At 53.6% G+C, this 55963-nt stretch carries 59 protein-coding genes and 1 tRNA gene (1 of these 60 cut by a window edge); 29 read left to right on the top strand and 31 right to left on the bottom strand.

Annotated features, from left to right (window positions below):
• A protein-coding gene (locus ABCO64_RS07165; protein WP_253459941.1) for a phospholipase D-like domain-containing protein crosses the window boundary here: on the top strand, positions 1 to 1371 show its 3' portion. 318 nt of this gene lie to the left of the window's left edge; the window shows 1371 of its 1689 coding nt (coding positions 319–1689); its start codon lies beyond the left edge, outside the window; the stop codon is at positions 1369 to 1371.
• A gap of 5 nt (positions 1372 to 1376) precedes the next feature.
• On the opposite strand, the gene ABCO64_RS07160 is transcribed toward ABCO64_RS07165, so the two are convergent.
• Together ABCO64_RS07160 and ABCO64_RS07155 are read right to left on the bottom strand one after the other, a co-directional pair.
• The gene (locus ABCO64_RS07160) at positions 1377 to 1691 is read right to left on the bottom strand and encodes a transcriptional regulator (RefSeq protein WP_253459944.1); all 315 of its coding nucleotides are present in this window, start codon (positions 1689 to 1691) and stop codon (positions 1377 to 1379) included.
• Complete coding sequence (locus ABCO64_RS07155) at positions 1688 to 1924, bottom strand: winged helix-turn-helix transcriptional regulator (RefSeq protein WP_253459946.1); 237 nt, start codon at positions 1922 to 1924, stop codon at positions 1688 to 1690. Before ABCO64_RS07155 ends, ABCO64_RS07160 begins: the two co-directional genes overlap by 4 nt.
• A 67-nt stretch (positions 1925 to 1991) precedes the next feature.
• On the opposite strand from ABCO64_RS07155, the gene ABCO64_RS07150 reads away from it, so the two are divergent.
• The gene (locus ABCO64_RS07150; RefSeq protein ID WP_253459949.1) at positions 1992 to 2354 is read left to right on the top strand and encodes a hypothetical protein; all 363 of its coding nucleotides are present in this window, start codon (positions 1992 to 1994) and stop codon (positions 2352 to 2354) included.
• Here the strand turns inward: ABCO64_RS07150 and ABCO64_RS07145 are convergent.
• From ABCO64_RS07145 to ABCO64_RS07135, 3 genes are all read right to left on the bottom strand, one after another.
• On the bottom strand, positions 2351 to 2536 hold the full coding sequence (locus tag ABCO64_RS07145; RefSeq protein WP_343089309.1) for a hypothetical protein: 186 nt from the start codon (positions 2534 to 2536) through the stop codon (positions 2351 to 2353). The two genes, ABCO64_RS07150 and ABCO64_RS07145, sit on opposite strands and share 4 nt — an antisense overlap.
• 43 nt (positions 2537 to 2579) lie before the next feature.
• On the bottom strand, positions 2580 to 4094 hold the full coding sequence (locus ABCO64_RS07140) for an SLC13 family permease (RefSeq protein WP_253459955.1): 1515 nt from the start codon (positions 4092 to 4094) through the stop codon (positions 2580 to 2582).
• A gap of 148 nt (positions 4095 to 4242) precedes the next feature.
• Positions 4243 to 4731, bottom strand: coding sequence for a HEAT repeat domain-containing protein (locus ABCO64_RS07135; RefSeq protein ID WP_253459958.1), 489 nt, complete (start codon positions 4729 to 4731; stop codon positions 4243 to 4245).
• Positions 4732 to 4829: 98 nt separating this feature from the next.
• On the opposite strand from ABCO64_RS07135, the gene ABCO64_RS07130 reads away from it, so the two are divergent.
• The gene (locus tag ABCO64_RS07130) at positions 4830 to 5216 is read left to right on the top strand and encodes a hypothetical protein (RefSeq protein ID WP_253459961.1); all 387 of its coding nucleotides are present in this window, start codon (positions 4830 to 4832) and stop codon (positions 5214 to 5216) included.
• Between the two features lie 377 nt (positions 5217 to 5593).
• Here the strand turns inward: ABCO64_RS07130 and ABCO64_RS07125 are convergent, their stop codons facing one another.
• Genes ABCO64_RS07125 through ABCO64_RS07110 form a run of 4 tightly spaced genes read right to left on the bottom strand, consistent with a single transcriptional unit; the run spans position 5594 to position 8480 of the window.
• Entirely contained in the window at positions 5594 to 6400 is an 807-nt protein-coding gene (locus ABCO64_RS07125) for a metal ABC transporter permease (RefSeq protein ID WP_253459963.1), read from the bottom strand.
• Positions 6393 to 7160: a metal ABC transporter ATP-binding protein gene (locus ABCO64_RS07120; RefSeq protein ID WP_253459966.1), complete on the bottom strand. Its 768-nt coding sequence runs from the start codon at positions 7158 to 7160 to the stop codon at positions 6393 to 6395. Before ABCO64_RS07120 ends, ABCO64_RS07125 begins: the two co-directional genes overlap by 8 nt.
• On the bottom strand, positions 7157 to 8041 hold the full coding sequence (locus ABCO64_RS07115; protein ID WP_253459969.1) for a metal ABC transporter solute-binding protein, Zn/Mn family: 885 nt from the start codon (positions 8039 to 8041) through the stop codon (positions 7157 to 7159). The genes ABCO64_RS07120 and ABCO64_RS07115 overlap by 4 nt, the downstream gene beginning before the upstream one ends.
• Positions 8042 to 8045: 4 nt before the next feature.
• Complete coding sequence (locus tag ABCO64_RS07110) at positions 8046 to 8480, bottom strand: metal-dependent transcriptional regulator (RefSeq protein ID WP_253459972.1); 435 nt, start codon at positions 8478 to 8480, stop codon at positions 8046 to 8048.
• A gap of 111 nt (positions 8481 to 8591) precedes the next feature.
• Here ABCO64_RS07110 and ABCO64_RS07105 point away from each other — a divergent pair, with 111 nt between their 5' ends.
• Positions 8592 to 9593 carry a YbgA family protein gene (locus tag ABCO64_RS07105; protein WP_253459975.1) on the top strand — a complete coding sequence of 334 codons (1002 nt, stop codon included), beginning with the start codon at positions 8592 to 8594 and terminating at the stop codon, positions 9591 to 9593.
• On the opposite strand, the gene ABCO64_RS07100 is transcribed toward ABCO64_RS07105, so the two are convergent.
• Positions 9586 to 10821, bottom strand: coding sequence for a tRNA (N(6)-L-threonylcarbamoyladenosine(37)-C(2))-methylthiotransferase (locus tag ABCO64_RS07100; RefSeq protein ID WP_253459978.1), 1236 nt, complete (start codon positions 10819 to 10821; stop codon positions 9586 to 9588). The genes ABCO64_RS07105 and ABCO64_RS07100 overlap by 8 nt on opposite strands.
• A 171-nt stretch (positions 10822 to 10992) precedes the next feature.
• On the opposite strand from ABCO64_RS07100, the gene ABCO64_RS07095 reads away from it, so the two are divergent.
• The gene (locus ABCO64_RS07095; protein ID WP_253459981.1) at positions 10993 to 11616 is read left to right on the top strand and encodes an HD domain-containing protein; all 624 of its coding nucleotides are present in this window, start codon (positions 10993 to 10995) and stop codon (positions 11614 to 11616) included.
• Here ABCO64_RS07095 and ABCO64_RS07090 read toward each other — a convergent pair.
• Positions 11613 to 12194 (bottom strand): MerR family transcriptional regulator, encoded by a 582-nt coding sequence (locus tag ABCO64_RS07090; protein WP_253459984.1) that lies wholly within the window; start codon positions 12192 to 12194, stop codon positions 11613 to 11615. The two genes, ABCO64_RS07095 and ABCO64_RS07090, sit on opposite strands and share 4 nt — an antisense overlap.
• A gap of 128 nt (positions 12195 to 12322) precedes the next feature.
• Between ABCO64_RS07090 and ABCO64_RS07085 the strand changes: the two genes are divergently transcribed.
• Both ABCO64_RS07085 and ABCO64_RS07080 read left to right on the top strand, forming a co-directional pair.
• Positions 12323 to 14515: a Yip1 family protein gene (locus ABCO64_RS07085; protein ID WP_253459987.1), complete on the top strand. Its 2193-nt coding sequence runs from the start codon at positions 12323 to 12325 to the stop codon at positions 14513 to 14515.
• Positions 14515 to 16029 carry a PKD domain-containing protein gene (locus ABCO64_RS07080; RefSeq protein ID WP_253459990.1) on the top strand — a complete coding sequence of 505 codons (1515 nt, stop codon included), beginning with the start codon at positions 14515 to 14517 and terminating at the stop codon, positions 16027 to 16029. Before ABCO64_RS07085 ends, ABCO64_RS07080 begins: the two co-directional genes overlap by 1 nt.
• Here ABCO64_RS07080 and asnB read toward each other — a convergent pair.
• From asnB to ABCO64_RS07030, 10 genes are read right to left on the bottom strand one after another with little or no spacing between them, the layout of a single operon-like run.
• Positions 15998 to 17851: an asparagine synthase (glutamine-hydrolyzing) gene (asnB, locus tag ABCO64_RS07075; RefSeq protein WP_343089308.1), complete on the bottom strand. Its 1854-nt coding sequence runs from the start codon at positions 17849 to 17851 to the stop codon at positions 15998 to 16000. The two genes, ABCO64_RS07080 and asnB, sit on opposite strands and share 32 nt — an antisense overlap.
• A 36-nt stretch (positions 17852 to 17887) precedes the next feature.
• Positions 17888 to 18325: a carboxymuconolactone decarboxylase family protein gene (locus ABCO64_RS07070; protein ID WP_253459406.1), complete on the bottom strand. Its 438-nt coding sequence runs from the start codon at positions 18323 to 18325 to the stop codon at positions 17888 to 17890.
• 6 nt (positions 18326 to 18331) lie between these two features.
• A complete protein-coding gene (locus ABCO64_RS07065; protein ID WP_253459403.1) occupies positions 18332 to 19270 on the bottom strand; it encodes a methanogenesis marker 7 protein in 939 nt (312 codons plus the stop codon).
• Positions 19267 to 19851 (bottom strand): methanogenesis marker 17 protein, encoded by a 585-nt coding sequence (locus ABCO64_RS07060; RefSeq protein WP_253459400.1) that lies wholly within the window; start codon positions 19849 to 19851, stop codon positions 19267 to 19269. The genes ABCO64_RS07065 and ABCO64_RS07060 overlap by 4 nt, the downstream gene beginning before the upstream one ends.
• A 9-nt stretch (positions 19852 to 19860) precedes the next feature.
• Positions 19861 to 21105 (bottom strand): methanogenesis marker 15 protein, encoded by a 1245-nt coding sequence (locus ABCO64_RS07055; RefSeq protein WP_253459398.1) that lies wholly within the window; start codon positions 21103 to 21105, stop codon positions 19861 to 19863.
• Positions 21102 to 21551 carry a methanogenesis marker 5 protein gene (locus ABCO64_RS07050; RefSeq protein ID WP_253459395.1) on the bottom strand — a complete coding sequence of 150 codons (450 nt, stop codon included), beginning with the start codon at positions 21549 to 21551 and terminating at the stop codon, positions 21102 to 21104. The genes ABCO64_RS07055 and ABCO64_RS07050 overlap by 4 nt, the downstream gene beginning before the upstream one ends.
• 3 nt (positions 21552 to 21554) lie before the next feature.
• Positions 21555 to 22016 (bottom strand): methanogenesis marker 6 protein, encoded by a 462-nt coding sequence (locus ABCO64_RS07045; RefSeq protein WP_253459392.1) that lies wholly within the window; start codon positions 22014 to 22016, stop codon positions 21555 to 21557.
• Complete coding sequence (gene mmp3, locus ABCO64_RS07040) at positions 22013 to 23545, bottom strand: methyl-coenzyme M reductase-associated protein Mmp3 (protein WP_253459389.1); 1533 nt, start codon at positions 23543 to 23545, stop codon at positions 22013 to 22015. Before mmp3 ends, ABCO64_RS07045 begins: the two co-directional genes overlap by 4 nt.
• Position 23546: 1 nt before the next feature.
• Complete coding sequence (gene atwA / locus ABCO64_RS07035) at positions 23547 to 25163, bottom strand: methyl coenzyme M reductase system, component A2 (protein WP_253459386.1); 1617 nt, start codon at positions 25161 to 25163, stop codon at positions 23547 to 23549.
• Between the two features lie 46 nt (positions 25164 to 25209).
• On the bottom strand, positions 25210 to 26049 hold the full coding sequence (locus tag ABCO64_RS07030; RefSeq protein WP_253459383.1) for an HAD-IC family P-type ATPase: 840 nt from the start codon (positions 26047 to 26049) through the stop codon (positions 25210 to 25212).
• A 54-nt stretch (positions 26050 to 26103) separates the two neighbouring features.
• On the opposite strand from ABCO64_RS07030, the gene ABCO64_RS07025 reads away from it, so the two are divergent.
• Together ABCO64_RS07025 and dapF are read left to right on the top strand one after the other, a co-directional pair.
• On the top strand, positions 26104 to 27066 hold the full coding sequence (locus tag ABCO64_RS07025) for a ribose 1,5-bisphosphate isomerase (RefSeq protein ID WP_253459371.1): 963 nt from the start codon (positions 26104 to 26106) through the stop codon (positions 27064 to 27066).
• 58 nt (positions 27067 to 27124) lie between these two features.
• A complete protein-coding gene (gene dapF, locus ABCO64_RS07020) occupies positions 27125 to 27952 on the top strand; it encodes a diaminopimelate epimerase (RefSeq protein ID WP_253459369.1) in 828 nt (275 codons plus the stop codon).
• Between the two features lie 66 nt (positions 27953 to 28018).
• Here dapF and radB read toward each other — a convergent pair whose 3' ends face one another.
• Together radB and larC are read right to left on the bottom strand one after the other, a co-directional pair.
• Positions 28019 to 28693 carry a DNA repair and recombination protein RadB gene (radB, locus tag ABCO64_RS07015; protein ID WP_253459367.1) on the bottom strand — a complete coding sequence of 225 codons (675 nt, stop codon included), beginning with the start codon at positions 28691 to 28693 and terminating at the stop codon, positions 28019 to 28021.
• Positions 28693 to 29853, bottom strand: a complete 1161-nt coding sequence (gene larC, locus ABCO64_RS07010; RefSeq protein ID WP_253459365.1) for a nickel pincer cofactor biosynthesis protein LarC — start codon at positions 29851 to 29853, stop codon at positions 28693 to 28695. The genes radB and larC overlap by 1 nt, the downstream gene beginning before the upstream one ends.
• A 46-nt stretch (positions 29854 to 29899) precedes the next feature.
• On the opposite strand from larC, the gene ABCO64_RS07005 reads away from it, so the two are divergent.
• From ABCO64_RS07005 to ABCO64_RS06995, 3 genes are read left to right on the top strand one after another with little or no spacing between them, the layout of a single operon-like run.
• Positions 29900 to 32311: a CDC48 family AAA ATPase gene (locus ABCO64_RS07005; RefSeq protein WP_253459363.1), complete on the top strand. Its 2412-nt coding sequence runs from the start codon at positions 29900 to 29902 to the stop codon at positions 32309 to 32311.
• Between the two features lie 37 nt (positions 32312 to 32348).
• The gene (locus ABCO64_RS07000) at positions 32349 to 33671 is read left to right on the top strand and encodes a sodium-dependent transporter (RefSeq protein WP_253459361.1); all 1323 of its coding nucleotides are present in this window, start codon (positions 32349 to 32351) and stop codon (positions 33669 to 33671) included.
• A 49-nt stretch (positions 33672 to 33720) separates the two neighbouring features.
• On the top strand, positions 33721 to 34341 hold the full coding sequence (locus ABCO64_RS06995) for an SIS domain-containing protein (protein WP_253459359.1): 621 nt from the start codon (positions 33721 to 33723) through the stop codon (positions 34339 to 34341).
• Positions 34342 to 34654: 313 nt separating this feature from the next.
• Here ABCO64_RS06995 and thiE read toward each other — a convergent pair whose 3' ends face one another.
• A complete protein-coding gene (gene thiE, locus ABCO64_RS06990; protein WP_253459357.1) occupies positions 34655 to 35302 on the bottom strand; it encodes a thiamine phosphate synthase in 648 nt (215 codons plus the stop codon).
• On the bottom strand, positions 35292 to 36098 hold the full coding sequence (gene thiM, locus ABCO64_RS06985; RefSeq protein ID WP_253459354.1) for a hydroxyethylthiazole kinase: 807 nt from the start codon (positions 36096 to 36098) through the stop codon (positions 35292 to 35294). Before thiM ends, thiE begins: the two co-directional genes overlap by 11 nt.
• Positions 36099 to 36470: 372 nt before the next feature.
• Here thiM and ABCO64_RS06980 point away from each other — a divergent pair, with 372 nt between their 5' ends.
• The 5 genes from ABCO64_RS06980 to ABCO64_RS06960 all read left to right on the top strand — a co-directional run bounded on the left by ABCO64_RS06980 (position 36471) and on the right by ABCO64_RS06960 (position 40204).
• Entirely contained in the window at positions 36471 to 37667 is a 1197-nt protein-coding gene (locus tag ABCO64_RS06980) for a COG1361 S-layer family protein (protein WP_253459352.1), read from the top strand.
• Positions 37621 to 38883, top strand: a complete 1263-nt coding sequence (locus tag ABCO64_RS06975; protein WP_292616454.1) for an ABC transporter permease — start codon at positions 37621 to 37623, stop codon at positions 38881 to 38883. Before ABCO64_RS06980 ends, ABCO64_RS06975 begins: the two co-directional genes overlap by 47 nt.
• A 4-nt stretch (positions 38884 to 38887) precedes the next feature.
• Entirely contained in the window at positions 38888 to 39556 is a 669-nt protein-coding gene (locus ABCO64_RS06970; RefSeq protein ID WP_253459346.1) for an ABC transporter ATP-binding protein, read from the top strand.
• 215 nt (positions 39557 to 39771) lie between these two features.
• Positions 39772 to 39993: a type II toxin-antitoxin system HicB family antitoxin gene (locus ABCO64_RS06965; protein ID WP_253459343.1), complete on the top strand. Its 222-nt coding sequence runs from the start codon at positions 39772 to 39774 to the stop codon at positions 39991 to 39993.
• Positions 39986 to 40204, top strand: coding sequence for a type II toxin-antitoxin system HicA family toxin (locus ABCO64_RS06960; RefSeq protein WP_253459340.1), 219 nt, complete (start codon positions 39986 to 39988; stop codon positions 40202 to 40204). The genes ABCO64_RS06965 and ABCO64_RS06960 overlap by 8 nt, the downstream gene beginning before the upstream one ends.
• 236 nt (positions 40205 to 40440) lie before the next feature.
• On the opposite strand, the gene ABCO64_RS06955 is transcribed toward ABCO64_RS06960, so the two are convergent.
• The 3 genes from ABCO64_RS06955 to ABCO64_RS06945 all read right to left on the bottom strand — a co-directional run bounded on the left by ABCO64_RS06955 (position 40441) and on the right by ABCO64_RS06945 (position 41217).
• Positions 40441 to 40513, bottom strand: a tRNA-Asn gene (locus ABCO64_RS06955).
• A gap of 59 nt (positions 40514 to 40572) precedes the next feature.
• The gene (locus ABCO64_RS06950; RefSeq protein WP_253459337.1) at positions 40573 to 40887 is read right to left on the bottom strand and encodes a hypothetical protein; all 315 of its coding nucleotides are present in this window, start codon (positions 40885 to 40887) and stop codon (positions 40573 to 40575) included.
• 57 nt (positions 40888 to 40944) lie between these two features.
• Complete coding sequence (locus tag ABCO64_RS06945) at positions 40945 to 41217, bottom strand: hypothetical protein (protein WP_253459334.1); 273 nt, start codon at positions 41215 to 41217, stop codon at positions 40945 to 40947.
• Positions 41218 to 41358: 141 nt separating this feature from the next.
• Between ABCO64_RS06945 and ABCO64_RS06940 the strand changes: the two genes are divergently transcribed.
• From ABCO64_RS06940 to ABCO64_RS06915, 6 genes are read left to right on the top strand one after another with little or no spacing between them, the layout of a single operon-like run.
• Positions 41359 to 41988: a hypothetical protein gene (locus ABCO64_RS06940; protein ID WP_253459331.1), complete on the top strand. Its 630-nt coding sequence runs from the start codon at positions 41359 to 41361 to the stop codon at positions 41986 to 41988.
• A gap of 18 nt (positions 41989 to 42006) precedes the next feature.
• A complete protein-coding gene (locus ABCO64_RS06935) occupies positions 42007 to 43137 on the top strand; it encodes a M24 family metallopeptidase (RefSeq protein WP_253459328.1) in 1131 nt (376 codons plus the stop codon).
• The gene (map, locus tag ABCO64_RS06930; protein WP_253459325.1) at positions 43134 to 44009 is read left to right on the top strand and encodes a type II methionyl aminopeptidase; all 876 of its coding nucleotides are present in this window, start codon (positions 43134 to 43136) and stop codon (positions 44007 to 44009) included. Before ABCO64_RS06935 ends, map begins: the two co-directional genes overlap by 4 nt.
• Before the next feature lie 43 nt (positions 44010 to 44052).
• Positions 44053 to 45339, top strand: a complete 1287-nt coding sequence (locus ABCO64_RS06925) for an ATP-binding protein (protein ID WP_253459322.1) — start codon at positions 44053 to 44055, stop codon at positions 45337 to 45339.
• Positions 45336 to 46055, top strand: a complete 720-nt coding sequence (locus tag ABCO64_RS06920) for an MBL fold metallo-hydrolase (RefSeq protein ID WP_253459320.1) — start codon at positions 45336 to 45338, stop codon at positions 46053 to 46055. The genes ABCO64_RS06925 and ABCO64_RS06920 overlap by 4 nt, the downstream gene beginning before the upstream one ends.
• Before the next feature lie 47 nt (positions 46056 to 46102).
• Complete coding sequence (locus ABCO64_RS06915; RefSeq protein WP_253459317.1) at positions 46103 to 46378, top strand: DNA-directed RNA polymerase subunit L; 276 nt, start codon at positions 46103 to 46105, stop codon at positions 46376 to 46378.
• A 43-nt stretch (positions 46379 to 46421) separates the two neighbouring features.
• Here the strand turns inward: ABCO64_RS06915 and ABCO64_RS06910 are convergent, their stop codons facing one another.
• Entirely contained in the window at positions 46422 to 47033 is a 612-nt protein-coding gene (locus tag ABCO64_RS06910) for a translation initiation factor IF-2 subunit beta (protein ID WP_253459314.1), read from the bottom strand.
• Between the two features lie 88 nt (positions 47034 to 47121).
• On the opposite strand from ABCO64_RS06910, the gene purL reads away from it, so the two are divergent.
• Positions 47122 to 49197 (top strand): phosphoribosylformylglycinamidine synthase subunit PurL, encoded by a 2076-nt coding sequence (gene purL, locus ABCO64_RS06905; protein ID WP_253459311.1) that lies wholly within the window; start codon positions 47122 to 47124, stop codon positions 49195 to 49197.
• Here the strand turns inward: purL and ABCO64_RS06900 are convergent.
• Both ABCO64_RS06900 and ilvC read right to left on the bottom strand, forming a co-directional pair.
• Positions 49194 to 49682, bottom strand: coding sequence for a flavodoxin family protein (locus ABCO64_RS06900; protein ID WP_253459308.1), 489 nt, complete (start codon positions 49680 to 49682; stop codon positions 49194 to 49196). The two genes, purL and ABCO64_RS06900, sit on opposite strands and share 4 nt — an antisense overlap.
• A 49-nt stretch (positions 49683 to 49731) precedes the next feature.
• Positions 49732 to 50724 (bottom strand): ketol-acid reductoisomerase, encoded by a 993-nt coding sequence (ilvC, locus tag ABCO64_RS06895; RefSeq protein ID WP_256472508.1) that lies wholly within the window; start codon positions 50722 to 50724, stop codon positions 49732 to 49734.
• Between the two features lie 120 nt (positions 50725 to 50844).
• On the opposite strand from ilvC, the gene mptA reads away from it, so the two are divergent.
• The 5 genes from mptA to frhB all read left to right on the top strand — a co-directional run bounded on the left by mptA (position 50845) and on the right by frhB (position 55831).
• On the top strand, positions 50845 to 51780 hold the full coding sequence (gene mptA, locus ABCO64_RS06890) for a GTP cyclohydrolase MptA (protein ID WP_253459305.1): 936 nt from the start codon (positions 50845 to 50847) through the stop codon (positions 51778 to 51780).
• Between the two features lie 402 nt (positions 51781 to 52182).
• A complete protein-coding gene (gene frhA, locus ABCO64_RS06885) occupies positions 52183 to 53550 on the top strand; it encodes a coenzyme F420 hydrogenase subunit alpha (RefSeq protein ID WP_253459302.1) in 1368 nt (455 codons plus the stop codon).
• Positions 53551 to 53558: 8 nt separating this feature from the next.
• The gene (frhD, locus tag ABCO64_RS06880) at positions 53559 to 54038 is read left to right on the top strand and encodes a coenzyme F420-reducing hydrogenase, FrhD protein (protein ID WP_253459299.1); all 480 of its coding nucleotides are present in this window, start codon (positions 53559 to 53561) and stop codon (positions 54036 to 54038) included.
• Between the two features lie 148 nt (positions 54039 to 54186).
• Positions 54187 to 54951, top strand: coding sequence for a coenzyme F420 hydrogenase subunit gamma (gene frhG / locus ABCO64_RS06875; RefSeq protein WP_371922868.1), 765 nt, complete (start codon positions 54187 to 54189; stop codon positions 54949 to 54951).
• Between the two features lie 13 nt (positions 54952 to 54964).
• The gene (frhB, locus tag ABCO64_RS06870) at positions 54965 to 55831 is read left to right on the top strand and encodes a coenzyme F420 hydrogenase subunit beta (protein WP_253459293.1); all 867 of its coding nucleotides are present in this window, start codon (positions 54965 to 54967) and stop codon (positions 55829 to 55831) included.
• Positions 55832 to 55963 lie beyond the last annotated feature (132 nt).

The following is a 55963-nucleotide window of genomic DNA, read 5'->3' as shown; positions in this document are numbered from 1 at the left end:
GGCAGGTTCATCCTGGCAAATGCCGCTGATGAGATTGAACTGTATTACCATGGTGAGCTCATGTTTGAGGTTCACTGGCCGCGGGATCTCCGCCCCCGGAGAGGGCAGGTGCACAGGTATATCGATGGTGTCTGGAACCCGCGCCCATTCATGATCGGCCAATCCGATTTTGAGCCGATCCGGGTTGAAGATGTTGCAGCCACACTCTTTGTCTCCCCTGATTCGTCCTACGAGGTCTTCGAGGAGGCTATCCGGTCTGCCGACCGTTCCATCCAGGTTAGTGTCTACGAGTTTACCCATACCGGTATCGGCGACCTGCTTGCGGATGCACACAACCGGGGCGTGGAGGTGCATATCCTGCTTGAAGGAATCCCGGTCGGCGGGGTATGCCCTGATCAGACCCATCTCCTGACCCGGCTGAACCAGTCGGGCATCCCAGTTGATCTGATGGGCAGTCCGGGCAGCGGGGAACCGACCCGCTACCGGTTCATGCATGCAAAATACCTCGTCATCGATTCCGAATCTGTCATTCTGACCAGTGAGAATCTCAAGGAGAGCGGTATCCCCTATACCGGTGTCAGGGGAAACAGGGGATGGGGTGTCTGGATACACGACACCCGGGTAGCAGAGTACTTCGGCATGGTCTTTGCTGAAGATTCGACAGGATGGGACATCTTTCCGATCACGCTGGCCAGTACCCGGCACGAGCCTGCGGAATACCGGGTGACGCCGCAGCAATCCCGGTTTGCGCCTCTTCGGATCGAAGGGGCAACAGTTACCCCTGTCATCTCTCCAGATACATCATACCTTGTCCCTGCACTCGTCAATGAAGCAGAGCACTCACTTGCCATCCAGCAGGCATATATCAGGAACTGGACCAGGAACGCTCCAAACCCCTGGCTGGATGCGGCAACAGGGGCGGCCGGAAGGGGCGTTGATGTCCGTATCATCCTTGATTCAACATGGTACAATCTCCAGGGCGAGAGAGGAAACGACTACATTGTGGGTCTTGTCAATACTCATGCAGCAGAGACTGATCACGCCCTTGAGGCAAGGCTCTTTGATCCCGATCGTGGCGGGGCGTCCCGCATCCATACCAAGGGCGTGATCGTTGATGATCGGGCGGTTCTCATATCCAGTATCAACTGGAACGAGAACTCTCCGATGAACAACCGTGAAACAGGAGTCATCATCGAACACCCCGATGCAGCCGCATACTATATGCGGGTCTTTGAAGATGACTGGAGCAATGAATATACCCTCCCAGGGGACGTTATATCCACAGATGATCTCCTGAAACCCGCCATAGCGGTTGCTGTCATCCTTTTCTTTGCAGGAATTGTGATCGGAAGAAGGATGAAAGAAAAATAGGAAACTTATCTCTTTCCTTTCTTTGCGCACTGGCAGATATCACAGATTGTGATATTGCCCTGCTCTTCGTTCATAACTGCAAAAGCCCAGCGGTCAAGCATGGCAGCCATGTCATCTGAGACTTCAATCTCACCAGATCCCCGTTTCCTGCTCAGGTACTGGGATATGGCTGCGCGTGATATGCCGAGCCTCCGCGATACTTCGCTCTGCCGGACACCCTGGCCGTTGACGAGCCGGTACACAAGCTCCGCTCTCATACGGGGTAGATAATTCCGTGCCAGCTCGTCACAGAGCATGATATCGCAGCAGGTCTTCTTCATGCGGTTGCCATCTGGGCTTCGTCACTTTTGGACTCGTAGATGATCTGCCGTGCATCCCTGAAGTTGAACTTCTCAATGATGAGACCCTGTTCTTTGAGTCTCTTTAATGCGTAGCGCACTGTTCTGGGTGCCAGACTGCTCTCCTGTACGATGTCCTTATGTGTCATGGAGCCACCCTGCTCAAGAAGGTGAAGCACCTTCAGTGATGAGGGTGGGAGCACCTGGGTTTGCATACCAGTATGTTAACGCTGTTAACATAAGAACCTATCGCTTGATAAGCGATCCGGTCACTACTTCTCTATGATGCCGATATCATCCGGAAGAAGAGCAGCACTCCTTTTGTCCGGTTCAATCCTCGTTATCCTGGTCTTCCATGGTCTAATCTCACATACCGGCCCGGACTTCTTCTCAACACCCTATGATCCAGAGCTTTCAGATGGTGTATTTGTCTCCTTTGAGGGTGAGGTTCTGGATATCAGGCACACCCGCACCGGTGGCCACAGGATCGTGGATGTATCAGGCACAAAACTCTTCATACCACGGGGCATTGATCCCCCTGAGTTCAGGATAGGAGATCAGATCGCTGTCTATGGCATCACAACCACATTTCATGGAGAGAAAGAGATCATCATTCAGAAGAGCGCTGATATTATTCTTCTCTAACGGGGTTCGGACTCGAAGATATCTGCATTCTTCTTTTTGTCGAACTTCAGGTCTCCAAAATTCCGGAGTTTCCCCCCCTCCTCCCTCTCGCTCTGTTCACGTGTAAATTTCCCCTTCTTCGGCTTCCTCCCCTCAACACCGGCTCCGGGGTCATCGTCATCAATAAAAGAGATCCGGGACATGAGGGGATAGTTGTCCCCTCCCCAGATAATGGTATTGGGTGGATTATGGCTCAACAGCCCATGCCGGGAGTTCCGGTGTGAACCCAAGAGCCCACATGACCACGGTGAAGAGGAAGAATGTCCAGAAGATAACACCCATAAGATTCAGACCCCAGCCGGAGCGGATGAGCGTCTTCATATCAATATACCCTGTTCCAAACGCAACAGCATTCGGCGGTGTTGCGACAGGCAGCATAAAGGCAAGTGATGCGCAGACTGCTGCTGTAATCATCAGCAGGTAGGGATGGAGCCCCATCGTCAGTGCGGTAACTGCCATAATCGGCATCATCACAGATGCAATCGCTGTATTTGACGAGACCTCTGTCAGGAGCGAAACAGAGAGTGCAACGATCAAAACGATCAGCACAATCGGGAGGGCGTGGAGCATCGTGAACGAATTGACGATCAGTTTCGCAAGACCGCTCTGGATAAACGCTGCCGAGAGGCAGAGACCACCGCCGAAGAGGAGCAGGATCCCCCAGGGGATCTTCACAGCCCACTCCCAGTTCATGGTGAAGATGCCCTTCTTCAGATCAACCGGGAGGAAGAAGAGGAGTGTGGCACCAAATATTGCAATCACCGTATCAGAGATCCCCGGAAAGATCTGATCAAGACCGGGGATGGTGACGCCGCCAATCACTTTTGTTGAGGCATTAATCCAGCAGAGTGCGGTGAGAATAAAGACAAAGAGCGTCCATTTCTCTCCCCTGCTCATGGGCCCAAGCTCTTCCATCTCGCGTTGAATAACATCCTTTGCCTGGGTGAGTTTCATGGGGAGATGCCGGTAGGGCACCTTGATCAGCCAGAGCCAGACAATCGGGATGAAGATAGTGGCAAGGGGAACGCCAAATTTCATCCAGGTAAAGAAGTCTATATCAGGTGCTGCCGGGAAGAGGATCTTCATCTGGGCGATAAATATCCCGTTTGGAGGTGAACCGATGATAGTTGCGATTCCCCCGATATTGGCGGCATAGGCAACCGCAATGATCAGGCAGCCGGCAAGATCATGCTGCTCCTCGGTCATCTGGTCGAGTTTTGTATTCAGCGACGGCATCACGGTTGCAATGATCGCAATTGCAATTGGGATCATCATCATCGCAGTTGCCGTGTTTGAGATCCACATCGAGAGAAAACCGGTTGCAATCATGAACCCGAGGATGAGACGCCGTGGACTTGTACCGACAATATTGATGATTGAAAGGGCAATCCTCCGGTGAAGGCCCCATCGCTGCATCGACATCGCGATGATAAAACCACCAAGGAAGAGGAAGATAACCGGGTCGGCATACGGTGTGGTTGCTTCCCTGACTGAGAGAACTCCAAGAAGCGGGAAGAGGATAATTGGCAAAAGCGCAGTCACTTCAAGAGGTATTGCTTCTGTAACCCAGAAGATTGCCATGAGAAGGGTGACAGCAAGTGCATATCGCGCCTCGATCGGAATAACTGCCGGATCCACCGGTGCAAGGACTACTGTGAGAAAAACCAGCAGTCCAACTATTTTCCCGATCTCTTTCTTCATTCCATCTATTTATGGAGGTTATGGATTATTAGTATTCCTTTTCGAAACAGGCGCTTTCTCATGCACAAAAATTGCTTTTCGTGTCTTTATTTCAACTAAATGGGGAAAAAAACGGACTCTGCCGGGCATTCGGTTCCGCCAACCCTGCTCAGAACCCTGCCAGTGCATCTGCTATGGCTTTTCGAAGACCCTCATCTTCCACATCCCCCATCTCAGAAAGCCCCTTTCGTGCAGCCGGATCTCCGATCCGCCCAAGCGCCCAGGCCGCTTTCTTCCTGACTTTCATGACAGGATCGTTTTTGAGAATCCCGATGAGCGGCTCAACTGCCCGCGGATCCCCAATCAGCCCAAGCCCCTCAACAGCACCGAGCCTGTTCCATTTTTCTTCGCTCTTCAGAAGCTCAATCAGGGGCAATACAGCCTCCGGATCCTGTAGTTTGCCAAGCGATTTTGCCGCAAGCCAGCTGACATCCTCATAGGGGTCAGAGAGCGCCTCGATGAGCGGCCCGACTGCCCGGGAATCCCCCTCGTCCCCGAGAGCCTCCGCGGCCCGCCACCGGTAATTCAGTGTCCCCTCCCTGAGAAGGGAGATGAGAAGAAAAAAATTCTCCTCTTTTTTTGTACCTTCCTCATCCATTTCGGACAATCCCAACACCTAGGCGCCTTATGGCGCAGGGCTACATATAATTTTGCTGATCGTGACGCTCTTAAGAGCCAGAAACCTAAACTACTGGTATGTCAGATGGGAGCAGTGACGAGTGCAGCACCTTTGCAGTTGCACCAGGTGAGAAAGTGGATATTCTCGAACTGGAGGAGCTTGGGCGACGATATGATATTTCGATATACCTCTACTTTGAAGAGGATCTGGCCAGGTCTTCATCCATTGAGAAGGATATCGAAACATTCAAGGACGTCTCCGAGTATGAACGCCCCTTTATCCGGCTTGAGAAGTTTATTGCATTTGCCTCCACACAGGATCGTGAATTCCGCGAAAAACTCAAAGAACTCCCTCTCATCCTTGAGGTCATATCCTGTGGCGACGCAGTCATAGAAGGAGAGAACCGGCGCTATATCACAACGCTGATGCCGTTTCTCGATGAGATGGAATCCCTGCCGGTCTGAAAAGATGCCTCCTCGCTATTTTATGTGGGTAGTTTGAAGCAGGTGCGGCGCGGGTATCGGGGGGCGGGGTCAGGCGAAGGGAGCAGGATGACAGAGCAGATCTATCCGTGCTCATCAGAGCAACCTGAAAGGCGATTCCAAAGGAATCGGGCGTTTATCTGCTCTGGCAGCCCCCGAAGTATTCCCGCCCCTCCCGCGCCAGCATCTGCGGCCGCCCAGTACAACCTCTCTTGCGAAGCATGTGAGGACGGGGACGGGGCGGTTGGGGAAAAACGCCTCAGTGAACAGATCCTAATGATGATGCAAACACCTGATAACCAGATGATGACTCGCCCCCTTGTAAAACCCATAAGAATCAGCGAAGAACCAAAAAGACTCTACCGGGCAGGCAGGTGCCGGCCACCCAGCAGCGCCGCATAGATGGCAGTGCCTGCAAGCACAATGGTTGCACCTGAGGGGAGATCGAAATAATACGACAGGGCGATCCCCGCTCCCACCGCCAGGATGCCGATACAGACAGCGGCTGCCATCATGGTGGAGAGTCTCCGGGTATAGAGCCTGGCACCTGCAGCAGGCAGTGTCAGCAGCGCGATAACCAGGATGATCCCGACCACCGAGATGAGGAGGACGACGCTGAGCGCAACCATGAGGAAGAGGATCAGCGTGAGTGCAGAGACAGGGAGACCACGGACGGCTGCATACTCAGCATCAAATGCAACAGCAGAAAGCCTTGCAAAGAGGACTGACACCAGGGCGAGGATCAGCGCAACAAGCACTGTCATCAGGATCAGGTCACTATCAGGGACGAGGAGGATGTTTCCGAAGAGGTAGCTGAAGAGATCCGGCGCATATCCTGGTGAAAGGGCGACGAAGATGATACCGACTGCCATTCCGGCAGCCCAGATCGCACCGGTGATGGTATCAGTCTCCTGCAGCTCACGGTCATGCAGGTACCACATCAGAACAGCGCATCCGATGGTGAAGAGACCCGCACCGAGCAGCGGATCAATCCCGATGAAATAGCCAAGACCAACACCGCCGAATGCCGCATGGGCGATACCTCCGCTTGTTGCCACCATCCGCCTGACAACAACAAAGCTCCCGACCACACCGCAGGCAACAGCAGCAAGAAGCCCTGCGATGATGGCGTTCTGGAAGAACCCGTATCCGAGAATCTCAATCATCGCCGCCCCCATGCTCCCTGAGCACCCGGTGTGGCACACCATGGGCGATCAGGTCAACCGGACAGCCATAGACCCTGGTGAGCATATCATCGGTGATCACCGCATCACCATGCGTATACAGGTGGCGGTTTAAGCAGGCGATCCTGTTTACTTTCCCAGATATTGCCCCGATATCATGGGTGACGATGAGTATGGTCATCTCTTCAAGCAGCTCCTCAATCAGGGAGAAGAACTGCTCTTCAGCCGGAGCATCAATATAGACTGTTGGCTCGTCAAGGATGAGAAGGCGGGGCATTCCTGCCAGTGCACGGGCAATGATCGCACGCTGCTGTTCACCCCCTGAGAGACTTTGAATCGGGTGATCTCTCTTCTCCCAGAGCCCTGCTCTTTGGAGCGCCTGCTCACCTGCGTCATAATCCTGCCTGCTGTACCGCCCGAAAATACCTGGTAGAAAGGGGAGCCTGCTCTGGAGCACCATCTCAAGGAGCGTCATGGGAAATGAGAAGTCAAATGAATGGAACTGGGGGACATACCCGATTCTGCGTCTTCCCTCAAAAACATCCATTCCAAAGATCCGGATGCTGCCACCTGCAACCGGCAGAAGCCCAAGCACTGCACGGAGCAGCGTTGTCTTCCCCCCGCCGTTTGGGCCAATCAAAGCGGCAAAATCGTGTTCACAGATGCTCCAGCTGACATCCTCAAGTACCGTATGGGTGCCGAAGCGGACGGTGAGGTTCTCAATCTGAAGCGCTTTTTTCATCCCAATGCTCCTGTGAGAGCGTCTGCCACCGTCTGGAAATTCTCGAGGTACGCTTCAGCAAGGGGATCGATCTCCACCACGGTACCATCAATCTCTCTCGCAATGACTTCTGCTGCCTTTGGTGAGAACTGCGGCTCGACAAAGATGACACCGATCCCATCTCTCTCTGCTCTCCTGATGACAGACTGGATCTCCCGTGCAGTCGGTTCCCTGCCCCCCACATGGATGGCGATCTGTTCGAGCCCATAATCCCGTGCAAAATAACCCCAGGCATCATGGGTGACGATGAATCCATTGATCCTGGTTTCGGCAAAAGAGGCGTTCAGGTACGAGTCGACCTCGTCTACCTGTCGGATATATGCTTCCAGGTTCTTCAGGTAGAGCTCCTCGTTCCCTGGATCTGCTTCAATGAGTGCATGAGCGATTGTATCTGCCATGACAGCCCCGTTTCGTGGAGAGAGCCAGGTATGGGGGTCATACCCCCCGCCAGCATGGTGGTGGCAGCATCCCCCGGCATCTATCAGGTCGATTCCGGACGAGAGGTCGATGACGGCCATCTCCGGGTTGAGCTGCTCAAGCCTCCCGGCAAGCTGATCCTCAAACGGAAGGAGGCCCGGCCCAATCCTGAAGAACAATGCTGATCCGGATATCCTGCTGATCCGGGCCGGTGTCGGTTCATAGGTATGGGGTTCTGATCCCGGCGGGACAACAACCGCAACAGAGATCCGCTCACCTCCGACTGCCTCTGCAATCTCTTTCAATGGGGGGATGGAGACGGCCACCGGGATGGCAGCCTCGTCCTGCGAGGTATGTGCCTGCAGGCATCCGGGAACAGAAGAGACTACAAGGAGCATGAGCAGGAGTGGGAGCATGCTCTTCATAATGTCACCCTCCAGTTTCCGGGCAGCACTCGCCATCATGCATAATCGGGCCGCAGACTGAGATCACCGGGTGGCCAAGTGATGCACAGATCCGGTTCACCGCCTCCCGTGAGACATGATGCTCAAACTGTTCTGCCTCGCTGCAGGCTTCGCCCGGGCCAAACCCATAGTGCGAGAGGAGCAGGGTCAGGATCCTGTGCCGTCTCTGTATGAATACGGCGATCCGCTCGCCTTTTTCGGTAAGGGCTGCATCGGTGTAGGGTGCATGGGTGAGATAGCCCGCCTCAGTCAGCTCGCGGATCACCTTGGATCCGGTCGGGTTCGATACCCCAAAATTTCGGGCGATCTCTGTTGTCCGTACACGTCCCCCGGCTTCAAGAATAAATTTCAGGTATGCGGCTTTCCGTGGCGGAACCTCCTCCTCTCCCTGGTACTCCATGACCCGGATTATGGTTGCCGGGAAGAAAAAGTTTCCCTCAGGTAAACTTCAGGAGAAGACTGCCGGGTATATCTTTGAAGGCTGCCAAGTACAGTCTGAGGTAGTCTCATTATGGGAGTGAAGCGATCCTTTCAAAAGCCTGTACTGGTCGTAAGCCGGTGTATCGAGTTTGATCATGTCAGGTATAACGGTGATATGATCAGTAGCGCGGTTGTCGCATCAATGAAGCCGTTTGTGACCTTTCTCCCGGTCTGTCCGGAGGTTGAAATCGGGCTTGGGATTCCACGCGATACCATACGGATTGTCCAAAGAGATGGAGAAGAACGGTTAATCCAGCCATCCACCGGACGGGATCTCACGAATCTGATGCAGGAGTTCTGCTCCGAATTCCTTGATACAATTCCGCCAGTGGATGGGTTCATCATGAAGAATAAGTCTCCAACCTCCGGGATCTCTGATGTGAAACGGTATCCTTCGGAGAGTAAATCAGCCTCCGCCGGGAAAGGCCCGGGTTTTTTCGGGGGAATGATACTTGATAGATTCTCCGGCTATCCGGTAGAAGATGAGGGGCGACTCCGGAACAGGAGAATACGGGATCATTTCCTCACACGCATCTTTCTTCTTGCCGATCTGAGGCATGCAGAAGAGACCGGGTCAATAAACGCTCTCATACGACTCCATACAGAAAACAAACTCCTCTACCTCTCATACAGCCAGGTGATGCTCAAAAAACTTGGGAGAATCGTTGCAAATGCCGGAAAGAAACCCGTCCAACAGGTCTTTTTGGAGTATAGGGAGGCCCTGTCCGGTGGTATGAAGGCAGGGCCGCGCTATACTGCGGAGATAAATGTCATCCTGCATGCATTTGGATTCCTGAAAGACTCGCTCTCACGGGATGAGAAAGCCTTCTTCCTTGAGGAGCTGGATGCATACCGGCAGGGCAGGAACCAGGTTACTCATCTCAAGACGCTTCTTCGGGGCTGGATCCTGAGGGATAAGACGACCGCACTCGCAGAACAGACCTGGTTTGCCCCGTTCCCTGATTCGTTCATGGTGCTTGATCCTGAAGATACCGGACGTGGACGGGAGATGTGGGGATCAGATATCAGCTGATACGCTCTCCAACCAGGTAATGCACCTTGTGATCAGTGATCCTGACACGGTGCCTGCTTCCCATTTCGAGGGGTTCAGTGATGATAACCGGCCGGTATGCAGCATCACGGGCAGTCACGGTCTGCTCTTTCACAACCTCGGTGACGATCACTTCCATCTCCAACCCGATAAACCGCTCATAGACGCCTGAAAAAATCTCCCGTGCAAGAGCGGTTGCCTGCCGTGACCGATCCTTTTTGAACCGATCCGGCATATCCCGCCAGTCAGCAGCAGGCGTCCCGCTCCGCCGTGAGTACCTGGTGATATTGATCTTCTCAGGCCGGATCTCTCGCAGCAGATCAAGCGTCTCCCCAAACTCCGAATCGGTCTCGCCTGGAAACCCGCATATGATGTCTGTTGAGATCCTGGCAGATGGAAAACTCTTCTGTATTGCCCTGATAATCTCCCTCGTATCATCGGCTGTATAGCTCCGTCCCATCCTCTGCAGAACCTGATCTGATCCGGACTGGATCGGGATATGGAAGAACGAAAAGATACGCTCTGTCTCACATGAGCGGAGAACAGCCTTGAGAATGGGTTTGAGGGTATCCGGGTTCATCATCCCGATACGGATCCGGTGATCACCAACAATCTCTCCAAGCGCATCCAGGAGAGAGCTGAGATCAGATCCGATATCCCTCCCCCACGCCGAGACATCCTGGGCAGTCAGCTGGATCTCAACTGCACCCTGCGCAATGAGATCGCCTGCCTCCTGTATGATCTCCTCTGCGGGGTGGCTGACGAGATCACCTCGTGCCTTCTTCGTGATGCAGTAGGTGCAGTGGCCGGCGCAGCCTTTTGCGATCTGGAGAGCGGCAACAGATCCGGACTGCTGGTGCCCGCTCGTTGCAAGGAACGTTGGATGGATCAGCTCAGGGTCGATCACCATGCCACCACACCCCGGCTCAACTGCGGGCAGGCATCCGGTGACAAACAGTTCCCTCCCTGAAAGAGCCTTTATCCTGGCCCTCATCTGCCGTTCTGTCCGCTCAATAACAATACAGGTATTCAGGATGAGGCACTCGGCATCTTCAGCAGATTCAGTAATCAGACACCCCTGGTTCTTCAGGATAACCTCGAGCTTCTTTGAATCCGCATAATTGTAGGTGCACCCGTAGGTCTCGATGAAGACACGCCGGTCTCTGATTTCAGCTAGTGGATCTGGACGCACGCTGCTCTCTCTGGTCATCTCTGCTGCCTATATATCAGTCAGCACAGGGGGAAAAAGACACCTGATGCGGTATAAACTGATGCGGTATATGAAGGTATGATCACTAACCCTCTGCATCTCCCTGATTCAGATCCGGGAGGAGGATATATCAGATCCGCCTGCATGGATTCTACAGAGGTGAAGTGAGCAATGCAGAATCAGGAACCTGAAGCAACTGAGGAGATGACTATGAATCGGATCCGCAGAATCCGGGAATTTGCAGCCCGTTATTCCCCCGACACACCCCACGACGAGCAGGTGAGAACGAATGCCCTACAGCTCTTTGACGCGCTTCAATCCCTCCATCATCTCTCAGACGATGACCGCTTCATCCTGGAGGCTGCAACGCTTCTCCATGATATCGGGTGGAGCCGTGGCATCTCTGCTCATCATAAGAGCGGCAGCAGGATGATCCGGGAGGACACAACCCTTCCCCTCACGGAACGAGAGAGGGACCTGGTTGCCCAGCTCATCCGGTATCACCGCAAAGCCCTCCCGGCACCTGCTCACGGGCGGTTTGCGGCTCTGGATGAACATGACAAAGCACGGCTCCGGATGCTTGCGGCCATACTCAGGGTTGCCGACGGACTCGATCGCACCCACCAGTCACTGGTTGAAACGATTACAGCCACCTTCACCCCGGATATGGTTACAATCCGGTGTCTTGCCAGGGGTGAAGGCTATGCAGAACGGGAGTATGCAAAAAAGAAATCCGATCTCTTCGAAGATATCTTCTCACGAAAACTGCATACTGAGTGGGAGCGCTTCAGCTAACGGGAAAACCGTCTGGCAACCCGCTCAAGCCAGGACTTCCGCAGTTCACGTTCCCTGAGATCGTCTTCAAGCTCCCTCACCTGTGACCAGAGTGTCCTGAGTTCATCACGTGACGCCTGGAGATCACCCCTGAGAAGACCGATCTCGTGGAGTATCCGTTCGGTATTTGTCTCCATCCCGTTCCGGATAGCTCCAATCCGGTGATCCATATGGCTTGTTGCCTCAAGAGTCCTGTTCGCAGCCAGCACAACCTCATCAAGCAGCTCCGGACGCGGCGGCGGTGGACGGGATTCCTTTTTTTCCGGAGCATCAGATCCCTCATCAGGGGCAAGCTCCTGGAGAGGTTTCCCACCCTTTAACACCATGACGATACCTTCACGGGACATCCCCTGTGCGGTGAGGTCTGCAATCACCCGGAACCGTTTCAGTGCGCTCTCTTCATAGAGCCGGACTTTTCCTATTGCCTTGTGGGGGAGAAACTCATCATATTCATCTGCGTACTGCCGGATCAGCTCCTCCCGAAGGGAGAGGAGATCGGCAATCTCTGGTATCCTGAGCCGGTCATGGTCTGTCATCATGAAGATCAACTGCTTCCTTTTCTGTTGGATTCAGGATATATACTCTTATCTGCTCCAGTGCCGGCCAGCTGAATTATTGTCGAGGAGAAAGACCTTATCTCTGTATGAATATAAGATAGTACTCATAAATGGACGATCAGCCCAGAGATCCCGACACGTCATCAGGCAGCGTTTTTCGTGGTGTAGCGATCAAGAAAGAGCCCTTCACCGTATCGGTAGATACAAGCCGGATTCTGCTTGCTCCAGAATCCGGGGCCGGCCAGGATCGGGAATTTAAGGGCTCCGTCATCTTTGATGCAGTACCCGAGACCGATGGCGAGGGTCTTCCCGCACTTGCGCTTGCAATCAGGACACCAGGCGGCATCAAAAGAATCGTCCTCTCGTTTCCTGAATGGGCAGGAGGAGCCTCAGGGCGGGACAGGCTGGAAGCGCAGGTGCAGCAGGTGACCAGGGATGCTCTACCGTCTGGATCAGCACCAGGACCTGGAGACGAAACAATCACCATCCCCGGTATCCTGATCAAGGGAACCGGCTTTGCTCTTGGCATCTCCTCCCAGGAAGTCACGCTTACACCTGAAAACCCTGCAGAAAAAAAACGGATATTCCCACGGGACTCAGTCGTTGATGCAACCGCAGAGACCGGTGAGACGGGTATCCCCCAGCTTATGCTTGGTATCACGACCCCGGGTGGCAGAAGGCAGCTCCTCCTCGCATTTCCGGAGCATGCGGGTGGCGCTCGGGCCCGTGACCGGGCAGTCGGGCTGATCACAGCTCCTGTCAACAAAAAGACACCTGCAGCTTCAACAACACCATCCCCAAAACCTCTTCTTCTCCCGGGAATCGCCATCAAGGGCCACTCTTTCAATGCCGAACTCCTCCCGGACAGGATCCGGCTTTCTCCAGAGAACGGGGATGGCAGAACAAGGGAGTTTGTACGGGACGCGATCTTTGATGTCACGGCCGAGTTCACCTCCGAAGGCATCCATTCAGCAGCCCTTGCAATTAACACGCCAGGGGGGATCCAGACGATGATCCTTTCCTTCTCAGAAGACGCAGGTGGGGCCGGTGGCCGGGATCAGTTCATTTCATACGTACATGCGATCATCAACAGGAGACCGTTTGAATCTGATTTTAGGGCACCTTCCCCAAAGAAACAACAGCCCCGGATGGAGTATCCCATCTGCCAGAGATCCTGCCTGATGCTTGAAGAAGAACAGGTGGGTCTCCTCCTCACCTCAAAACGCCTGATCATATACGAAGGAGATGCCGATTCGGTTGCAGTCATTGAAGAGTTTCCGGCACGCTGTATACTTGACGCCTCCCCGACACTTGATCTCGAGGGGAGGCCTGCAATGGTTGTCTCGTTCCTCTCAGAAGAAAAAGAGATCATTGAACGGCGAATTGTCTTTGAGGATCCTGCTGAGCGCGACTCCTGGATCTCTCTTCTCACCGCAGATGAGCTTCCTCCGCCATTGATTGACAATACTGCAGACGAGGCTCTATCCCTTCCGGATCAGGGACAGGACATGCCTCTCGAGGAGCACGAAGAGGAGGACGAAACGGCTGTTGATGGATTCGGTAGGGAAGAAGAACCTCCCGGGGAGGCGTACGTCCAGCCTGCAGAACGCTGTCCAGCCTGCAGAACGCTGACGCTCCCTGAGAGTCCCTGGTGCGATATCTGCGGCATCCGTCTTTCAGCAGATCGTGACTGGCGCGGCCTGGATGAATATGTACTCATGCTCCCGGAGGAGACTGTAGCACTTCCTCCTGATCCGAAACGGGAGCCCGGACGCCTGAAGACCTTCCTTTTTACCCCATCAGCAGCAGAGCGGTTCAGGGACGATCCCATCCGGCTGCCGCTCCTCTTCTTCCTCACCTCGATACTTGTCTGCATACTCGGCAACATTGCGGTTATCGGGTTTTTTTCAACCTATACATCGTTTGATGAGTCTCTCTACCCGATCATATCGGCTTTGATCACCGATCCTGTGATCATGGCAACCTTTACGGCAACAGCCCTTTTTGCAGCTCTTCTCTCTGCAACTATTGCCGCAACACTTGGCTATCTCATCGTCGGAAGGGAGGAAGGGAGTTTTCGCAAGGTGCTTGGGATCACATTCTATTCTTCCCTCCCCTTTGGCATCATCGGTATCGTGCCACTTCTTGGTATTCTGACAGCTCCACTCTGGTCTGTACTGATCCTCTCAGGAGCGCTCAGGAGTGCATTTGACTTCTCTGTTCCTGCCTCCTTCTTCCCTCCTGTTGCAAGCAACATCGCTCTATTCGTCGCCCTCCTCCTCATCACAGGTGGTTTTCTCTGATGCGATCCCTTCTTCTTGTGTTCCTTGCTCTCCTGCTCCTCTGCGGGATCGCTTCTGCTGTCAACGTGATGGTCGAGAGCGACACAAAAAGCGGCGTCATCCCCGCACAGATTACATTCACCGGTTCGGTCTCAGGAAATGAAACCGGGGTTACCGAATGGTCATGGCAGTTCAGGAGGGTCGGTGATCCGATAACAGCAACGCCAATTGTTGCCAGTGGAAGAACTGTCACACCGACATTCAACCGTCCGGGTACATGGCGTGGTGTCCTGCATGTCGTAACTGATGGAGAGAACTTCCAGAGCCGGCCATATGAGGTGGTGATCTATGAAGGTGATTATGTCCCCATCCCTGGATTCACGGCATCTGCAACCTCTGGCACTGCCCCGCTTACCGTTACCTTCACCGATGATTCAACCCATAAGCCGACGAGCTGGCACTGGAATTTTGGTGATGGTGCTTCAGGAACAGGACCGAGAGTGACCCATACCTATACAGAACCCGGCACCTACTCGATAACCCTCAGGATTGAAAACCCCGCCGGGAGCTTCTCGCAGACATGGCGTGATAAGATTACTGTCTATCAAAGGCCCGTTGCTGCCTTCTCTGTAGATGAGACAAGTGGAGAACCACCCTTTACGGTTTCATTTACAGATGAATCCCGTGGTGGGATCACCACATGGGAGTGGGATTTTGGTGATGGGGAACAATCATCAGAGCAAAACCCGGTTCATACCTATGAACGGCCGGGTGTCTATCCCGTCAGGCTCAAAGTCCATAATCCATATGATTCTGACACCCTTGTCAGGGACAACCTCGTTATTGTCGCTACCAGGCCTGTTGTTGATTTTACAGCAGATGTAGTTCGTGGCAGTCCTCCACTGACAGTTCAGTTCACGGATATATCAGGGGGCAATCCAAACCAGTGGAGATGGGATTTTGGTGACGGGAAAACTGCCCGTACCCGGAATCCTGAGCATACCTACCAGTATCCGGGCACATTCAAAGTGACGCTCACCGCATCAGGCGGCCAGGTGTCGGGGTCACTCTCCCGCAGCGGCTATATTACTGTCATTGCACTTCCTGAAGCGGATTTTTCCGTGGATAGGACAATCGGGTCAGCACCACTGAAGGTCAGGTTCTCGGATAAATCCAGTGGCGGAGCTGAAGCATGGAGATGGGATTTTGGTGATGGAAAAATCAGCAGGGATCGCCACCCTGAACATATCTATACCGAACCCGGCACCTATACGGTTACCCAGACCGTCAGGAACGAATTTGGCTTTGATGTTGTTCAAAAGACCGATCTCATTACCGTCATGCAACCGACTGTAACACCGGTTCCCGAGCCCGAAGATCCAGAAACAATGACTGTAACGGCAAATGACTCATCTGTTACCAACAGGTCGCCGGCATTTGATCTTTCTCTTGATATTCCATTTATTAATCCAAAAGATCTCTTCTCCGAGTATATCCGGCTCATCAGGGAGATAATGGATGCGCAGCGTCTCTGATGGCCGGCCTTCTGTCAAAGAACATCTGAAGCCATCGTTCAACACAGGCAAACCGCCAGAGATCTGCTGAATACGGTGACCGTCCATTGAGAAAAGAATGGTACTCCTCAAGCACACAGCCCGCATCCCAGTAGGGTCTCTTCAAAAAGCTCTCTGATTCAAAGAGAGAGAGCATCATCCCGGCCAGCTCATCCCTCATCCAGGCAGCCTCGGGAGTCGGAAATTCCATCGTATCATCGCGGTTCCTGACGGCGTCCGGGACAATTCCTACAACCGCCTCCCGAAGCACCCATTTTGTCCTCCCAAATCTCACCTTCTGGTCAAGCGGCAGGGACGCGATGTACCCGGCAACCCGGTAATCCAGAAACGGCATTCTTGCCTCAATTGAGAAGGCACTTGAGTTTCTGTCCTCATAATGCAGGAGAGCAGGGAGATTCGTCTCCATGAGCTCCCGTTTCAGAATTTCTGAGAGAGTTCCGCTGTACCGGTTGATTGATGGAATCTCTCCCCTGATACATCTTCTCCGTCTTCTCTGGATCGCACGTTGTGCTTTCGCATCAAGGAAAAAGGAGAAATGGCGACGAAATACCTGATACCATACTGAAAGTGCCTTCAGATAGTGTCCCCCTGCCAGGAACTCCCGTCCAAGGGCAGGCAGGTACCCGATATACCCGGCCAGTTCCTCGTCAGCACCATGGCTGTCCAGGACGACCTTCACGTGCCTGCCTGCTTCCCGCATTACACAGTACTGGGAATAGCAGGCGAGGGATCCAAACGGCTCATCCATCATATAGAGCATATCGGCAACATCGTCCCTGAAACCGGCGGGGCCTGGGAATATCCGTTCATTGGCAGCACCGGTTGCATCAAGGATGCTATCCATAGATCCTCTCTCCTCAGATCCGGGATCCGCAACCTGGGCAGAGAAGGTCTTCTGCACATCTCCCACACTATCAGGTGACTCCGTCCTGATGAGCCGGTTGATCAGGGCGGTGACGGTGGCAGAGTTGATACCGCCAGAGAGGCATGTACCGACCGGCACATCAGATCGAAGCCTGAGCCGGATGGCATCCTCAAGCAGGTGATTCAGTGTCCCGCTGGCTTTCTTCCCGGTTTCTGGATCAGATGCAGTTTCAGAACTGACATCCGGATCAAAGTAGCATTCATACTCCTCTTCCCCGGATGGCAGGAAGGTGATGCTATGGCCACCCCGGATCTGGTGCACCCCGGCAAACATCGTCCTGTCAGTGTGGTCATGGATACCCCATGCAAGAAACGTCCTGACCATCTCGTCATCGGGCTCCCTCCCCACCATGGGGTGGAGAAGGAGCGCCTTGATCTCAGATGCAAAGAGTATCCCGCCGTCAACCCTGGTATAGTAGAAGGGCTTGATCCCAAACCTGTCCCGTGCGCAGAAGAGGGTCTCGTCATGGGTGTTATAGATGGCAAACGCCCACATGCCATTAAACCTGGAGAGGCAGTCCCGCCCCCACTCTTCATATGCATGAAGGATCACCTCGGCATCGGTTTCTGTAGTGAACCGGTGGCCAGATCTGATCAGTTCAGTCCGAAGTTCAGGATAATTGAAGAGCTCTCCATTATACACCATCCAGAGGGTTCCGTTCTCATTTGCCATCGGCTGCCTGCCGGCATCAGAGAGATCCAGTATGGCAAGCCGCCGGTGAGCCAGGCAGACCCTCCCGGAAGAGAAGATACCGCCCCCATCAGGTCCCCGGTGCCTGAGGACCTCGCTCATATTCCTGACGAGATCCCTGTCAGGGGACCCGATTTGAAACTGAAAAGAGCCTGCTATACCGGACATAAAAAAATAGAGTGTTCTCAGTTGCGATAAATGCTGCTACTCGTCATTTTGTTTTGGAACACCTGAGAGGTCGCAGGAGGCGTCGCATTCTGCACCATTCACGACACGGTAGGCATCAGCAAGCACTGCTGCGTTTGCAAGCAGTCCGGCAATCAGTACGGCTTCGAGGATCTCTTCCCGTGTTGCACCTTTTGCCTGTGCTGCTTTCATATGATACTCGACACAATGGCTGCATTTCAATGCCGCACCGACTGCCAGGCTGATCAGCTCCACCACTTTCGGCTCAAGGGTTGAGAGCTGGGTGACGGATCCTTTGTATAAAAGATGGGAGATGAGAACCTCGGGCTTCTCGCTCATTCTCTGGAATATCAGCGGGACTGCACCATATTCCTCCTCTATCTGATCAAGCCAGCACCTGGCTGTCCTGGCTGATCCCTCCTCCCTGATACGCTGGATTATTGCATCAAATTCCATTACCGGCTACACCACGATATGAGTTTCTGAGAAGGGTTTGACCTGCACCAATATGTAGTCACGCATTCGTGACGGGCGTATCCTGGCAACATCTCCGAGGAGCACCCCCTCCTCAAGTGTGAGTTTTTTGATCGTGGCTGCATACCGGTCAAAGGGGAGCTTGATCCTCAGTCCTGCAAGCTGAACCGTCAGGGGGGTTGGAGAATAGACTTCATGAATCTCAGGAACCTGCTCTTCGATCACCTCTTTCAGCCGGGCCGGAGAGACGGAGAGTGGATCTTTTGCTATCTCGTCGCGGGTGACATTGAGCACCCTTGCAACCTCGTCGACCACGGCATCAAGCCGTCCGATATCAGCTTCTGTTCTGGTCCGGTGCATAAACCGTCCGAGATTCCCGACGTACCCGGCAGCCGGTGGATCCGTGATCCGCCGGAGCGCCTCTTCCGGGGGTGCACCGGTCAGGATGATCGGCACATGCACACCACGGCGGAGTGTATCAAACTTCTGCTCGATACAGGTTTCGAAATTACCGAGCACATAGACGGCGCAGTCATGCTCATTGATGACATCCCGCTCCTCGTCATTCAGCTGGGCGATCCGTTTCCCAAACCCACGGGCAAGACCGACCATATTCGTCTTTGCACCAACAGTCCTGAGGTATTCTGCGATGTCGCAGGCTGAATGCGGGAGATGATGAATCTCAAGGCTTGGGATGACAACAGCAATCTCTGTCCCGACAAGGGGTGATTCACTCACCTCACCAGCAAGAGGCCGGGTGAATTCGGTGAAACGCGAAATATCGTCTTTTGGTATCAGTACCTGAAGGACGATCTCCTGGGCGATATCATGTTTCTGGATGATATAGCCGCCGAGATCCTCGATATAATCCACAACCTCGTCATGGCGGTAGATACCGCCGGTATAGGTTATAGGGACAAGAATCATGTGAGCTCCTCCCCGATCAGGGTAAACTGCCCTCTGATGATATCCTCAATCACATGCTCAGGCAGGGTATTTTCACTTGCAGCATAGAAAAACTGCCGTTTTCCATAATACTGCCTCCTGACCTTGAAGCCTTCAGGAGCGATCACGGTCATCGCATAGATGAGATCACGGAGAACCGTCTCAGACCGATCCGCAACTTCCAGCGACTCAAACTCAGCCGGAATCGCCACATTCGAGATGACAATGGTGAACCGGTCGGGCTGATCGACGTTATCATGGCCGAAGAGCTCGTATAACCGCGAGAGGAAGGTGGCGAGATAGGTCTCGTCCCTGACCGATATGACGGCGCTGTCCCCACGATCATGGATGGATCCGATATCTGATACCCGGACAGCAGATCCTGCATCACGGATGGTGCCGACCGCAACAAAGATGGGAAGTTTCGGATCGATATAGATCCTGAGCCTGGAGATGACTGATGTGAGGTTATGATCCAGGAGGACCGTTTCTGTGATCTGCCTGTAGAAGTTCCTGCCAACCTCCTCGAAACATTCCACCTCAAACTGTTCCATCATCGTCATACGCCAGACTCACTCCGTCTTCTGGTCGATATACCCCGACGCCAGGAGGGCAGCACCGGTAGCGCCGATGTATTGTGAATGGTGAGGGACAACAATCTCGGTCTGGAGGAGATCTCCCATGGCACGGACAAGCCCATCGATAAGCGATGTCCCGCCGACCATAATCACCGGCTCCCGGATATCGACCTCCTGGAGCTGCTGCTCAAAGACCTGTTCTGCAACCGAATGGCAGGCAGCAGCAGCCACATCTTCGGGAGTGCTGCCAGCAGCAAGCGCATTCACAAGACTCTGTGTCCCAAAGACGATACAGTAGCTGTTCATCGGGACATCATCTGACATCCCCTTCATTGCAAGGGGTCCAAGCTCGGTTATGTCAATACCAAGCCTCTTTGCAGTCATCTCAAGGAACCGGCCGCTCGCACCGGCACAGATTCCGCCCATCGTGAATGTCCCCGGGATGCCGTCCATCACTGATATTGCCTTGTTATCCATACCGCCGATATCAATAACTGTTGACGGGCCGCGCTGGGTTTCTGCAAGATAGACCGCACCCTTTGAATTGACGGTCAGCTCCTCCTGGATGAGATCCGCATTCAGGTGTTTTCCGATCAGAAACCGGCCATAGCCGGTTGTTCCGATAGCCTCGATATCGTCCCTTGCAAGACCCGCTTCAGAAAGTGCGTTCTCTACCACGAGATCAGCTGATTTTAAGACCTCTGTTGTCGGCTCCCACCCGGTTCCGATGATCTCGTCGTCTTTCATCACAATGCACTTTGTTGTTGATGAACCCGAGTCAACACCCAGCGTGATCCCGGTCTGCTCTTCACGGGCGAGGAGGGCACGCCGGCGTGCGATGGTGGTCAGCGCCTCCATCCTTGTAAGCAGGGTGCCTGAGGTGGTCCGTTCCGTAAACGAGTAGGAGACGACCGGCAGGGTCGAATTCATATGAATATAGCGGCGGAGCTCGGTTCTGACAATTGCCGCCTCGGCACACCTGAAACAGCTTCCGATGAAGACCGCATCAGCATCCACCGTTCCCGCAACAAGTGCTTCTGCCCGTGCGATTGCGAGTTTCAGGTCAGGGCTCTTCACATTCAGCCCAAAAGAATCAAAACTCTTCCTCAGATCCTGGAGTGACAGGTCGGGATAGAAGACTTCTGCATCGACTGACCGGGCTGCCTGATCAATCTCTGCCTGGATGCCGGAATATTCAGCTCCGCAGGTGAGTTGTGCAATCCTGACGGGTTTTGTCATGCGTCTTCACCCCCAAGATCCGTAAGAAACGATTTGATTGCTGCAACAAAGCTGACACCCTCATCTTTTGTCTTTGGATAGTCAAGGTCGAGAACAGGAATTCCCTTCTGTTTCAGCAGGAATATCAGCAGTTCGTTTGTACGGGCACATCCCATGCAGCCGAAGGCAAAATCTGCTTCCTGGATGATAATTGCAGCCTCTGCTGATTCAATCAGGGGGCCATAGAGGGCCATTCTCCCCCGCACCCCGGAGGGCACTTCAACTGCTGCCCAGTGCAGGCCGACCTTGGGATCTTCAGGTGTGATCTGGAGCGGTGGAGAATCAAACCCGCCTGCCTGGATATGTTCGCGGACAGAGAGCGCAGAACCAAGGGGTTCATGCCCGTACCGCGCGACAAGGTCAGAGAGCATCAGGCTTGTTGCCGGATAGATGAAGACTTTCGCCATGAGTCAGGCCTCCTCTGTATCAATAAGACTGGCGAGTTCTTCAATATCAAGGAAGCGTTCTTTTTTACCGGTTTCTATGGCTTTTCTGAGGTCATTCTCTTTCATGGTATCCGTCTCTTTCAATCCGTGTGAAATAAATCGCGCAATCTGCATCTCAAATTCGTGCCCAAGATAGCCCGGCCTCGATCCGCCGAGGTTTGCCCTGCATCTCCGCTCATCTCCCGGCGGGAATCCCCGGTCCTTGATGAAGATGTGATGGGGATCAAGTCTCCGGAGCATCTCTTCGATCCGGCGGACCTCATCTGCCGTCCCGGTAATCATTACGCCAAAACAGGTCTCCTTGATCATCACGCCCATTGCAACTTCATATGCGGCGATGGCAAGATCCTGCGGCGTGACAGTCGGGGAATCGACAAAGACATACCTGGTTACTGTTCCGACATAGCCGGGTGTATACTCCTTCATTCCTTCACCTCCCTGATATAGACGATATCTCCTTCCTTGTAAGAAGCGAGCTTATCAACATCAATGATCCTGCCGATGATGTTTGTTCCTTCAAATGGTTCAGCAGTCGGCCCGAACTCGGAATTTTCTGATACACGGACTCCGACAAGTCCTGCACCCCTGCGTGAGGCATTTGTCATCCCAAGTGATTGTGGAGGGACTACGGCCTCGGGGGTATTCTCCGGGATGATATTGATCTTCTCTGGAATGTCGGGTTCAAAGAGCCAGACATCATCAAAGGTGAAGAAGAAGGGGAGTATGCCGACCGAATAGAGCTTCAGTCCCGTAAATCTCCTGAATATATCGACGGTGCGTGGTGCTTTCTCCTCATCGAGCGTGATGTCGATGACATCCTCCTCCACCATGGTGGTGAGTGTCACCGCTTTCTCATCAAGCACCTCAAGGGTTGTTGCCGGTTCCTGGCTGATCACAACCCGGTTGCTGCCGTTTCCTTCAACATCTGAGGAGACGGTGACGCCATACCGGCTCGCAAACGCAATCGCATCCTCAAGGTACATACCGAGGAGATCGATACGATCCGGTTCGGTGACCGTCGCACACCGCTCCCCTTCACCAATGAGCCTGACCAGTTCTATACCGTGCGTCACCTCGCCTGCAACCGTGTGGTGGGGACTTGTTGCCACATCCTCGCGGTAGATGTAGATGGCACCGGTCTTCTTCCCTTTTGTCCGGATAGTGACTGCCCCCTCGCGCCTGGGCAGTTTCTGTTCATGAGGCACATCAAGAGCGCCGAGATGGGCGTCCATACAGTGGGTTGATGTTGCCCTCTCTGCATGGAACACGCCGCTCTGAAGGCTGAAGAGGAGGTGCTCTGCAGATCGGGCATTACTGCAGTCAATTGTCTCTTGAGTATAGCCGTCTGCCCTGATCCGGATGTATGAGACGATCTCCATCCCATCTTCAAGCGGGATCGAGAGATCTCTGGTTGTGGAAGCAGTTGTGGTATCTGCCCAGCTGATCATCTTCTCAATTGCGGTGATGGAATCTCCTGTTGCGAGCCTGTCAATGACGGCACGGCCTGCAACAACACGGCCGATGATGCCGCCATCAGATCCTGCTCCATGATCTGCCTGGTGTTCCTGCCGTGAGATGATCAGGTACGATCTCCTGGGATCATATCCACCGCAGCCGATGAGCAGATCACCTCTTCCATACCGGGACGCCCTCCTCGCCGGGGAAAAAACAGCAGGGAACGGGCCGAATGCCACTGCATAGCGGTCACTCCAGTGCACACCAGAAGCTATGTCGGGATCTGCGGGGTCAGGGAGGGTGACCTCTCCATCAGGTATCTCCACGACAAACTCACCTGAGGTTGTGACGAAACGATAGTGCCGGGTCGTCTCTTCAGAGACAGTACCGGGGCGGATGACAGCAACCGAGAGGTTGGGATCGTGATCGGGAAGGATATCCTTAATGCATGATCCCTCCTCCACCTGGACCTGACTGCCATCCAGGCTGACAGATATCATGTTACTCTCCCTGCTGTGCCTGACTCATGATATCCTTCTCTTCTGAGGTGAGGAGATCCATGATCTCCTGGGTTGGCCCGATTGCGACAATCTTGCCACCGCGCATCAGTGCTGCCCGATCACAGATATCAGATACAAATTCCATGTCATGGGCAACGATGACGAATGTCTCCTCCATCTCTTCACGGGCATGGAGGATAGAATGCTTGACATCGACTTTTGTGATCGGATCCATTGTTCCGGTTGGCTCATCAAGGATGATGATCCGCGGCTCACGTATCAGCACCTGTGCGAGTGCAACGCGGTGCCGCTCTCCTTCAGAGAGGCTGTTTGGCTGGCGGTTTAGGATGGCACGCCCTTTCTCCTCGGTAAACCCTGCCATCTTCAGGGTGATCATCGCCTTCCGTATCGCGAGCTCTTTTGGAAATTCAAGCCCGATAGAGTCGGTAAGGTTGTCAAGAACGGTTCGGTGGGGGAAGAGGTCGTACTCCTGGTGGAGGAGCCCGATATATGTCTTGGCACGGCCACGGAACTGGTAGCCGGGCTTGCCCATATCGATCCAGTCCTCACCGATCTGGATCTCGAGCTTTCCGCTTGTTGGTTCAAGAATGCCTGCTATCATCCGTGAGAGAGTCGTCTTTCCTGCTCCACTTGTCCCGATGATCCCAAAGATCTCTTTCTCTTTTATATCGAATGTGACACCGTCCACCGCACGGATCACACCCCTGTCAACCGAGATATACCGCTTCTTCAGATTATCTGAACGGATGAGCGCATTTCCGGTCTCAACCTTGTTGAAGACCTCCCCGTCTGAGTGCTCCTTCATGAATGTGGCAATAACCTCAGTGGGTGTTCCGGTGGCGGTGATCTCACCATCTGCGATGAGTATTGCACGATCGGCAACATCCTCTATTGCCTGGGCGAAGTGGGAGGTGATGATCATCCCCATTGTTGCGGAACTGGCTGCCTCCTTCAGCATTTCATGAACCACACGTGCCATCTTTGGATCCAGGGTTCCGGTTGGTTCATCTGCAAAAAGGAGGAACGGCTCTTTTGCCAGCTGGCGCGCAAGAACGACACGCTGTTTTTCTCCACCTGAGAGATCCCGTGCGATATGCATCATCCGGTGGGAAAGGCGGACCTCATCAAGGAGATCTGCTGCACGTGATACGGCTTTTCCAGAGGGATAGCCTGTATCCTCAAGAGCTTTCATGACGTTCTCGATGACGCGATCATTCCCATACAGCGCAAAGGTTCTCTGGAACATTATCGCTGTCCGTTTCATCAGGCTCCGCCTGATCTGCTCATCATCGTTCCAGAGATCCACATCTTTTGCCTGCAATGTTCCCCCCGGACAACGCGGACAGGCTGATCCTGCTGCGCTTTGCAGTTCGATCCGGTTACATGCATCGCAGGTGGAGATATGGTAGATGATCCGCCCCTCAGTCGGCGGCTGATCAATGCCGCGGATAAGATGGATCAGAACAGTCTTCCCGGCACCACTTCTCCCGATGATGCCAACCGTCTCTCCTTCAGCAAATTCAAGGTTGATATTACTCAGCACCCGGGTGCCATTAAAATCCATGCACAGGTTTTCGACAGTGATGAAAGGTTTCATGAAGCAGCCTCTGATATGTTATGTAGAGTAAGGAGCATATTAGTCTTTATATATGAACAGCGTTCCCTGGATCTGATCGCTGCAGCCCTTCCCCAATGCCAATGATCTCGCCAATGGTATGGATGGTATAGTCGGCTGCATTACAGAGTGCCTCGATTCGCTCTCCCGGCTGCTGCTCCGACAGAACAGCAATATCTGCCTCCCGCATAGCCCTGAGATCATTGATCCCGTCCCCGACCATCACGACTGTACCGTAATTCTCTTTTAATCTTCGTACAATCTCTGCCTTCATTGTCGGGGTGGCGACGCCAAAGATCCGATCATGCGGAATACCAAGAAAATCTCCTATCTTTTCAAGTTTTGATCCCCGGTCTCCCGATGCAATAAAGGTGGCAACCCCCATCCTGTGCAGCCTGCTTATCGTCTCCTTTGCTCCGGGAAAGGGGCTGCCGCCTGCGGTGATGGTAAACTCTATGGACTGTGTCCGTACATTGAGAATCACACCCGAATTGATCGCCATTACCGGCTTGATATTGCTGCACCGATGCCAGACATGCCGGATCGTCTCCTGGAGATCACAAACACGTGCATCTCTGTCATGGTACAGGATCTCGGCAACCTCCTCCTGTGCTATCACCCGCCGTCCACAGGAAATGCCAAAATCAATTGCTTCCTGCCTGAGATACGCTGACAGGGGCATGTCCCCGTCAGCCTTGATCACATCCTCGGAACGGATATGGAGGAGAACGAGGATCCTGTCGGCATCATCGAAAGTCAGGGTTGTCGACTCGACATCTTCGATGAGGTTTCCTGCGGGGATGTCCTTTGCCACCCGGTAGGTCCGGAGCAGCGTTCCGGCACTATCAAAAACAATTGCAATCGTCATCTGTCCACCACCTGTATACCACCTTTATCTATGATAAGGAACGTCGGTTCATATATGCCACTGATCGAAACAGCAGAAGGGATCCGCTCAATGCAGATCCGGGGTGCGGGGAGGATTGCACGGGCAGCAGCCGGAGCACTCCGCGATCATGCCAGAGAGATTGATGCCGCCGGGCTTAGTCATTTCGTCTCGTTCATGGAAGATGCTGCAGAGCTGCTTCGTTCAACACGCCCAACAGCTGTCTCGCTTCCAAATGCCATCCATATCGTCATGCGGGATATCCACCAGGCATCCGATACCGAAGAAGCGCGCAGATCGGTGATCCGGAACGCAGAGGCGTTCATTGAATCCTCTGAGATGGCAGTCTCACGGATCGCACGTATGGGGGCAAACCAGATCAATGATGGCGACTCTGTCCTCACCCATTGCAATTCCGAAGCTGCACTTGCCTGTATCATCGAGGCACACCGGCAGGGCAGGGAGATCGAGGTGTATGCAACAGAGGTGAGGCCGTGGAACCAGGGTCATCTCACAATTGAGACCCTCAACCGCCACGAGATCAAAACCCACTTTATCGTCGATTCCGCTGTGCGGGTCTTTATTCATGATGTGGACTGTGCGATTGCCGGTGCGGATGCCGTCTGTGCAAACGGCAGTGTCATCAATAAGATCGGCACCTCCCAGATCGCCCTTGCTGCATATGAGGCGGGGACGAAGATGATCATTGCTGCTGAAACATACAAGTTCGCTCCAAAGACACTGCTTGGTGAGATGATACCAATCGAAGAGCGGAGCGGATCAGAAGTTCTCCCTGACGAGATGGCAGCAAAACTTCCCTTTGTCAGGGTCAGAAACCCGGTTTTTGACCTGACACCTGCCGCATACATCGATTCGATCATAACAGAGGCAGGCGTGATACCGCCTGGCTATGCGCCTGCCATCATCAGGGATCATCTCGGCTGGGATATCAAAATGATTGATCGCGAGTTGCAAACAGGCAGTTTTGGTTCTCCCTGACGAGATGGCAGCATGATACTTTTTTCTTTTGAAGGGGCAAGATGAATGAGGTGATTGTGTGAGTATACAATTTGTGAAGCTTCAGGGGAATGGGAATGATTTCATTTTGATTGATGAGATGGAGACCGACGTGATACCGGAAGAGATGAAGCCAAAGTTTGCGATGCTCTTCTGCGACCGCCGCTTTGGTGTCGGCGGGGACGGTGTCCTCTTTCTCTCGAAATCCGTTACAGCAGATGTGAAGATGCGCCTGTTCCAGCCTGATGAGTCTGAAGCCGAGATGTGCGGAAACGGGATCCGCTGCCTTGCCAGGTATGCGTTTGACAGGGGTTATGTAGGGGAAAAGAGCACTGTCGAGACCCTGGCAGGCACTATTCCCGTCTCGATTGCTGCTGACCAGGAAGGGAATTTTATGGCAACGATCCAGATGCCGACACCGGCATTTGCACGTGCTGATATCCCTGCAACCGGCGATCCAGGCTTTGACTATTCTGAAGAGATCAGCACCTACCAGGTCTATGCTGTCAATACCGGGGTGCCGCATGCGGTTGTCTTCGTCGATGAGATTGGGGCAATAGATCCCAAGGTGCTTGGCCCGGTAATCAGGAACCACCCGACATTTCCACAGGGTGCAAACGTCAACTTCGTCGAGAAGGTGCATGACAATACCCTCCGTATCCGGACGTTTGAGCGCGGTGTCGAGGATGAGACCTGGTCATGCGGAACTGGTGCAACCGCCTCAGCAGCTGTCGCCCAGAAGCTTGGGTATGTCGGCAGTGAGGTGCTGGTCGAGACAAAAGGCGGGCCCCTGCTGATCAGCCTTCAGGATCCGGCTACAATGACTGGCCCTGCTGAACCGGTCTTTATCGGCATGATCGAATTCTAATGCCAAAAACTGTGTACAGGCAATAATCGTGGGTTCCTCTTCTTTCAGAGGGGCCAATCGTTTTTTTTAGCACCGCCCGATGCCGCGGCCGGTGATGACAAAATCAAAGGATTCTCCTTCCGGCCGCGATCGGTGTTTCACCAGCACCGCCCGGCGGTGCCGGTTGATCCGCTCGATACTGACGACTGCTTTTGAGATATGGGAGAGGGCTGTCCCGCCAAGCCCAAAGAACCGGCCTGTGGCCGGCTCTGTGTAAACCTGGTTGGTGATCAGGACAGCTGCATTGTATCTCCGGGAGAGGGCGAGCAGATCGATCATCTGTCTCCCAAGCATCCTCTGTGCGTCGCCGCGCCTCTCCAGATCAGATCGGTAGAGTGCTGTTGCCGAGTCCATGACGATGAGGCTGATCTCTGTATCCGAGAGGATCGTTTCTGATTCCTGGATGCAGATACCCTGTTCAGCAAAAGTCTTTGGCTCATACAGCCTGATGCGGGTTGCCAGGAGAGCGGCAGCCTCCTCACCTCCTGCCACCTGGATGAAGCGATCCATTGAGAATCCTTCGGTGTCGAAGAAGAGGACATGATGGCCGTCCTGGAGGGCTGCCACCATCGCCATGATCACAATACTGCTCTTTCCGCTTCCCGATTCACCATAGATCTGGGTGATCATCTGCCGTTCAAGCCCGCCGCCAAGGATCTGATCGAGATCGGGACTGCCTGTGGTTACGCGGCCTTCTGCCACTATTGCAGCTCCCTTCGGGCAGCCTCTTCAGCAAGACGCTTCACTTCGCGGACTGTCATACCATGGCGTTCTGCCGCCGCTGCAACCGAATCGAACTCGGCCTTGACCGAGATGATCCGGCCCTCCCAGTGCCCGATCTTGACTGGGATCTCGTCGCCTGTTGGTATCGTGACCGTTTTGAACTCCCTCTCTGCAATGAATCGGTGGACTGATCCGATACACCTGACACCAAGGGTTCCAAGCTCTTCTGCAAGGATACATGCAAGCCTGCCGGAATCCTCTTTCCTGCAGATCACCCGGATCAGGTGGCCGGGCCGCCCCTTCTTCATGATAATGGGTGCAGCAGAGGCGTCACGGGCGCCTTCCCGGTGGAGCCGTTCAATTGCTGATCCTATCACCTCACCATCCACATCATCGACATTTGTCTCCAGGATATCGACATCTGTCTTGTCTGTGTCATCCCCGATGATCATCACGCGCAGGACATTTGGGTAATCAGGGGGGTTCCGGCTGCCAGCACCATAGCCGACAGCACAAATCCTGCCCTCGGGTGCAGCTCTTCCGTAGATGGCATGAAACTCGGCGAGGATTGCAGCCCCGGTCGGGGTGACCAGCTCCCCTGCGCCTTCCGGGCCGATACGGGTGCTGAGATGGGACTGTTCGAGGATATAGGCGGTTGCAGGTGCCGGGACAGGCATCTGCCCGTGCGCGGACTGAATTGTCCCGCTCCCAAGCGGGATCGTCCTGACAGCGACTGCATCAGGTGCAAGCGAGAGGAGTGCGGTGACTGCACCGATAACATCGGCGACTGCATCATCTGCACCCACCTCGTGAAAATGCGCATGTGCCCCGTGGACACGGGTCTCTGCATCATTGATACGAGCAAAAATCCGCGCTGCCATATCTTTTACCTGATCGGAAACATCGGCATCCCGGATGCGGGCGATCACCTCGTCAAGGGTGCGGGTCGTCTCTTCCGCATGCGTTCTGATATGCAGCGCCTGGATTCCTCCACGCATTACGCGTGTTATCTCTGGTTCCCTAACAATCGATGCCATTGCGCCTGTTGTTGCATCCCGGTCTGCACCTGCTGCAAGCAGGCCTGCAATGATCATGTCGCCAGCTGCACCATGTACCGGGTCAAAGAGGATTGTCCGCATCGCGTAAACACTACTTATATGTCCGGACACTGATGACAATAAAGTAATGCCTGAAATGTATCTGAAGGTCGATTCGGCCTATCCTGAGGATCTGGGTGGCGGGAAGGCACGGCTCGATCCGGAGACGATGCTTGCCCTCCGGGTCTCCCCCGGTGACCTGGTGGCAATTGAGGGGAAGAAGCAGACGCTGGCAAAGGTCTGGCGTGCCATGGCAAAGGACTGGGACCAGCAGAAGATCCGGATTGACAAGTTTACCCGCGAGAATGCTGCCGTATCAATCGGCGACCGGGTAAAGATCACCAAAGTCGAAGCGGTGATCGAGGCAAAGGAGGTGGTGATCGCTCCACCCGAAAACCTCCCTCCCCAGCTGACAATTCATATGGAGCATGCTGCACAGGGACTGATCAACTATCCTGTCTCAACAGGCGATGTTGTGCCTATCCGCGCCATGATGATCCCGCAGCTCATTGAGTTCAAGGTGACCGCACTTGATCCGGAGGATGCGGTCATCATCACAAGAAATACCACTATTACCATATCAGATAAACCGGCTCCCGGCTTCGAAGGGCTGAAACGGATCAGCTATGAGGATATCGGAGGATTGAAAGATGAGCTTCAGCGCCTCCGTGAAACAATAGAACTCCCCATACGCCACCCGGAACTCTTCAAGACGCTTGGTATCGAGCCGCCAAAGGGGCTCCTCCTGTACGGCCCTCCGGGAACAGGCAAGACACTTATTGCACGGGCCGTTGCCAATGAATCCGGCGCACATTTTATCTCTATTGCCGGGCCGGAAGTGATCTCGAAGTACTATGGCGAGTCGGAACAGCGGCTCCGTGAGGTCTTTGAGGAGGCAAATGAGAACGCGCCGTCGATTATCTTTATCGACGAACTCGACTCCATCGCACCGAAACGCGAGGATGTCACAGGAGAGGTGGAACGGCGTGTTGTTGCGCAGCTCCTGACGATGATGGATGGCCTCGAGGAGCGCGGCCAGGTGGTGGTGATCGGGGCTACGAACCGGCTTGATGCAATCGACCAGGCGCTCCGCCGCCCCGGCAGGTTTGATCGCGAGATCGAGATCGGGGTTCCGCCGAAGGCAGACCGTGAGGAGATCCTCAATATCCATACACGCGGTATGCCGGTTGATGAGAGTGTCAGAATCGAGCAGATCGCCTCCGAGACGCATGGGTTTGTCGGTGCGGATCTCGCTGCACTCGCACGGGAAGCTGCAATCCGGGCGCTCAGGCGATATCTTCCGGAGATTGATCTTGAGCAGGATACGATTCCGCAGGAGGTTCTTGATGAACTGCGGGTGCGCTCAGATGATTTCCGGGAGGCGCAGCGTGAGGTCTTCCCCTCTGCAATGCGTGAGGTGATGCTTGAAGGAACAAACATCCGCTGGTCGGATATTGGCGGCCTGGCTTCTGCCCGGCAGGAGATCCGGGAAGCAGTTGAACTCCCCCTGACGAGCAGGGAGAGGTTCGAGGAGCTTGGGATTCGTGTCCCAAAAGGTGTCCTGCTGTATGGGCCCCCGGGAACAGGCAAGACCCTGATCGCAAAAGCGGTAGCAACCGAGTCCGGGGCCAATTTCATCCCGGTCAAAGGGCCCCAGCTCCTCTCTAAATGGGTCGGGGAGAGTGAACGCGCGGTCAGGGAGATTTTCAAGAAAGCCCGCCAGGTGGCACCCTCGATCATCCTCTTTGATGAGATGGATGCCCTGACCCCTGTACGGGGTGCGTCTGGGGATACGTCGCATACAGTCGAGAGTGTGCTCAACCAGATACTCACCGAGATCGACGGGATCGAGGAGATCCGCGATGTTATCGTGATGGGTGCGACAAACAGGCCTGATATTGTCGATCCCGCTCTTCTCAGGCCAGGCAGGTTTGATCGGCTCGTCTACATCGGGGAGCCTGAAGAAGCCGACAGGAAGCAGATCCTGGGTATTCACATGCGTGGTATGCCGATTGAGGGGGGCAGCACCGAAGAGATCGTTGCCATTCTCAAGGATTGTGAATATAGCTGCATTGAACGGATATTCGAGTCTCTTGGAGAGGGTGCGGAGATAACTGCCGATGCAGTCAGGGAAGCTGCTGCTGCAATGCCGAAGACCGAGGCGGGCGGCCTGAAGAAAAGCGAGATCCGGAAACTGGTCTTTACCCTTGCAGAGCGCTTTGATCAGAAATATGCAGATGCTGCGCGTGAAACAGTTATTGCAACGGTTGCAGAGAAATCGCCCGGATTTGTCGGATCTGACCTTGAGGGGCTCTGCCGGGAAGCCGGGATGCTCGCAATGCGAGAGGGTGCATCGTCTGTTGCCATCCACCATTTCAACGAGGCGATGGAGAAGATCCACCCGACGATGAACGAGCGGCTCAAGGAGTATTATGCCCGTATCCAGCAGCATTTCAAAGGCGGCCTCCCTCGCCAGTCACAGCCGGTGGAATACCAGTAAATGCTAAGAGGGCCTGGGATCAAACCCACCTCTTCAGATGCCCCTCAAAGAGGATCAGGGTTCAGTTGAACACTGGTCTTCCAATATCGGTTTTATCCTTGCTTCCATCGGCGCAGCTGTTGGAATCGGAAATATATGGCGTTTTTCAACAGTTGTCGGCCAGAACGGTGGTGGTGCGTATCTTATCCCGTTTCTGCTCGCCGTGGTGCTGGTTGCATTTCCACTGATGGTCATCGAGATCAAGGCCGGCCGTGCGCTTGCAGCGGATGTGGTCTCGGCTTTTGAGAAGGTGCACCGTCTCTTCTCAGGGATTGGCTGGCTGATGATTGCGATCGGTTTTGTGGTGCTCAGCTATTATCTTGTTATTACCGGCTGGACACTCGCATTTGTATTGTATTCATTTATCGGTACAGCAGGTGATTTTACCCACTTCACAGCCGGGTATCTCCCGGTTCTCTTCTTCATCATAGCAGCCCTGCTGACTGGAGGGGTTGTTGCTCTTGGGATCCGAAAGGGGATAGAGAGGGTGACGTTCACACTTATTCCGGCATGTTTTGTCATCCTGATTGCCCTGGCTCTCTATGCTCTCACGCTTCCGGGGTTTGGAGACGGGATCGCCTTCTTCCTGACGCCTGACTTTTCGGTGCTGGGCGATCCTGCTCTCTGGGGAGCAGCATTTGGCCAGGCATTCTTCTCGCTCTCGGTTGGAACCGGCATTCTTCTCACCTATGGATCGTATCTGAGGCGTTCTGTCCCGATTGCCAGATCTGCTGTGTACATCACATTTGCAGATATCTCAGTTGCGATGCTATCCGGCCTCATCATCTTTCCGATCGTCTTCACCCTGGGCTTATCGCCTGGAATGGGCGCAGATCTTGTCTTCACAACCCTTCCTGAGGCCTTTTCGATGATTCCCTTTGGAACATGGATAGGTGCGCTCTTCTTCCTTCTCCTCTTCTTCTCTGCTTTAACGGCAACTGTCTCGATGATGGAGATGCCACTCTCATCGCTGGTTGCACGGAGCGGAATATCCAGGAAGAAAGCGAGTGCCGTCCTGACTGCCGGGGTGATCGCAGTCGGGCTCCCTTCGGCTCTCAGCTATTCTGTACTGGATCTCACGATCTCAGGTATCCCTGTTCTGGATCTCCTGGATGAGACAGTTGGATCGTTTGGCCTGCCCCTCACCGCACTCCTGATGGCAGTTGCATTCGGATGGGTGCTTGACCCGGCACTGCTCAGGGAGAAAGGAGGATTACGAGGTCCTATTCCACGTTTTATCCTCCTGGTATGCAGGTACCTGATTCCCCCGGTGCTGGTGGTGGTGCTCATCTCTCTTGGGATTGATCACCTCTTCTCCTGACCGATATGCTGATACACCATAATGATCCAGTTCTGATCAGCTGATTGTTGTGAGTACAGACGAGTTGACCGGCTATATGCTTGATACGGCAGAGATGATCATCCGTGTAGCAGAGCGGCTTGATACTGAACGTGCAGGAGTCTTCCTCTCAGAACTCCTCTCGGGACGGAGGATCTATGTCACGGGTGCCGGCAGGTCAGGGCTTGTTGCAAAGGCATTTGCCCTGCGGCTGATGCATCTTGGGTTTACCAGTTATGTGATCGGCGAGACGATCACGCCCGCATTTGGATCTGAGGATATGCTCGTTGTCTTCTCTGGTTCAGGTGAGACAAACTCGGTTGTTAATGCCGCTGAAAAAGTCCGCGATCTTGGTGGGTGGAGCTGCCTGATCACGGCAAATCCTCAGTCGCATGCAGCAGAGCTTGTTGATCACACAATCGATCTCGGAGAGTCATCCGGGGTGGCTGAGGATATCCCCCATGAGTTTGAGGTCCGGCAGATTACCGGCCAGTACCGGTCGGTTCAGGTTCCGGCAGGCAGGGGGTCGGCATTTGAGCTGGCAGCACTTGTCTTTTCAGATGCAGTGATCTCTGCCCTGATGGAGGCGCGGCACCTGACTGCCGACGAGGTCAGGAAGAAGTTCTCAGACAGGTTTACAACGATGCAGTGACCGATGCAGCAACCAAAATAATCAGGAATGAGTGAAGCATCTGCGGCAACCTGGCTCAAACTCCTTTGCGAAGCATGTGCGGACGGGAAAGTGGGCGGTGGGGGCTTCTGACACGCGAGTACCAGAGCCCCTATCCTGGCGTCACTCCATGCCTGTCTCTGACTCTTCTACCACCAATAAGCTTAAAGACAGAAGATGAAGTAAATTGTATGAATTTCAAAATATATTATTATATTTTATTATCTACATTGGTCAGACAATAGCGAATTGAGACTATTCATGTATTATTATGACCTTTGGATAGTAATGACCTTTAGAAATATGGAGAAGAACCTTGTTGTTTTGCAGCGAGAATGCGGGCTTTCATCTCTGCGGCAGCTGCTGAAATGTCCTCTGCTCCGACGACTGCAGAGATGACTGCGACACCATCTGCACCGGCATCGATGACAGATCCGACATTTACGTGGGTGATCCCGCCGATTGCGATCAGCGGGAGCCTGGTTGCGTCCCTGATATCTTTGAGCCTGGCAAGGCCAAAGCCGTTTCCTGCATCGGCTTTTGAGGTGGTGGCAAAGACAGGGCTGAGTGCCAGGTAGTCAGCTCCGGCTCTCTCAGCACTCACGGCTTCAGCAACCGATCCAACGGAGGTGCCGATGAGAAAACCCGGAGGTGCATGCTTCCGTGCCGTGGCAACCGGGATGTCCTGCTGGCCGAGGTGAAGGCCGTCTGCTCCGCAGGCAAAGGCGATCGCGGGGGAGTCATTGACGATGAACAGGGCACCTGCATCACGGGTCAGGTGCCGGATCTCTTCTGCAACCCGAAGAAGCTGGTCATCTGGAAGGGTTTTGTCGCGGAGCTGGATGATGTCTGCTCCTCCACGGAGCGCCAGTTCCGCCTGCCGTGCATGTGATCGCCCAAAACCAATGGCTTCGTCGGTGACAACATAGAGATCAAATGCCACGAATCCTCTCCATAGCAGCTTTTTTCACGAGATCATCGGGTGAAAGCATGGAGAGTTCGTCAAAGAGGGTGGTCCGGAATGTATATGGTCCCCGTGCCCCGGCTGCACCGAGCTCTCCGGCGATCCCAAATGCTGCCAGCGCTGATGCGGCAGCCAGCACCGGATCATCACCTCCAGCCGCAAAAGCCCCGACAATGGATGCAGCCATGCACCCGGTTCCAGAGAGCCTCTCCATCATCGGGTGGCCGTTTTTGATCAGGTATCCGCCACCTCTGCCCGAGATCACATCGGTTGGGCCGGTCATGGCAACGGTTGTATCCCATCGCTCTGCGGATGCAAGCGCCACATCAACCGGATCGCCCCGACATCCCCCGGAATCAACTCCCCGAACGGTTCCGCCAGTTCCCGCAAGCACCCCCACCTCGCCGGCATTGCCTTTGAGGATAGTGACGGTGCATTCATTCAGAATCCGCTCCGCACTCGCTGTCCTGAGCGTGGTTGCTCCAACACCAACCGGGTCAAGGATGACGGGTATTCCTTTTCTGTTTGCGGCGTGGGCTGCCGCTACCATCGCATCGACCTGATCGGGGGTGATCGTGCCGATATTCAGAACAAGTGCATCTGCAATCGCAACCATCTCGGCCACCTCACCGATTGCACCTGCCATCACGGGGGCTGCGCCAATTGCAAGGGTGGCATTTGCGCAGTCATTGATGGTGACGGTATTGGTGATATGGTGGACAAGCGGGCGGTTCTCTCTGATTGCTCCAAAAAGTGCTGCTGCCGAATCGTTCATTCCCTATTCTATTGCTTTTCTGAAGAGAAAAGGCAGTTGGTAGAGGAAGAGGACGTGGGGGAAGCCAGCCGTCCCGGGAAACGCTCTGGCGGCCCGAACAATTCCTGTTCCTGCGGTTGTGCGTGGAGGAGAGGTTCCTGCCCCTTTGGGGGGGTGTTGCTCAGATGCCTGTATCCTCGTCAAGAAGCCGGTCGATTAGAGATCTACATCGCCTGCTCAACCTGAGAATTGTACCGTCTGGATCAAGGAAAACGATGGCTGCATCAATTTGCTTCATATGTGAGATATTTTAATATTATACCATACGCATGGGTATATTGAGTCTCTCTCATGACGTATGGATGTATACCCTGGCGCACCATTCTAATGCTTTTGTTGGTAGCTATTCCCTGTACGGTTGCAGCATCTGCTACAGGATCATCAGTCACCGTAACGAGCCATGAGGTCGTTCCTGACGTGGTGATGCCAGGCGATACTGCTCTTGTCCATGTTACCATCGAAAACACGGCGGCAACATGGGCAAGAACAGAATCAGTTACTCATACATACGGTGTTATGGATAAATCGACGTCCGACACCAGGGATGTCTACCTTGTCATCGGCAGCGTCTTTCTTGATGGCAGGAAGGATATCAGGGTTCTTGAAGGAAATTCCGCCTTCAGCGGGGTCCTTGGACCGGGCCAGTCTATGGAACTCTCGTTTTTGATCCAGGCTCCCGAGAAGAGCGGGATCTACTTTCCACAGCTCCGAATCGGGGTGAGTGGTGGTGAGAATGTTATCTACCCGATACCGGTAAATGTTAATATGCCGGTATATTCGATGAAGAAACCAATTATTCAGGTATCCCAGTCTGATCTACCCTTTGTTGCACCTGGTGAGACATTTGAGACCGAACTCTGTGTTACTAATATCGGTGAGAGTGCGGCGCAGGATTTTTCGGTTTCGGTCTCAATGGGAGATCTGATGATTTCTCCGGTTGGGCCTGCGTCATCTGCTGCCCCGGTGCTTGCTCCCGGATCTGACCTGGTTCTCCCGCTATTGCTCAGGGTTGGAAAAGAGATCGAGCCCGGACTCTATGATCTGCCGGTTATGGTCACGTATACCAGGGTTGATGGATCGCTGCAGCAGGAGACTGCAACCGCTTCAGCTGATGTCCGTGGTGCATCTTCTCTTGCAGTCTCACAGGTGAGAACCGATCCGATCACGGTCTCTGCGGGAGAGCCATTTGACCTCGTTATCCGCCTTGAGAATACCGGAACCGGGCGGGCAGAGTCGGTATCTGCAGAAATCGATCTCCCTCTCACCGGCACCCGCGAGTCATTTGTCGGATCCATCAGGCCAGGAAACGATGCGCCGGCTGTCTTCCGCCTGACTGCTGATGGCGATGGTGAGATGCCGTATACGCTCACGGTCCACTACTCGGATGATTATGGTGATCACGAACTGCGCCAGCCACTGGTGCTGGTGGTGCGGCCAAAGGGAATGGATGGCACAGTCATTGCGTTTGTCATCATCGTGCTGCTTGCAGGCGCAGGATACTATCTCTACCGGCAGCGGCAGCAGGGGTGACCGGCTGGTGCTCAACGGATCAAAAGTCTCCCTTTTCCTTGCTTCCCGTGCGATCAGGCGGGGAGGAAAAGTGGGGACTCTTCTCAACATCCTCATCATCGCGATGGTCTTCACCAATATGCTCATCTTCTCCGGGTTTATCGGAGGAGGGGTTGTTGACATGTTTTATGACCAGTCGGTCGATTATGTCACATCTGACGTGGTTATCAGGCCGGATCATGAAGAACGGACACTGTTTCACGTGGATGAACTTCTTGACCGGGTCAACCGTGTGCCGGGTGTTGCCCGGGCATCGCCCCGGTATTCGATAGGCGGGACGCTGAGCCACAGGGGATCGATGGTGAGTATCCCGATAACCGCGATCAATCCCCGGGATGAGGTTGAAGTCACCAGAATCCATGAACACATGATTGAGGGGAGCGACTTCCTCTCTCCCGGCGATGACGGCATCGTGCTTGGGATTTTTGTCGCGGGCCATGAGGATCCCGGCATGGATTTCTTTGATTCGCTTGGCGGTGTCAGGGCAGGCGATTCGATTGACGTGATGTATGCAAACGGGGTGGCCAGGGAATACCTGGTGAAGGGCGTTTTTGCCACCAAGTCCTACCAGGCAGATTACATGGCCTTTGTTTCATGGGAGGAGATGAATGCGGTCCTGGGGTATGAGAATACCGAAGCAACCGAGGTGCTTGTCAGGGCAATTCCCGGTGAGGATCTTTTCGCACTGGAGATGCGGCTAATGGATTTTGGTGTACAGGATCGGGTGGAGACCTGGGAAGATGCGATGGGCCTTGAGGTAGAAGATATGGTGGAGACGTTCTTAATCATCGACACCATTGCGATTATCGTCAGCATGATCATTGCGATTGTGGTGATTGGGATCGTCTTTACGATAAAGACCATCAACAACCGGCGGCAGATTGGAATCCAGAAGGCGATCGGGATCGCAAACCGGATCATCATCGGCAGTTATGTGACACAGGCGCTCTTCATCTGGTTTTTTGGAATCATTCTGGGGATGATCATCGTGAATCTTCTCTTTGTCTACTTCTCAGCACATCCGCTTGAGACTCCTCGCGGAGATATTGTTCCGGTCTTTGAATTGTCAACAATGCTTGAGAATGCTGCCTTGCTGGGTGTGGCATCAGGGCTTGCCGGATTCATACCTGCCTGGCGGATCACCCGGGAGAATACCCTTGATGCGATGAGGGGCTGATTGGATGATACGGGTAACTGATCTCTATAAGACGTACCAGATGGGCGAGGTGTTTGTCCATGCCCTGAACGGGGTAAGCCTTGAGATAGGGAAAGGGGAGTTTGTCGGTATTGCCGGTGCGTCGGGGAGCGGGAAATCGACACTTCTCCATATGATCGGCCTTCTTGATGTACCGACCAGCGGATCTGTTGAGATATCGGAAACTGACGTTTTCAAACTCCCGGATTATGAGAAGACGCTCTTCCGGCTTGAGTGGCTTGGTTTCGTCTTCCAGGATTATGCCCTCTCCTCAGAGCTGACCGCATATGAGAACGTGATCCTTCCGCTGATGGCACGTGGTGTATCTGACGCCGATATGGAAGAGCGGGCACTCCATATGCTCGATCAGGTGGGGCTTTTGGACAGGGCTCTGCATCTTCCAAAAGAGCTCTCCGGCGGGGAGCAGCAGCGGGTCGCAATAGCCCGCGGGCTCGTCAACGAACCTGCTATTCTTCTTGCAGACGAGCCGTGTGGAAACCTTGATACAAAGAATTCTACGATCATCCTGGATCTCATTGCAGAGATTAACAGGGAGAGCCGCCAGACGGTGCTGATGATATCGCATGAAGACGATCACCAGCAGTATTGTGAGCGGGTGATCACGCTCTCGGATGGAGAGATAGTGGAGGGGTGACGAGAGCTCTCCTCCCTCTCCCCTCCTGCTCTTTGGTGGATGGAAAGATGAATGGATGGATGGAGCTGGAAAAGAGAAGACTATTCCTGTCTCATTCCAGTCTATTCCCGTCTCTTCAGGTGCAACCCGATGAGGGAAAGTGTACCTTTTCATTCCTGTGATGTAGTTTTATGATGTAGTGAAGGCTACTATTACAAAAACAGGAGATCAAAAATATGCAAAAACAGCTTACAGCCATTATTGAAAAGGAAGGCGATGGCTATGTTTCATTCTGTCCGGAATACGACATTGCAAGCCAGGGCAATACAGTAGAAGAAGCCCGTAATAACCTTCATGAGGCTTTAGAGCTCTTTTTTGAAACCGCATCACCGCAGGAGATTCAGTCACGGTACCACGGGGAGATCTATATCACACGGGTGGATGTGGCTTGTGGTTAAACTTCGGAAACTATCGGGAAAAGAAGTCTGCAACATTCTCTCAAAACATGGTTTTTCTGAAGTCAGGCAGAAGGGAAGCCATATAATTATGCAGAAAACTGCTTCCGGTTCTACAATTACAGTTCCTGTTCCAAATCATAATGAAATTCGTATTGGTACACTGCAGTCAATCATAAGGCAGTCTGAAATTCAAAGGAGTGAATTTGAGTGATGCACGACCTTGAACAATTCTTACATGATTCCGATATGATATTTCAATCCACGTGCCTGCGTGAGGCACGACTCTAAACTATGTTACACTCTTCTCAAAACCTCTAATCGCATGGGTTTTCCTGATTCATCGGAAGGGGGAACTGATCGCGAAGAACCTGAATGAATGAATGAATGAATGAATGAACCTTTTGAAAAGAAGTATGAGACATCCACAGGATGAGTGGGATGAATAGACGCCGCCAACAGGACTCGAACCTGTGACATGCTGGTTAACAGCCAGCCACTCTACCAACTGAGTTATGGCGGCAGATGCTGCAAGAGAACTTGCCTTACAAAGTTGCCTGATTATATTGAAGCTGCTGGAATTTAAAGATTGTTCATCTGGCCGTCTTGTATCTGGCTTTTCTTCATCTCCTGAAGCGTCCGGATAAACGCATCAAGCTCTTCTGGGACGGCCCTGAGCATCTCCCGCATCTCCGGGCTTGCAGAGGCTCCGAGCGGGGAGGGGCGGATATAGCCCATCTGCTCCAGGATCCGAAGCGAGTAGCGGATCCGATGCTGCGGCAGGCCAAGCACCTCCGAGAGCCTGATGATCCCGATCGGCTCATGGTCCGCAACAGCACGGGCTACGAGAAGGTGGCGCTGGATTAACTCTATCTCGTCACGCAGTTTCTCAAGCATCGGATCAGGATCCCCCTTGCACGGTATTCCATACAAACCCCTTCCGGGTTTTTATGACTACTCTTCCCATCCCTCTTTGGTCTTTCCATGCACCTCAAGCCATTTCCTGGTTGTGGTGTAGAGCCGGTGGGTCAGGATGGCAAAGATGACGGTGCCTGCTCCAAGAACGACCAGAAGCGGTGTCTTGTAGAAGGTATCATTGAATGTGACATCGCCAGGGACAAGGATCGCAACCAGAACCGTCGCTGCAAGGAAGAGAATGAGGAGATTGAGCAGAACTGCTGTCTTGATAAACTTTATCTTGAACTCCTTACGCTTTTCTTCATCCATGAATATACATATGCAATGGAGGTTATAAGAATCCATGCCAGCAGGTGTCATGCATGGCGCCTGCCATTCACCCAAACTCCGGCTGGCTGTCTGCCTGAGGATATTGATTTATAGTCGGTATTCACTAGTTACTGGTAGTTTATGAGATCCGGCCGCTTCTTCTCTCTGATTCTCTCACTCATCCTCATCGTTACTGCCTCCTCCATGACAGCCGGATGCCTTGCAGACTCTGATCATGACATCCTCTGGGATGCAGCAGATGAAGCGATAACGGCTCACCGGAACTCTCTTGACAGCTACCTCCTGGTCTATACGATAGGAGTCGATCTCTGGAACATTGAGCTGAGCGGGGAGACGGTGAATACCCGGACGCTCAGGACACAGGTGCAGCGTGAAGAGGCATTTATCAGGGAACTTGAGGCAAAGCACCTGGCGATGACACGTCATGTATCAGCATTCTCTGATTATACAATGCAGATGGAAGGAAGCAGGAAGGAATGGGCAGAGGAGGTGGCATGGGATCTCCGGCTCTATGATGAAGAGATGTGGACTGCCCAGGTTGCACTGAAAGGCCGTCTTGGCTCCATGCACCAGTACCTTGATCTTGCTGACCAGGGAGCCTATGCCTCGGCTGAGGCGATGATGTACCTGGAAAATGCAAACGAACTCTCCGGTGATGCAGCAGGTGCAATAGCAAGGGCAGATGCTGCCTATGCCCGTGCCGCCTCCCGGTATGCCGAAGGTCACTTTCCGAAGATACATCTTGTTTGAATAATACATAGTACGGGAATGGATGCACTTGATGAAGCCCTGGAGATGGCCGGGAGAGCGGCATATGTTGCATATGGCAGTTCCCAGGATGCCAATATCAGGTATCTCACCTCCTTTCGGACGAGCGATCCGATCATATACCTGAAACACCCAAAAGAGCCGGGCATCATTATAGTCCCGGCAATGGAGACCGCACGGGCAGAGAAGGAATCCCCCTGCAGGGTACTCTCCCGGGCTGATGCAGGCTTTTTTGATCTCCTGAAGGAAGAAGAAGATGCCGGAAAAGCAACCGCGCGCCTGATTGCGGATCTGGCTGGAGGAGATATCCTTGTACCGCCGGAATTTCCAATTGGTCTTGCAGATGCCATACGTGCATACCGGCAGGTCGGTGTTGAAAAGGAAGCCCTCTCATCCCTGAGAGCAGAAAAGACAAAACGCGAGATCCAATTGATCCGGGCTGTCCAGTCTGCTGCAGATGATGCGATGAATGCCGCGATAGCATTGATTGCACGCACGCACCCGTCAGGCGGTAACCTGAAGACGCCTGAGGGCGGCCTCCTCACCTCAGAGGATGTCCGGTATGCAATTCATGCCTGCCTCCTGAAACACGGATGCAGGGGCGTTGACACCATCGTTGCCTCGGGAACCGAGACAGCTGAGGTGCATCTCCGGGGCAGCGGACTGCTTGCTGCCGACGCACCCATTATCATTGATATCTTTCCGCAGAGTGAAGAGACCGGGTATTTCGCTGATATGACCAGGACGGTTGTCCGGGGGGAGCCCTCTCCTGAGATCCGGGATATGTACGACGCCGTCTCGGATGCAGGAGCACTTGCAATCTCCCTTGCCAGGAATAAAAGATCCGGATCAGATCTCTACCAGGCGGTCGTCACGCACTTCTCAGATCGCGGGTATGGAACAGAACCGCATGGTTTTGTCCACAGCCTCGGCCACGGCGTCGGTCTTGAGGTGCATGAAGCACCGTGGCTGAATGCCCGCGGCGGCGAGCTGTCTGCAGGCAATGTCATAACAATCGAACCGGGACTCTACTATCCCGGCATCGGCGGTGTCAGGATCGAGAATATGGGTCTCGTCACCGAATCAGGATTTGAACGAATGGGCAGCTTCCCGGAGGTATTCTGCATATGAACGATGAGATACTGGATACGTACAGGGAAGCCGGCCGCCTCGCACACACCATCCTTCGGAAAGGAGCATCTTCAATCGTTCCCGGGGCCACATTCTCAGATATTACCGATTCGGTATGCACGATGATCCTGGAAGCAGATGCTGGTATCGCGTTTCCTCCAAACCTCTCCATCAACGAAGCAGCAGCACATGATACCGCGGGCCCAGACGATGACCGCACCCTTCAGCATGGTGATCTTGTCAAACTCGACATAGGGCTCCATCTTGACGGCTATATCGCGGATACGGCACTCACAATCGATCTCGGCGACCACAGGCTTCTGGTCGAGGCATCGCGCGCGGCTTTGAATGCCGCAATCTCTCTTGCCAGGCCAGGCACTGCAACCGGCGAGATCGGAGCTGCAGTCCAGGAAGAGATCACCTCGCGTGGCTTTAAACCGGTTGCCAACTTAACCGGTCATGGCCTGGATCGCTATTCACTCCATGCCGGCCCGAGTATTCCGAATACCGGATCAGGTGGCGGGGTGATCCTGCGGGAAGGCATGGTCATCGCAATTGAGCCTTTTGCCTCCACCGGCAACGGGCGGGTCAATGAAGGGAGCAGGACAAACATCTTCTCGCAGATTGCGGTCAAACCCGTTCGCATTCCTGCTGGACGAAAGATCCTTGAAGAGATCCGAAATCGACGCGGCCTCCCGTTTTCAAAGCGATGGCTCAGGACAGACCGGGCAGATCTCGCCCTTACCGCCTTAATCAGGCAGGGCATTCTCCGCCCCTACCCGGTCCTGCAGGATGCACCCGGGTCCTTTGTATCCCAGGCAGAAGATACGATCATCATTGTGGAAGATGGCTGTATTGTTACCACCCGCTGAGATAGTCTTATTCGGTCTCCGGGACTATAGTTAAGGTTAAGACATGGAGATGGCAGATCACACCACACTCCGGCTCATGGAGCTCCTTCTCACCGCAGAGATCGTAAACCATGAGGTATCTCTTGGGATATCGGATCTAACACCAGCCTGTCGTGACGCTTTTGAGATCGGCAGAAAATCAGCCGATCTGAAACGGCCCGTACACGTGAGCAACAGTCTTGCCAGGCGTTCCCTTGGGATAGATGAGGCACATACACTTCTTGGTTCAAACCCCTTTGTCGGGTATGATGACTTCGGCCAGCGGCTCTCGATCACTGCACTTGATGCCGCGGCCCGCTGGTTTCTCGATAAAGGTGGACGGGATCTCGCGGTGAAAAACCCGGTTCTGGCCTATTACTATGAGAAAGCCGGAGCAGACAGCATCCGCTATGCTGATGCAAAAAAGAAGAATCCCCCGTATGAGGACAGCCGCGCATTCCTGGATCAACGGATCGCCGCCCTGCCGACAGACTCCGAAGAGATAAAAGAGGCGATGGCGCTTGTCACCATCTATGCTCCTGAGGAGATTGAAGAATCATTTGATTCGTTTGTTGCAACAGCTGAGCAGCTTGAAGTGATCGAGAAGATCAAAGTGGCACTCTCACACCTGGATTACCTGAAGAAACACCAGATCTATCAGATCGGACGTCTTCTATGTGTTGGTCCGCCCGGTACGGGGAAGACTTCGTTTGCTCTCTCTCTTGCACGGGAACTGCATATGCCGATCCTTGAGGCACGGCTCTCCATGATCACGTCCCAGTACCTGGGCGAGACTTCAAAGAATATCGAGAGGATCTTTGAGATTGCGAAGAAACTCTCCCCATGTATCCTCTTCATTGATGAATTCGATTATGTGGCACGGACGCGGGACGCCGATGATCACGGTGCGATGAAGAGGGCAGTAAACACGCTCCTGAAAAATATCGATCAGATCAGCCTGGTCAGATCAGGTGTCCTCTTCATCGGGGCGACCAATTATCCCGGCATCCTTGATGAGGCGGCGTGGCGGAGATTTGACGAAGCTGTTCCGTTCTCCCTGCCGGATATCCCGATGAGAGAAGCAATCCTCAGGAGTATCACGAGAAACATAGCGATCATACCTGACCTCTCTCTTCTTGCATCACGAACTGAAGGGTTCACAGGCGCGGATCTCAGGCTCATGATCAAGGAAGCGGTGATGGCTGCCCTCCGGGATGGGCGGCAGGAGATCAGCGAGGTGGATATCGAAGAAGGGATGCTGCTCGTTGATCGGCGAAATGCGCTCAGGCATGCCGGATGGTCACAGGCATGAAGATAACCCTCCTCGGGACAGGGGATGCAATAGGCACGCCGAAGATCGGGTGCAGCTGCGATACCTGCAGAAGAGGAGTTGCTGAAGGAAGAGAGAGGCTCCGAACCTCTCTTTTAATCCAGTCTGAATCAAAGAACCTCTTAATTGAGACCTCTCCCGACCTGAGAAGGCAGCTGCTCGCAGCAGGATCGCCGCATATAGATGCCGGCATCTGGACACATGGCCATTATGATCACTTTATGGGCTTTGGGGAGTTCTATCGTGTCCAGACACCTCCCCCGATGTATGCGGCACCTGAAGTACTGGACTACTGCGGGGGGATCTTCTCCTTCCTCCCCTCAGAGAAGATCCCTGTTGAACCTCTCATCCCATTTTCTCTCTTTGGCCTTGAGATCACCCTCTTTCCGGTCAATCATCCGGATATGCCGACATATGGCGTCAGGATAGAATCAGACGGCTATGTGCTGGTCTACTCTTCCGATACCCGGCGTGACATACCCGACACAAGCATCCCCCTGATGGAAGGCGCGGATCTCCTCCTCCTTGATGCACTCGTCCCTGAAGGAATGCATGTCTACAAACATATGAACTACTCCGAGGCGCTTGGGCTTGCCGGGATTCTGAAGGCAAAAGAGTTCCGGTGCGTCCATATGAGCCATATGATCGCTTGGGATCACCCGCATGCCGCAACTGATATGGAGAGCTTCAGGAGCTGACCTTCGCCAATGCCTATATAGTCCTCCCCTTCCAATTGATATACGGTATGAACATAAAAATTCTGGAACTTGAAAAAAATAAAATCAGGATGGTGCTCGTTGGTGAGAAACACACCTTTATGAACCTCCTTGAGGATGAGATAATCAAAGACCCCTCTGTGAATGTCGGCAAGTACGTGGTCGAATACCAGTTCTCGGATCCCGAACTCCTTGTCACGACAGACGGCACAAAGGATCCGCTCACGGTCATCAGGGAAGCATGCGAGCGGATCAACCGGTCATGTGATGAGGTTCTCACACAGGTCGGATCAGTCGTGAAATAGAAAAAATAATAGATTTTTTTTAAAAACCCTGGAAATGGGTTTTTCAGAGCCGCTGGGTAAAGGCAACCTGGCCTGATATTTTTGTAATTTTTACTTTTATCTTCTGGCCGGGTTTTCCGCCGGTGACATACAGGATGTATTTGCCTATCTTTGCAACACCATCGCCACGCCTGCTGACAGATTCGATCTCCGCCTCAAGCTCCTGCCCCTCTTCAAGGCTTGTTCCTTTCACCTCGGTTCTGGCACGGCGCTTGCGCACCGGACGATGGCTTCCGCAGGCATCGCACCGGAGCATATGAATCCGATCATCCTTGACGAGCCGGGTATCCGGCCTGCCGCATTCGGAACAGATGACAAAATCATCAATATAGTTCTTGACAATCGCACTCAGGACATCGGTTTCAAACTTGCCATTGAAGATGGCACGGCTTCCGTCTATCTTACCGGCGGTTCCAAGTTCACCAAGCATGAACTTCATGAAGTGATCGGAATCCCGGTTGAGTGCCTGTGCAATCTCAGAAAAATTCTCAAGTATTGTTGTCTTCCCTTCCAGATATGACTTCACCGGCGGCACAACGAACCGCTCTCCGGTTTCCGTCGGCTCGGTGATGCCGGTGTATGCCTTCTTCAGCAGCTCCTCGTAACTGTCTCCCATGCAGATATATAGGAACCTCAGGTGTAAAAAGGGAAGGGATCAGACAGAAGAGATCCTTATTTTATCTCTCAGGGTGATCTCTTGTACCATGCTGTCGGAAGACGATCTCGGGATCATCCGCTCACACCTGGGACGGGATATCACACCCCTGGAAGCCGCTGCCTTTGAAAATCTCTGGAGCGAGCATTGTAGTTACCGATCAACAAAAGCGCTCCTGAAGACGCTGCCAACTGACGGAAAAAACGTCATCCTTGGTCCCGGGGATGATGCTGCAATCGTCTCATTTTCTGAAAAGACTGCGCTTGCTATCGGTATGGAGAGTCATAACCATCCAAGCTACATCGATCCCTATGATGGAGCTGCAACCGGTGTCGGCGGTATAGTCCGCGACATCATCTCGATGGGTGCATACCCGGTTGCCCTGATGGATCCCCTCTGCTTTGGGAAGCCCGACAACGACAAGACGCGCCATCTCTTCGAACATGTCGTCTCCGGTATCGGGGATTATGGCAACTGCATCGGTGTCCCTGTCGTCAGGGGAGATCTCACGTTTGACGAGAGCTACCAGGGCAACCCCCTTGTGAATGTCGTTGCTGTCGGGACTGTTGATCCGGATGGCTATCTGACCGGACGGGTCAAAAAACCCGGCAACCGCCTGATCATCTATGGTGCCCGCACCGGACGTGACGGCCTCGGCGGTGCTTCTTTTGCATCACGGGATCTTGCAGAGGATGCAGGTGCCGATGACCGGCCAAGCGTTCAGGTCGGTGACCCCTACATGGAGAAGCTCCTCATCGATGCAACAGCCGAGCTCTGTGCAACAAAGAAAGTCTATGCATGCCGGGATCTCGGTGCAGCCGGGTTTGCAGGTGCTTCCAGCGAGATGTCAAGCACGTATGGAGCACGGATTTATGCTGAACGTGTTCCCCTCAGGGAGACCGGGATGAATGAAGTTGAGATCATGCTTGCCGAGTCACAGGAGCGGATGCTCATTGAGGTTGCTCCGGGCGATCTTGGCGTCATCGGATCGATCCTGGACAAGTATGATCTCCCCTGGGCTGATGTCGGTGAAGTGATAGCCGATCCACGGTATATTGTCGAGTTCAATGGCCGTGTCGTCTGTGATCTCCCGATGGATCTCCTTGTCGGGGGGGCACCTGCCTGCAGCTGGGAGGAGCGATCCTACCAGGCAGAGAAGCCATATACAGCCCCAGGGCAGGATCTTCGCACCCTCATCGGACTGGTCCTCTCACATCCCGAATGCGGTTCAAAAGAATGGGTCTCCTCACAGTATGATCATGAAGTCCAGCTCAGAACGGTCTCACTTGGGCCCGATGCTGCAGTCATCCGGCTTGAAGATCAGGGTCTCTATTTCAGCTGCGGATGCAATCCCCGGCATATCTATCTCAGGCCCCGGGAGGGCACCGCAAATGCCGTGCTTGAAAATGCCCAGAATCTCGCCTGCTATGGGGCAGAGCCTATCTGCATCGTCAACTGCCTCAATTTTGCAAGCCCTGTCCACCCGGAGATCAGCTGGCAGATCGCAGAGGCCATCCGTGGCATGGGTGATATGTGCCGGGTTCTGGATATACCGGTTGTTGGAGGAAATGTATCGCTCTACAACGAGAGCGACGAGTATTCCACCCAGATCAAACCCACTCCGATCATCGGCATGATTGGAAAAGGCGGGATCCGAACCTTCTCTCCTCCACCCGATGGTGCAGCGCTTGCCCTTGTCGGAACCCCCGCACCCGCACTGGGTGGTTCGATTCTTGATGCTGTCACCGGATGTGGTGGTGCGGCACCCGAAACCGGCGATGCAGGCATTGTGAGGGAGGTGCGCGATCTCGTCAGAAAGAATGCGCTACTCTCTGTAACCGATATCTCACGCGGCGGCCTGCTGGCGGCACTTGCCAAAATTGCCCCACGCTGCTCGGTAACGATCCACAACGATCCAATCGCCTCCCTCTTCTCGGAGTCGTATGGGCAGTTCCTGGTTGCAGTTGATGATCCGGGGGTTCTCAAGGGTCTGCCTCACACCATGCTCGGAACAGCGGGTGGCGATCTCCTCTCGATTACTGCCGGGTCTGAAACAATTGAACTGACTGCCCGGGATCTCGAGGAGTATGCCGGGACAATCACCCGTATCATGACCTCGGATTAAGGTTCCATACAATCCATGACGGCCTTCTTCAGGGCTGTCATCTCTTCATTATTTCTGCTGCCATCCGCTGAAAACGTGACATGGTGGGAGCTGATCAGGCTCATTCCCTTTGCTGTTGCACGTTCTGCCATAATGGCTGCTGTATCTCCCGGCTCTCCTCTTGAGGTGCAGACAACCAGTACCTTCTTTTCGGATCCGTTCAGGATTCCCTCGATCATTGCCCGTGCGGCAGGTGTCGGCCTTCCTGCCCAGACGGGTGTACCGAGGATGACGAGATCATAATCCTGGACATCGATCTCGGTTGGATCAACCGTTGCAATACTGCCGGATAGGGCACGGGGGACGCCAAGGAGGAAGATGGTTGCCTTTCCATACCGTGCCCTGTCAACAACCCTGACACAACCGGCACCGGTCATGCCTGCAAGCTCCTCCATGACAAAATGGGTGTTGCCGGTCTGGCTATGGTAGATACAGATGGTTCGCATACATGCAGTATGCCGCTTCATTCATAATAAAAAAGTGTGGGGGATTATTTCAGAGATTCTTAAACTGTGGCATGTCTTTTCTGAGTTCTGCACCGACATGCTCAATCTCATGCTCTTCATCGGCGCGGGTCAGTGCATTGAAGACGGGCCTGTTCACGAGATTTTCGAGGATCCATTCCTTTGCAAATGTGCCGTCCTGGATCTCAAGCAGAATCTCCTCCATCTCCATTTTGCTCTCGGGCCCGATGACGCGTGTACCACGGGTCAGATCGCCGTACTGGGCGGTGTTGCTGATGTATCTCCGCATCTTTGTGAAACCGCCCTCATAGATGAGATCGATGATAAGTTTCGTCTCGTGCAGAACCTCAAGGTATGCCATCTCCGGGCTGTATCCTGCATCAACAAGCGTCTCGTACCCTGCCCTGATAAGCGAGGTGATCCCGCCGCAGAGGACTGCCTGCTCGCCGAAGAGATCGGTCTCGGTCTCCTCGCGAAACGTCGTCTCCAGAACCATTGCACGGGTGGCGCCGATCCCTTTTGCATAGGCAAGGGCATGTGCGCGTGCCTTGCCGGAGATATCCTGGTACACGGCGATAAGCGCCGGGACACCCATTCCTTCGGTGTAGGTTCGCCTGACCATATAGCCGGGGCCTTTTGGGGCAACCATAAAGACATCGACATCCTCAGGCGGGACTATCTGACCGTAATGGATGTTGAAGCCATGAGAAAAGACAAGTGATGCGCCTTTCTTCAGGCTGGGTGCGATCTCAGATCTGAAGACCGCTCCCTGGGTCTCGTCGGGGAGGAGGATCTGAACCAGGTCTGCCTTTGCAGCTGCTTCAGCAACCTTGTGGACGGAAAAACCGTCTTTCTCTGCCTCATCCCAGCTCTTTCCGGGGCGAAGACCGATAATAACATCGAGTCCGCTATCCCGGAGGTTCAGTGCCTGGCCGCGGCCCTGTGAGCCGTAGCCGATCACGGCGATCGTCTTTCCTTTTAAAAAGGAGAGATCAGCGTCTGCGTCATAGTACTTCTGGATCATAGTCTTCCTGATAAGGTACGGCGCGAGCTGACATAAATATATTATACAGGGGTGCATACCTCTCTATACTTTTATAGCCCGGTCTTCAGTCATGAAGATAGAGATTAGAGGTTTTTTCTCATGGAACTGTCTGATATTCAGTCCACTATCCCCGATATCCGGATCAACCTGAGCCGGGTGGGTGTTCGGAACGTCCGAAAACTTGTTGAAGTCGCACGGGAAGGAAAGCGCCCGGCGATCTTTATCTCGAAATTTGACATCTTTGTCGATCTCCCCGGTTCGCTGAAAGGTGCAAACCTTTCACGGAACTTCGAAGTCATCGACGATGTCATGGATAAGGCCCTCGGCGGCGAGGTGAAGGAGATAGAGGAGGTCTGCAGCACTGTTGCAGGGCAGCTTCTGGATCGCCACGAGTATGCCGAAAGAACCGAGGTCCGGATGAAGAGCGAGTTCATGGTCAAGAGGCTGACGCCGGTTACGAGCACCAGCTGCCATGAGGTTGTCACTGTCCATGCCCGTGCAATTGCCCAGCGGACAAGCAAAAGGCCGATCATCAGGAAGAGCATCGGTGCAGAGGTGACAGGTATGACAGCCTGCCCCTGTGCACAGAATATCATGAAGGATCACGCCATGATGGTGCTTGAATCACTTGATATGGATAAGGACAGGATAGAAAAATTCTTTGATGAAGTTCCAATGGCAAGCCACAACCAGCGTGGCAAGGGCTTCCTCTGCATTGAGACTGATGATGATCAGCATGTCCCGCTTGAGGATGTCATCAATGTTCTCAAGGAATCAATGAGTGCAAAGATCTATGAACTCCTCAAACGCGGTGACGAGAGCTATGTCGTGATGGAGGCACATAAGAACGCACGGTTTGTTGAGGATTGTGTCAGGGAGATGGCAAAAAAGGTGGTCTCGACATTCGGCCATCTTCCAGGTGATGCATATGTCACGATACAGCAGACCAATGAGGAGAGTATCCACCAGCACGATGCCTATGCAGAGCGTCATGCAACCCTTGCAGAACTCTATGCCGAATTAAACGGCGAATAAGAGCGGCAATCGGAACTGGCCGGGCCTGCGTACTGGAGGTGATCACACCTCCATATCCGGCCCGGAATCGCAAATGCGTGTATAAAAATACTTTTTTATCTCCAAAGTTGATTTTTCAGGGTTTTTTCTCTCAAATGAAAGCGCACATCAATTTATACACCGTACACTGAAAAAATGGCATCATTTTGGGGGAATCCGCGATATTAGTTCATTTAAATTCTTTTGTAGCACTTAGTCATAAAAAATGAAATAATTTTATTAATATGATCTGGGAGAAATCACAAACTATAATTAACGTTATCAATCTAATCTCCTTCAGCGTACTTTGGTACGTGTCAAAACCGCACAGGAATAACTTATGTATAGCAGATCGATCACCACATTTTGGATGAGGCGATAACATTGTCGAAAGTAGTAGAAGTTTCCCCAACCACAAGGCATGAAGGCCACTCCAAGCTCGTGTTGAAAGTCAATGATGACGGCATCATCGAGCGCGGAGACTGGATCTCCATTACTCCTGTCAGGGGTGTTGAAAAGCTTGCCATCGGCAAGACGATGGAGCAGGTTCCAAAGATCGCATCACGTGTCTGTGGTATCTGTCCGATTGCCCACACCCTCGCTGCAATAGAATCGATGGAGGCATCAATCGGATGTGAGATCCCAGAGGATGCATATCTTCTCAGACTGATTCTCCAGTGTGCAAACAGGCTGCACAGCCATGCACTGCATGAAATTCTGGCATTACCTGATATGTACCTGCCAGGAACAGACACAAAGATTAACCCCTTTACACCAGAAGAGCCGGTCAGAAGCGTTGCAAAGCGTATCCAGACCCTCCGTATGGTCGGTCAGACGGTCGGAGAGATCGTCGGAGGCGAAGCGGTTCACCCATCAAACCCCCGTGTCGGCGGTATGTACACAAACATCACCCCGCGGGCAAAGGCAAAGATCAATGATCTTGCAAAGATGGCGCTCCCGCTTGCACGCGAGCAGATGGAGTTCATGATTGCAATCTACCGGAACTTCCAGAAGCGCGACTGGGCAGAGGTTGGTGGCAAGGAGATCCCGATACCAAAGGATCTTGGATACCACAACCAGGGATACATGGCAGTAGACCCGGTCTACGGCAGCAGCTCCCTGGACGAGAACCCCACCTGGTTCCCTGAGCGCTGGACAGAAGTCCGGCCATGGGACTGGTACATGGGTGAGGAAGAGATCACGCTTGAAGACCCATCATACCCGGTCGGCGGCACCACAAAGGCAGGTACAAAGGCCTGGCCTCAGATGGAAGCCTGCACCGGTGTTCCGCTCTATGACGGCCAGCCCGTCGAGGTCGGTCCCCGTGCCCGTCTGGTTCAGTACAAGAACTATGACGAGAAGGGAACAATAGGCCAGCACATTGCACGTGAGATGGAACTCATGGATGCTGTCTACAAGATGATTGAGGCAGCAGACGCACTGAACTGCTCAGGAGCGGTTGTACCGGATGTAATCCCACAGGGTGACGGTTCAATCGGATGGGCTGCAAACGAAGCACCGCGAGGCTGTGACACGCACCTGGCCAAGGTCAGGAACGGCAAGGTTGAGTGGTTCTCGATGCTTGTTCCAACGACCTGGAACTTCCCCACCTGCAGCCGGGCTCTTGAAGGAGCACCCTGGCAGCTAGGCGAAATGATCGTCCGTGGCTATGACCCCTGTGTCTCCTGTGCGACCCATATGATCGTCATAGACGAGGACAATAGGCTCGTAGCAGAGAAACTCCTCGAGTGAGTGCGTTCATGGATGAGCTGTACCCCGAGATTGTCATTGCCGGCTGTGGCAACATGCTCTTTGGCGATGACGGCTTTGGACCTGAAGTTGTGGAGCGGTTGAAGGAGCTTGCTCTCCCCGACAATGTAAAGGCGGTCGATGTGGGGCTTGGAGGCCCCCATTTCTGCTTTACCATGCTCGATAACGATGTGACCAGGAAGCTCATTATCATTGATATCGTCGATTTTGGTGCTGAACCCGGGACGCTCACGAGGCTCCGGGCAGAGGATCTCCCGCCGGGAAGCTACCGGGATGCCCATTCATGGGATCTGACCGAACCGCTGAACCGGCTGAAGGATTTCGTTGATATCATGGTGATCGGGTGCCAGCCAAAGAACGTGCCCGCCTCTGACTTTGAGATTGGTATCTCAAAAGAGGTTGAGGATGCTATACCCCGGACGATTCAGGTTATATTGAAGGAAATAGGGGTGGAAAATGGGAATTCTTGAGTCCCTGAAGACCCTATTGTTCGGTAAACGCGACGTCAGTGGGGAAAAGCAGGACGAGAAGCCTGGATCTGCGAAAGCAGAGAAACCGGCTGACGTAATTATCGAAGAGAAGGCGTCAATCATTAAAGAACCTAAGGAGGAGAAGCCAGTGGCTGACAAGATTACTGTAGGACACGTGCACATGAGTGGATGCACCGGGTGCCTTGTGTCCTTTGCAGACACCTATGAAGGATTGTTAACAATTCTTGACAAATATGCGGACCTCGTCTACTGTCTCACATTAGCCGATGTCCGGCATATCCCTGAGATGGATGTAGCCCTCGTCGAAGGATCGGTCTGTATTAATGACCACCTTTCGGTCGAGGAGATCATCGAGACCAGAAAGAACGCGAAGATCGTCGTAGCACTTGGCGGATGCGCCTGCTATGGCAACATCACCCGGTTCTGCCGTGGCGGTCAGATGAACCAGCCCCAGCATGAAGGGTTCCTGCCAATCGGCGATCTGATCGATGTTGATGTGTATATCCCCGGATGTGCACCGACACCGCAGCAGATCAGAAACGTCTGTGTCATGGCGTACCTGCTGCTGAAAGGAAACGACGAGCAGAAAGCACTTGCAGGAGCATACCTGACACCATTCATGAACCTTGCAAAAGCAGGCACCGAAGCCTGCGGATGCGACATCATGACCCAGGTGATCAACCAGGGTCTCTGCATGGGCTGTGGCTCATGTGCAGCGGCCTGTCCGGTTCGTGCAATCAGCATGGAATACGGCAAGCCCCAGATCGAGCGCGACCTCTGCATCAAGTGCGGTGCATGCTATGCCCAGTGCCCGCGGAGCTTCTTCAGCTTCGACGTGGTCAACCAGTATGAGGGCATCATGGATGCTATAGACGCTGCTATGCAGCCCTGAGGAGGGAGAAGAAATGGTACTTGGTAACTACAAACAGGTCATTGCGGCACGCAGCACGGACCCCGAGATCCTCCGCAAAGCACAGGACGGTGGCATTGTCACCCAGCTCTTTGCATATGCACTTGATGAGGGGATCATTGATGGCGCAATTGTTGCAGGTCCAAGCGACGAACCGTTCAAGCCCGAGCCGATGGTTGCAACCACCCGCGAGGAGCTTCTTGCATCACGCGGTACCCGCTACTCGATCTCGCCGAACATGGCCCTTATCAAAGAGGTGACCCGGAGCTACGGACTCGACAAGGTCGGGCTCGTCGGCACCCCCTGCCAGATGCAGGCACTCAGGAAAGGCCAGCTCTACCCGGTCGGCCTTCGGGATGTCGCAGACAAGATTGCACTCGCTGTTGGTATCTTCTGCATGGAGAACTTCCCCTACCAGGGAATCATCCAGCTCGTCGAAGACCATGGTGCAACAAAGCTCGACAATGTCTCCAAACTTGACATTGGAAAGGGCAAGTTCTGGATCTACACCGAGCGCGGCGCAACCGTCGATCTCCCGCTGAAGGTCACCCACAAGTACGAGCAGCCTGGCTGCCACGTCTGTCTTGACTATGTCGCAAACTTAGCTGACATCTCAACCGGTTCAGTCGGTACCCCCGACGGCTGGTCGTCTGTCTTCGTCAGGTCGGCAAAGGGTGACGATATCTGGGCAAAGGCGATCGCAGCTGGTGCATTCGAGACAAAACCAATGGATTCCGTCAAACCCGGAATCGACCTTGTCACGAAGCTCGCAACTGATAAGATCACAAAGAACCAGAAGTACCTTGAGAGCCGTGCAACCGAGTACGGTGTCGGAAAGGCACTTCGGAACCCATATATCTAATCTTTTTTTTTTTTCTTTTCTGCGAAGATCATAAATCCAGTCCGATGCATCACAGATGCAGAAGAGAAGGGGTTTATCCTGAACTCCCGCTTTTTATGGGCACTGGATCACAATAGGATCCCACATAACCAT

This window comes from Methanocalculus natronophilus (assembly GCF_038751955.1).
In the GTDB taxonomy this organism is placed as follows: Archaea; Halobacteriota; Methanomicrobia; order Methanomicrobiales; family Methanocorpusculaceae; genus Methanocalculus; species Methanocalculus natronophilus.
The sequence above is the reverse complement of the archived record's forward strand: the minus strand, read 5'-3'. Positions and strand labels throughout refer to the sequence as shown.

Excerpts from the sequence above, each read along its gene's own strand:
- ABCO64_RS06965 (WP_253459343.1), top strand. The coding sequence starts at position 39,772 with ATGCAAAAACAGCTTACAGCCATTATTGAAAAGGAAGGCGATGGCTAT.
- ABCO64_RS06940 (WP_253459331.1), top strand. The coding sequence starts at position 41,359 with ATGAGATCCGGCCGCTTCTTCTCTCTGATTCTCTCACTCATCCTCATC.
- ABCO64_RS07060 (WP_253459400.1), bottom strand. The coding sequence starts at position 19,851 with ATGACGATGATGGAACAGTTTGAGGTGGAATGTTTCGAGGAGGTTGGC.
- ABCO64_RS07135 (WP_253459958.1), bottom strand. The coding sequence starts at position 4,731 with ATGGATGAGGAAGGTACAAAAAAAGAGGAGAATTTTTTTCTTCTCATC.
- ABCO64_RS07100 (WP_253459978.1), bottom strand. The coding sequence starts at position 10,821 with ATGACCAGAGAGAGCAGCGTGCGTCCAGATCCACTAGCTGAAATCAGA.
- ABCO64_RS06945 (WP_253459334.1), bottom strand. The coding sequence starts at position 41,217 with ATGGATGAAGAAAAGCGTAAGGAGTTCAAGATAAAGTTTATCAAGACA.
- ABCO64_RS06910 (WP_253459314.1), bottom strand. The coding sequence starts at position 47,033 with ATGGGAGACAGTTACGAGGAGCTGCTGAAGAAGGCATACACCGGCATC.
- ABCO64_RS07160 (WP_253459944.1), bottom strand. The coding sequence starts at position 1,691 with ATGAAGAAGACCTGCTGCGATATCATGCTCTGTGACGAGCTGGCACGG.
- ABCO64_RS07045 (WP_253459392.1), bottom strand. The coding sequence starts at position 22,016 with ATGAAGGAGTATACACCCGGCTATGTCGGAACAGTAACCAGGTATGTC.
- ABCO64_RS07095 (WP_253459981.1), top strand. The coding sequence starts at position 10,993 with ATGCAGAATCAGGAACCTGAAGCAACTGAGGAGATGACTATGAATCGG.
- ABCO64_RS06935 (WP_253459328.1), top strand. The coding sequence starts at position 42,007 with ATGGATGCACTTGATGAAGCCCTGGAGATGGCCGGGAGAGCGGCATAT.
- ABCO64_RS07085 (WP_253459987.1), top strand. The coding sequence starts at position 12,323 with ATGGACGATCAGCCCAGAGATCCCGACACGTCATCAGGCAGCGTTTTT.
- ABCO64_RS07000 (WP_253459361.1), top strand. The coding sequence starts at position 32,349 with ATGCCCCTCAAAGAGGATCAGGGTTCAGTTGAACACTGGTCTTCCAAT.
- ABCO64_RS07065 (WP_253459403.1), bottom strand. The coding sequence starts at position 19,270 with ATGATTCTTGTCCCTATAACCTATACCGGCGGTATCTACCGCCATGAC.
- ABCO64_RS06970 (WP_253459346.1), top strand. The coding sequence starts at position 38,888 with ATGATACGGGTAACTGATCTCTATAAGACGTACCAGATGGGCGAGGTG.
- ABCO64_RS07140 (WP_253459955.1), bottom strand. The coding sequence starts at position 4,094 with ATGAAGAAAGAGATCGGGAAAATAGTTGGACTGCTGGTTTTTCTCACA.
- ABCO64_RS07055 (WP_253459398.1), bottom strand. The coding sequence starts at position 21,105 with ATGACAAAACCCGTCAGGATTGCACAACTCACCTGCGGAGCTGAATAT.
- ABCO64_RS07145 (WP_343089309.1), bottom strand. The coding sequence starts at position 2,536 with ATGTCCCGGATCTCTTTTATTGATGACGATGACCCCGGAGCCGGTGTT.
- larC (WP_253459365.1), bottom strand. The coding sequence starts at position 29,853 with ATGCGGACAATCCTCTTTGACCCGGTACATGGTGCAGCTGGCGACATG.
- frhB (WP_253459293.1), top strand. The coding sequence starts at position 54,965 with ATGGTACTTGGTAACTACAAACAGGTCATTGCGGCACGCAGCACGGAC.
- ABCO64_RS07120 (WP_253459966.1), bottom strand. The coding sequence starts at position 7,160 with ATGAAAAAAGCGCTTCAGATTGAGAACCTCACCGTCCGCTTCGGCACC.
- asnB (WP_343089308.1), bottom strand. The coding sequence starts at position 17,851 with ATGTCCGGTATAGCAGGCTCTTTTCAGTTTCAAATCGGGTCCCCTGAC.
- mmp3 (WP_253459389.1), bottom strand. The coding sequence starts at position 23,545 with ATGATATCTGTCAGCCTGGATGGCAGTCAGGTCCAGGTGGAGGAGGGA.
- ABCO64_RS07005 (WP_253459363.1), top strand. The coding sequence starts at position 29,900 with ATGCCTGAAATGTATCTGAAGGTCGATTCGGCCTATCCTGAGGATCTG.
- frhD (WP_253459299.1), top strand. The coding sequence starts at position 53,559 with ATGGATGAGCTGTACCCCGAGATTGTCATTGCCGGCTGTGGCAACATG.
- ABCO64_RS07080 (WP_253459990.1), top strand. The coding sequence starts at position 14,515 with ATGCGATCCCTTCTTCTTGTGTTCCTTGCTCTCCTGCTCCTCTGCGGG.
- purL (WP_253459311.1), top strand. The coding sequence starts at position 47,122 with ATGCTGTCGGAAGACGATCTCGGGATCATCCGCTCACACCTGGGACGG.
- ABCO64_RS06915 (WP_253459317.1), top strand. The coding sequence starts at position 46,103 with ATGAACATAAAAATTCTGGAACTTGAAAAAAATAAAATCAGGATGGTG.
- ABCO64_RS07030 (WP_253459383.1), bottom strand. The coding sequence starts at position 26,049 with ATGACGATTGCAATTGTTTTTGATAGTGCCGGAACGCTGCTCCGGACC.
- ABCO64_RS06950 (WP_253459337.1), bottom strand. The coding sequence starts at position 40,887 with ATGCTTGAGAAACTGCGTGACGAGATAGAGTTAATCCAGCGCCACCTT.
- atwA (WP_253459386.1), bottom strand. The coding sequence starts at position 25,163 with ATGAAACCTTTCATCACTGTCGAAAACCTGTGCATGGATTTTAATGGC.
- ABCO64_RS07110 (WP_253459972.1), bottom strand. The coding sequence starts at position 8,480 with ATGGAGTACCAGGGAGAGGAGGAGGTTCCGCCACGGAAAGCCGCATAC.
- ABCO64_RS06920 (WP_253459320.1), top strand. The coding sequence starts at position 45,336 with ATGAAGATAACCCTCCTCGGGACAGGGGATGCAATAGGCACGCCGAAG.
- ABCO64_RS07105 (WP_253459975.1), top strand. The coding sequence starts at position 8,592 with ATGGGAGTGAAGCGATCCTTTCAAAAGCCTGTACTGGTCGTAAGCCGG.
- ABCO64_RS07130 (WP_253459961.1), top strand. The coding sequence starts at position 4,830 with ATGTCAGATGGGAGCAGTGACGAGTGCAGCACCTTTGCAGTTGCACCA.
- ABCO64_RS07025 (WP_253459371.1), top strand. The coding sequence starts at position 26,104 with ATGCCACTGATCGAAACAGCAGAAGGGATCCGCTCAATGCAGATCCGG.
- ABCO64_RS07070 (WP_253459406.1), bottom strand. The coding sequence starts at position 18,325 with ATGGAATTTGATGCAATAATCCAGCGTATCAGGGAGGAGGGATCAGCC.
- map (WP_253459325.1), top strand. The coding sequence starts at position 43,134 with ATGAACGATGAGATACTGGATACGTACAGGGAAGCCGGCCGCCTCGCA.
- ABCO64_RS06925 (WP_253459322.1), top strand. The coding sequence starts at position 44,053 with ATGGAGATGGCAGATCACACCACACTCCGGCTCATGGAGCTCCTTCTC.
- ABCO64_RS07150 (WP_253459949.1), top strand. The coding sequence starts at position 1,992 with ATGATGCCGATATCATCCGGAAGAAGAGCAGCACTCCTTTTGTCCGGT.
- ABCO64_RS07125 (WP_253459963.1), bottom strand. The coding sequence starts at position 6,400 with ATGATTGAGATTCTCGGATACGGGTTCTTCCAGAACGCCATCATCGCA.
- mptA (WP_253459305.1), top strand. The coding sequence starts at position 50,845 with ATGGAACTGTCTGATATTCAGTCCACTATCCCCGATATCCGGATCAAC.
- ABCO64_RS07155 (WP_253459946.1), bottom strand. The coding sequence starts at position 1,924 with ATGCAAACCCAGGTGCTCCCACCCTCATCACTGAAGGTGCTTCACCTT.
- ABCO64_RS07050 (WP_253459395.1), bottom strand. The coding sequence starts at position 21,551 with ATGGCGAAAGTCTTCATCTATCCGGCAACAAGCCTGATGCTCTCTGAC.
- thiM (WP_253459354.1), bottom strand. The coding sequence starts at position 36,098 with ATGAACGATTCGGCAGCAGCACTTTTTGGAGCAATCAGAGAGAACCGC.
- ABCO64_RS06900 (WP_253459308.1), bottom strand. The coding sequence starts at position 49,682 with ATGCGAACCATCTGTATCTACCATAGCCAGACCGGCAACACCCATTTT.
- ABCO64_RS07115 (WP_253459969.1), bottom strand. The coding sequence starts at position 8,041 with ATGAAGAGCATGCTCCCACTCCTGCTCATGCTCCTTGTAGTCTCTTCT.
- ABCO64_RS07090 (WP_253459984.1), bottom strand. The coding sequence starts at position 12,194 with ATGATGACAGACCATGACCGGCTCAGGATACCAGAGATTGCCGATCTC.
- ilvC (WP_256472508.1), bottom strand. The coding sequence starts at position 50,724 with ATGATCCAGAAGTACTATGACGCAGACGCTGATCTCTCCTTTTTAAAA.